The following is a 55289-nucleotide window of genomic DNA, read 5'->3' as shown; positions in this document are numbered from 1 at the left end:
GTCCGCCGTCACCGGCTCGATGTAGGTGCGCTCCGCCATACTGGGATCCGTCATGATGGTGGCGGGGTTAGAGTTGACCAAGACGACCTCATAGCCCTCTTCCCGCAAGGCTTTACAGGCTTGGGTGCCCGAGTAGTCGAATTCGCAGGCTTGGCCAATGACGATCGGCCCCGCTCCAATGAGCAAGATTTTGTGGATATCGGTGCGGCGCGGCATAGGGATCCCACCAGGTGGCAGAGTCAGCCTTCTATTGTAGAGGTCACCTGCAGGTCAAGTTGCTCATCGGGATCCCTCTTTTTTGAGTGTTGCGCTTTCAAAGGCTATGCACAGCAGGCAGAGCTTGGATCCCTGGCAGGCAGGAGTTCTCTGGGGCAACCCGCAAAAGGGCAGCTTCTTCATCAGTATCAATAGACGGGAAAACTTGAACTTTAGATGATATCAATGCTATCGTCGCAGCAAAGCCACCCAGGGATCTGCCGATCGAGGAAACGCTCTATGGCCACGTTAATTGTTCGCAACGTTGACGAAGCCATTGTCAAAGCTCTCAAACAAAGGGCTAGTCGTCACGGCGTTAGTGCAGAGGCCGAACACCGCAAAATCCTAGAGCAAGTCTTACTCCAGCCTGCGAAACAGTCCTTTGCCGAAGTGCTCAGATCGATACCTAACGTTGGCAACGATTTAGACTTTGAGCGGGTGCAAGATAACACTGCCCATGACGTATTTGCTTGACACTAACGTCATCAGTGAGCTGCGCAAACACAGTCAAGCCAACTCCGGGGTTCAAGAATTTCTTCAAACTGCCATTGAGCAAGAGGCCCGCATCTACATCAGCGTGATCACGCTAGGCGAACTCCGCCGAGGCGTTGAACTCATGCGCCATCGCGGCGATCATCTGCAAGCCAACCTTCTGGAGAGGTGGCTGCAAACGGTTGTCGATGACTATGCCGATCACATTCTTGATTTCACAATTACCGAAGCCCAGGTATGGGGAAGCCTGTGCGTACCTCACTCTCAAAATGCGATTGACAAACAACTGGCTGCTACAGCCTTGGTTTACGGACTTACCCTGGTTACTCGCAATGTCCGTGATTTTGCCGGGACAGGGGTACCTCTCAGTGACATCCTCCCGACGCTGACCCTACGGGTACAGTGCGGGCTTCCTAACCTCGCGGTTAGGCATTCCTGCCCCACGCCACTTATCTAGGTCATAGACCCCCGACAGACCGACTTGGCAGGCGGTTTCCGTTCCCCAGAGTCCCTGGGTACTATACTGCATTGTTGCACAGGCCATGGCTGATGGTAAATACTTGTCTTATCCCATCGAGAGAATCGACAAGTGCGGGGAGTCCATGTATCCCGACGCTGATGCTTTGCATACAGCGCGGGACTTATAGCTCCCCGCGCCCCTCCTTTGTTAACCCATTTAGACCCTCATAACAAGCCGCGGTAGCGAATAAAGATCAAAACTGCCGCCCAGGATCCCAGCGCCACTTTGATCGCCACCAGAATATTGAGAATCGGGATCCAGCCGCCGCTAAACAGAGCTCCCAACTCCCCTCTGGGCAATTCCCAGCCGGCCAGAGCCACCACGGCCACCCCGATAAACGTCACCACCGACAGCTTCTCCCACATCGCAGCCCGCCACCGTTTGTAGATGGCCTCCATCCAGGTGGAAGAGGCGGTGATCGCCACCAAGCCAATGGCCGTCCCCCCCGCCACCCCGGCAGCAAAGCCTCCGCCCGGCGTCAGGTGCCCTCGAATGGCCAGCTCCACCGCGATCAAAGCCGAAATGGTGGCTCCCACTCGCGCCAACACAATCGAGGGAATATCGGTAAATTGAGCTACATTGGCTGTCGGCTGCTCATCCGCCAGCAGATATTGGGCGCCCAAAATTGCCGTGGAAAACACCACCACTTCAAAGACCGTATCGTAGAGGCGGTTGCGCAGAATGAGACCCGTCACCGCGTTGGGCACACCGCTTTCGCTGGCCAGAATCTCCACCGCCTCGACTAAGGCCACGCCCGCTGTGGGATTGGGGGACACGGATCCCACCTCGCCCACGATGAGCTGTAGGGCTGCCAGCAACACCGCTATCCCATACACCCACTTCATGTTGCCATCACCTCAGTGGCCAGAGCTTGCTGCGCCAAAATGGCCTGCAGGCGGGGCACGCGTGTAACCAGGCGATACTCTGCTGCTTCTCCGGCGGGCTCAAGGGCAATGGTGTGTACCTCCCGGCTGCGAAGAGCAGCCACCAACGCCTCTGAACTCCCATAGGCGGTCAACTCCAAGCGCATGTGGTACCGCTGTAGCCCTTGGCGCATCTGCTGTAACAACTGCCGTGCTGCTGAGGTACTGGCCTCCAGCACAGGGCTGCCTTCGAGAACGCCCAGGCGCATGCTCAGCGAAGAGCGCACCGCAATGGCGTAGAGGGTAATAGAAAGCATGGTGCCCACCAGTGCCTCGGTCAGGGCCACATCCGCCGCCCCAAACAGCGCATAGATCAGGACGGCAATCGTCCCCAGGATCCCTCGCATTACCAAGGCGTGGTAGGGATTGGTCTGAGTCACCACCAAGCTTGCCGTCAGGGGCAGGAGTAACGCCATCACCAGCAACAGGGTCTCTTCCATCCTGCCCTCCTATAGGGACTTGCGCTGCGAGCAAAACGCCAGCACATAGCCCAGAATGGTATTCCAAATAGCCAGGGAGATCAGTGCCAACACCAACAGGGGCCATTCCCGTGGGATCCGCAACAGCAGCCCCAGCATGATGCTCATAGAGCCCAGGGTGTCCGACACCGAAAGGCCGTGCAGCTTAAATAAAATCGAGCGATCCCCAAGGAGCGGCGCCGTTCCCCACAGCCAAAACAGCACACCAATCCCAAACAACAGATAGCTCAGACCTTCCACCCAGACTTCCATACTTACCCCCAGGGCGTTTCTAGAGCATTTCCAGCCGCTTCAGTACATGGGCCAAGAGCATTAAGGCCGCATTGCCCACCGACAAAACCAAAACCCCCACAATCCCGATCATCCAATCATCCCGCACCACCGACACCACCAAAATCAGGATGGCCGTCTTTGTGGCCAAGCTGGCAAAGGCGAGCATCGTCTGCCAAATATCTTCCTTCAGCCAAGCGGCATACAGGGGCAAGCACAGCGTTAGGGTCAGGAGAAACAGCAGTAGGTTCACACGTCCTCCCGCGGCTTGAGCACATGGACTTCATAAGTGCCTTGGGCATTGCAATTGAGCACGATGGTTTTGGGCGTGAAGGTAATTAAAAAGATATCCAGAAACACCAGCCCTGCTGAACGGTTGGGCAGGGTTTGTTTGTATACAACTTCCTCAACAGTGTGGGGTTTGAGGATCATCTCGAAGGCTTCCCAGTAGGCTCTTGGGATGGCGAGAAGAATTTCCTGGAGCACCCGCCCCCAATCCCGCCATTGCACCGGTGCAGAAGCCTGGCGCGGCAGCAGCAGTGTTGCCGCTACCCCAATGGCCACATTGTCCCAGCTCAGATTGCCCGTCAGCAAAAACCAAATCAAGAGCCGCAGGCCGATTTCCAATAGACCCAGCTTAGGGTAGCGCTCCATGACTGACCTCACCAAACAGAACCCAAACCAGCACCAACACCACGCTCAGGCCACCCACCACGGCCTCCAGCCCCTCGTTCACCGACCCTTTCTTCAAAGGGATCCGCTCCCAAAACCAGCCCAGCGGGATCCCAACGCCTAGGCTCAGCAGGGCTTTGAGAAGATTGTCAGCGCCAAAGGCCGCCGGCAGCCAGCCCCAGAGCAAGCCCCCACCCCAGAGCACCAGTGCCACTTTATCTTGCCAAGGAGTTGCAGAGGTGGTTGCCCCCTTCATTGGAGAAACAGGTGCCCGCAGCACTCGCACGCCTAAACACGTGGTGCCGACGGTAACCCCCACCAGCAGCCACTCGTGCCAGGGATCCAGAGCAGACAAGCTGAGGGCCTTGGCCGCATACCCCAAACTGCCGGGTACCCCTGCCAGGGAAGCCGTCCCCAAGAGCAGCATCGGCCAACGCCAGGGATGGGTCACGCTTGTTCCAACAAACAGCAAGGGCTTTGCCAACCCATGGGCAAGACCGTACAAACCTGCCCATTGAGGGGCAGCAATCACAAATCCCATCTGCGATACCGAGCTCCAGGCGAGAAGGTGCTGGGGCGTGCTCGCCATCAAGGCCAGTAGGATCCCGAAAACGGCTGAACCAGCGCTCAAGTAGGGCAACCCCTGGGCCAAGACCGGCGAAGCCTGGCTGCAGCGCACCAAAGCCATGGCTCCTGCTTTGGTCGTAAAACCGCTGAGCACCGCCGCAACAACGGGATCCGCGGTAACGTAGGTGAGGGGCAGCCACAGGCCGGCAACGAAGATCGCCCCCTTGGCCAAAAGACCCACAGCAATCAGCGCCAAGGCTGTGGGGTCGGCCATAGTTAAACTGCTCATCGCCAGGGATCCCGTGCGCACATAGACCAGGATTGCGCCCATCAGGTAGAAGAGCATGGCCACATTGCTCATGAAAAGGTAGCGCAGCCCCACCCAGAGCTGGCGTTCGCGGCTCTCCACTGTGGGTTGGCCCTCAGCCCGCCGTCCGTAGGTCAGCAGCAAAAACACGCCGATGCTGAGCACCTCAAGGGAAACGTAGACGCTGATCAGGTCGGCACTGATGACGACAGCATTGGCGCTACCGTGGACGATCAGCAACTGCATGGCCAGAAAGCGGCTGCCCGCAAAGCGTCTATCCAAATACAGGGCCACTCCTAGCGTGACCAGGCCGTGGGCCAAGAGCATCGCTGCTCCATTGGCATCGATCCGCAGCGTCACCCCGAAGTGATCCAAAAGCTGTAGCTCCAGGGGTGTGGCGGTTGTGCCGGGCAAGCCCCCCTGCTGCACCGCATAGACCACCGTCAGCGCAGCCATCCCCACCAGGCTGGGACGGGTTAGGGCTGGCATCAAGTAGGTTGTGAAGGCCAGCAGAAAGGGCAGCGCCACCCATACCAGCGTCAGCTCAGTCATCGGTAGAAGTGCTCTGCGCCCCTGACGCGACTGCCTGTTCGATGCTCTCGACTTCGAGGGTGGGATGATTGCGGGAGAGCTTCATCACCCCCACCAACATCAAGGCTTGTACCGACAGGCCGATGACGATGGCCGTGAGGATGATCCCCTGAGGCACCGGGTCGGCATAGTCCAGCTCGCGCCAGGGTTTGTAGATGGGGGTGAACACACCGCTCCGGGCTGCCCAGATCACGAAGAAGGCGATGACCCCGGTGCTCATGACATCCATAGACAGGATCTTCATAATGAGGTTGCGCTTAACCACGACTCCCCAGAAGCCAAGGAAGATCGTGAGGATGACGGCGGCATTTAACATAGACACCTCGCTTGCTGCACTCGAGCTATCCGGTGGCTCAGTCGTCCTAAGGCTACGCCCGCTACGCGACCAGTATCCAGCTTCCGCAGTCACAGCAGCCAGATAGCCTATGGCCGGTTGCAACGCTGCCGGGATCCCCATCTCCCCAACAAGGCCGGGATCCCGAAGTAGAAAGAGTTGCAGACTCCGAATAAGCAACTTGACCCGACTTCTTGCCAGCTCTGGGGCTTGGTGGGATCCTGGTCATACACTTCTCATGCCAAGGTCGGAATTGATGGCTGCTGTTCGCAGTTTAAGTTGTAATTTAATGGCCTTGGCGGAACCGACTTCTGGATGCTGAAGAAAGGTGTTGGAGAAGGGGGTTGTAAAAGCCGTGATGCTGCCGGTGGCCGAAGCAGAAGCCCTGATTTTGCAGGCGGTTCAGCCGCTGGGCACAGAGTGGGTGGAGCTGGGATCCGCCCAAGGCCGCGTTCTCAGCCAAACTTTGTATAGCCCCCAAGATTTTCCGGCCCGGCCCACCTCCAGCATGGATGGCTATGCCGTGCGCCATGAAGATGTGCAAGCGGGGATCCCTTGTGAGCTACAGGTGATCGAGACTCTCCCCGCCGGGAAGGCACCCACCCGAGATCTCCAGCCCGGACAAGCGGTGCGTCTCTACACCGGCTCTATCTTGCCCGGCGGTGCGGACACCGTGGTGATGCAGGAAGACACGCAGCAACCTTCGCCGGGAACCGTCCGCCTCTTGCAGCGTCCGCAACGGGGCCAATTTGTCCGGCCCCAAGGAGACTTTGCCCGGCAGGGGGATCCCGTTCTGTTGACAGGGCAGGCTTTGGGTGGAGCGGAGCTGGCCGTTTTGGCTGCCATCCGACAGGCGATGGTGCCGGTGTTTCGTCAGCCCCGGGTAGCCCTGTTCTCGACAGGGGATGAGCTAGTGCCCATCCAGCAGGTGCCGGGGCCGGGGCAGGTTGTGGATTCCAACCAGTACGGCCTGGCGGCTCTGGTCAAGGCAGCGGGTGGGATCCCGATCCAGTTGGGCATCGTGCCGGATCGGCTTCAGGTGTTGCGGCAGGTCGTCCAGCAGGCCCTGGCCTCTGCCGATGGGGTGATCTCTTCTGGAGGGGTATCGGTGGGGGATTTTGACCTGGTGGAAAAGGTGCTGGAGGAGTTGGGAGGCGAGATTTTCATCCGCAGTGTGGCCATCAAGCCGGGCAAACCCCTGACGGTGGCCCGTTTTCCCAATCCCCACGGCCCTCCCAAGCTCTACTTTGGCCTGCCGGGCAACCCTGCCTCTGCCCTGGTGACCTTCTGGCGCTTTTTGCACCCGGCTCTGCGAAAAATGGGCGGATCCCTGCCCCCCTACTGGCAGATCCTCTCCGCCTTCAGCGCTGTGGATCTGCATGCCGACGGTCGGCGGGAACACTACCTCTGGGGACGGCTGCAGGTCAAGCCCGAAGGGATCCGATTTCAGCCCGCCGCCAACCTCAATTCCGGCAATCTCATCAGTCTGGCCGGCTGCAATGCCTTGGCTGTGCTGCCGGTGGGAACAACCCAGATCCCTGCCGGTTCGCCCGTTCAGGTGCTGCAACTGCCCTGAAGATCCCTAGCCCTTCTTTCGCTGCTGCCGGAATAACCGTCATAGTCGTTTCAGTTTAGGATGAGATACCCGAGCTACTGGTCGCGCCAGCGGGACGGAGTCCTTGAAAAGCCTTCTGGCCCAGTGCATTCAATGTTTTAGGGTTTTAGGCATAGGTGCAGTATCCTGGCTTGGATCGAAATGACCATAATTTGCGTTAGAACTGTACTACGGTGGGCTATCATAGAGCCGAGACTGTCCTTTGGGGTTGAGTTCCCTCAGGACTCTGTTCCACCAACGCGAACAGCGATCTTCAACCATGCCCACTCCCGCTAACTCTCCTCCTCTTCAAAGCGACGAGGTTCTCAACCCTGAGGACTCCGTTCCGCTGACGCGGACGGTGGCGGCGGCCCGTGAGCCTTTTTTGGGGCTGTTGCGAGACCTGGCGCGGGCCTACCAAGCCTTTGAAAATTATGCCGGGGTTCATATTCGGCAAATGGGGCTGACCGCCCCCCAATTTGATGTGTTGGTGACCCTCGGCAATACCCCTGGGATGACCATGAATGTCCTGGCCCAAAAAACGCTGGTGACCAAAGGGACACTGACCGGCATTGTGGATCGCCTGGAACAAAAAGGGCTGGTGCGCCGGGAAGTGCCCCCGGAAAACCGACGCTGCTTTAAGGTCGTGCTGACAGAGGCGGGGGAAAAACTGTTTGAGGAAATTTTCCCGGCCCACATCGCCTACTTGAAAGAGCGTTTCCAAAAGCTGGATCCCTCGGAAATGGCGCAGATCCAGGCTTGCCTTAAAAAACTGCAGGCTATTTTCTAGCGCTTTCAGATTCCCCTCTCCGATCCGGCTGATCAGCGACCCCCAAGCCGCAGTGCCGGAAGCAACCTCTAGCCCGGTTCAAACGGCTGCCCCAGAGCTGCCGGCGGAGTGGCCTTCACCGCCTGCTGGATCCAGCGCCGCAGCCGAGGTGGGATCCCGCGCAAGCCGTACTCCCACCATTCCCCAGAAGTGAGCACCAACACCAAAATCATCAACACAAAGGGAGCCACCGTAAAAACTTGGGTGGGCACGGCGCGGATGGTAGTCTGGGCAACTCCGGCAAAGGACTGCAAAATGCCGAACAGGTAGGCCCCCAGGGCTACCCGCAAGGGGTTCCAGCCGCCGAAGATGACGATGGCCAAAGCAATCCAGCCATACCCTGCTGTATGTCGGTGGCTCCAGCCGGCCTTGAAATCCAGAGAAAAAGCAGCTCCCGCCAAGCCCAATAGGGATCCCCCCACAAGGGTATAGACATAGCGCCAGAAAATGACATCGGTGCCCCGGGCAAAGGCTGCTGCCGGCTGTTCTCCCATGGCCCGCAACATCAGGCCAGGCCGAGTGCGATAAAAAAAGAACCAAGTTCCCCCGATGAGCGCGTAGCTGGCGTACAGCAACAGATCCCCTCGGAACAGGAGCGGCCCCAGCAGTGGCACCTCTCTCAAGAAGGGGATCGGCAGGCTGGGCACCGTTGGCCCTGGGATCCGCACGAACGGATTGCCCAAAAAGGAAGACAAATCCGCCCCCAACAGGGCCAAGACAAAACCAATGGCAATTTGGGATCCCTTCAGGGTCAGCGAGCCGAAGGCCACAATCCCAGCAAACAGCACTCCCACAGCGGCGGCAGCCAAAAAGCCCAACGCCAGACTTCCCGTCAGCTTGGCCACGGCGAACCCAACCATGGCGGCCAGCATGATCGTCCCCTCTGCGGAGAGATTGATCACCCCCGCCCGCTCGGTAATGGTTTCCCCTATGCAGGCAAAGACCAACGGTGTGGCGGTGGCAATGGCAGTAGAGAGGATGGCGACCAGTTGAGCAGCGTTCATGATGGGCCTGTCGAGAACTCGGGTTGGGTTGATGCATTTGCAGTTGCTGCGCGAATGCGCCTGTTGATCTGGGCATCGCCTCAGCCCAACACCCAGAGCATGAAAGCCACCCCCAAGGTGACGGCGCCGAACAGAGCATAGCTGATCTGGCGCAGCGGCCTCAGTTGCATAGCATGGAGAGCTTTGAGCCAGTCTAACCCCAAGGATTCCACGAAGCGATCCAACACCGCTTGCATCGGATAGGCATAAACCGATCCCTGCTCTTTAAAGTTCACCAGCACGACCAGCAGCGTGGCGTAGCCCCAGAGGCCGCCCCAGAGCACAGCGCTCAACCCGATTAAAATTGGCTCGAGCATTGACCTTCCCTATGAGTGTGCCCACCGTTCGCGATGGCAGGACGGAGTTCTTCGAGCTTGGGGAGCTTCAGATCTCATTATTCCGGTTCTTTTCCCGTTGAGGCTGCCCTCCCTCAGGCAGTAGCCTAGAAGGGGTCCAAGCTCGCTTTTAGAGGTAAAGGGATTGGTTTTGCCGGTTCTCTTCTGCCCGTCCAGGCCAGGAGATGACAGACTTAGACTTGGAGTACCCGCTCAAAGTTATCTCGTCAAATCCCCATGAGTTCTCGCTACCTGCTGCCCCCCGCCGAACCCAAATCCGTCGGTACCGCCTACATCCTCTGGGCGTTGGGCATATTCGGGATCTGTGGCGTCCATCGCCTCTACCTGGGCAAGACCGGCACAGGCGTTCTCTGGCTGTTCACCTTTGGCCTGTTGGGCATTGGGCAGTTGATCGACCTGTTTTTGATCCCAGGCATGGTGGAAAATCACAACTTCAAACTGGCAGTTCTACAGGGATCCCGACCCTCCCCATCCCCAGCTTCCTCAAAAACCACCTCAGCACCTCCTCAGCCCCTCAAAGGTCAAGCTCTGATGCGGGAGATCCTGCGGCTAGCCCAACAGCGGCAAGGGGTCCTCACCCTTTCGGAAATCGCTATCGACTTGCCTGCCGATTTTGATGAGATTGAAAAAGCATTGCAAGAGCTGAGCCGGCGGGGCATCGCTTCCCCCGAGAACAACCCGACCACCGGTGCCGTGGAATACCATTTCCTTCACCTGCTGCGCCGCTCCCCCGACCAACGTTCGCTCTAGATGCCCTCCTGCAGACCTCTACTGGGATCCCAGGATCCCTCGGCGCTTGGCTGCCCGAACCGCCCGGCGAAAGGTCAGCAAGCCCAGGCCGAAGTAGAAAACGCCGCTGGTCAGAGCCATGATCAGCCGCACGGGATCCAAGCCCGCCTCCCGCACCATCACGTCTCGCAGCAGCCCAGCCCCCGCCGTCATGGGCAGACTTTGCCCTAGCCACCTCAGGGATCCCGGCCATTCTTCCGTGGGAGCAGCCAACAGAAAAAGCAAGCCGAATTGGCTGATAATTAAAAGCTGCTGAATTCGCTTCCAAATCAGAGCGGCGGATCCCAGCAAAAACGAAAAACCGTAGGCCCCCAGCACCACGCTCACCAAAGGCAACACCAGAGCAGGGGGAAACCGCAACCGGCTGCCCGTCAGCAATAAGATGACGCCCAGAATGACGACGACAATGGAAAAGCGCAACACCAAGCTGGCACAAGCCCGTGCCAAGAAGAGAGTGGCTGCCGAAAATGGCGAGAGCAACACCTGCTCCAAGGTGCCTGTCTGGGCTTCCACCTGCAGGTTGAGGGCGATGTCGTTCACCACAAAAATGACCAGCGTCCAGAGCACATAGCCGATCACCACCGCATCCAACCGTTCGCCAAATTGGGAGGCAGGCCCTGCCACATATTGGGCGCCGGCAAAGAGGGCATAGAAGAAGAACGTGGTGATCAGGATCCCGCCCAGGGCCTCCGCCGGATAGCGAATGTACTGGATCCAGGCCCGCTTTAGTTCGGCCCAAAACAGGTGGATCACTGGCATTGTCTATCCCCTCTTTTCAACAACTCGAGGAAAATATGGGTGAGATCGGCTTCCTCTCGTTTGAGGCTGAGCAAGGGCAAAGGCTTCAAGATCTCCAGCACCTGATAGAGCATCTCTGGCGGGCCGCTGAACCGCACCCGATGGGATCCGAGAATCTCCACCCCTTGGCGGGCCAGTTGTTCAAACCTCCAGGGATCCAGCCCCTGTTCCAGCTCGATCCGGTAAGTACCGACGGCGCCGGCAAAGTGCCGGATCAACTCTCCCGTGGGGGCTTGGGCGATGATCACCCCTTGTCGAATAACGGCTACCTGATCCGAGAGCGCTTCCGCAATATCCAGTTGATGGGTGGTGAGCAAGATGGCTCGACCCGAAGCGGCAATTTGGCGGATCAGGGATTTCACCGCTTGCGCCGATTCCACATCCAACCCCAGGGTGGGCTCATCCAGCAGCAACAGGGCCGGTTGATGCAGGAGGGCGACAGCAATGGCCACCTTCTGCTGCATGCCCCGCGAAAGGGTTTGCACGGCCACATCTTGTTTCTCCTGCAGGCCAAAGGTCTCCAGCAGCTCTAACCCCCGTTGCCGAGCGGTTCTGGGGGATAGCCCCCGCAGCACACCGAAGTACTCCAGGTTCTGTAGGGGGGTCATCCGCCAGTAGAGGTTGCGATTGCCTTCCAGCACTGCCCCCACCTGGGCCAGGGCCCCCGGATCGGTATGGGGATCCCGTCCAAGAATGCGCACTGTGCCCGCGTCCGGTTGGATCAGCCCGGCAATGAGCTTGATGGTGGTGGTCTTGCCGGCCCCGTTGGGCCCCAGAAAAGCCAGGATCTCCCCTGCCGCCATCGTCAGGGATACATCCACCACCGCCCGCACCTCCTTGCTCCCCTGCCGGTAGGTCTTCTGCAGGTGGTGGGCTTCTAGAACTTTACATGACGCGAACACGATGCAAAAAGGAGGGCAAAAGTTCAAACAGAGGAAGGCCGCCCACCCATCCCACTTTCTCACATCAGAGCATGAACCCACCCCGAGAGGGATCCAGCAGGATTCAGGAGGTTGTCAGGGCCAAACTCATTTTGTCTAGCCACTGCAAAAGGCTCTCCAGTTGCTGCGCTGCCGGTACCATCCCCAGACCCCGCACCGTCACCTTGCCCGGTTGGTAAACAAAGCGAGGCTGCAGGTGAGTGGGCAGGGCCTCTTTCAGGCGATTCCAAGCGGGCTCCTCCATGGGGGTTTCCAAAAGCACATGCTCTTTGGCCGGTTTGATGCGGGAAAAGCCCAGGGCTCGGGCCAGCACCTTCAGCTCCATTACCCGCAGCAGCTCCTGAGTGGGCTTGGGCAGGGGGCCAAAGCGGTCTTGCCATTCTTGGGCAATTTGCAACAGCTCGACCCGAGAGCCAGCAGCGGCCAGTTGTCGATAAGCCTGCATCTTTTGATCTTCGTCGGGAATATAGCTTTGCGGGATCATAGCGGTAACATTCAGGTCGATTTGCGTGTCCTCCACCTGCGGGATCTCCTGGCCGCGAATTTCTCGAATAGCCTCTTGCAGCATCTCCAGGTAAAGATCGAAGCCCACTGCATTGACTTGCCCCGATTGCTGCGTTCCCAACAGGTTGCCAATGCCGCGAATTTCCATATCCCGCATCGCCAACTGATAGCCGGATCCCAGTTGGGTAAATTCCTGAATGGCCTGGAGACGTTTGCGGGCGTCCTCGCTGAGGATCCCATCTTCTCGATAGAACAGCCAAGCATGCGCTTGGATCCCGGCCCGGCCCACCCGCCCCCGCAGCTGGTATAGCTGAGCCAATCCAAACTCCTGAGCATTTTCAATCAAAATGGTGTTGACGCGGGGAATATCCAAACCGGATTCGATAATCGTCGTGCAGACCAGGATATCGATTTCCCCATTGTTAAAAGCCAGCATCGTTGCCTCTAGCTCCCCTTCCGGCATCTGCCCGTGGGCAATGGCAATGCGGGCGCCGGGCACCCATTCCCGCAATTTGGCGCTGGCTTCTTCGATCCCTTCGATGCGGTTGACCACATAAAACACTTGCCCACCCCGATCCAATTCCTGGCGGATGGCTGTGCGGACAACCTCAGGATTGTAGGGCGAAAGGTGAGTTTTAATGGGCCGACGGGAAGGCGGGGGAGTTTGGATCAGGCTCATTTCCCGCAGCCCCGACAAGGCCATATACAGGGTGCGCGGGATGGGGGTGGCGGTGAGCGTCAGCACATCCACCTGGGTTTTCAGCAGCTTAATCTTCTCTTTTTGGTTGACGCCAAATCGCTGCTCTTCGTCAATCACCAAAAGGCCCAAATCGCGAAATTGTACATCCTTGCCCAAAAGCTGGTGGGTGCCCACCACAACATCCAGTTCGCCGCTTTTGAGACGGGATAGGATTTCTTTTTTCTCCTCCGAGGTGCGGAAGCGGTTGAGCAAGCCCACTTGAATGGGATAGGGAGCGAAGCGCTCTTTTAAGGTGTGATAATGCTGCTGGGTGAGAATGGTGGTCGGCGCCAAAAGAGCCACTTGCTTGCCGGCGGTTACGGCTTTGAAAATGGCACGGATTGCCACCTCTGTTTTGCCAAAGCCCACGTCCCCACACAGCAGCCGATCCATAGGGCGTGGAGATTCCATATCCCGCTTGATCTCCTGGACAGCTCGGAGTTGATCCGGCGTCAGGGGATAGGGGAAAGAATCTTCCAGCTCCTGTTGCCAAGGAGAATCGGGCGGGAAGGCATAGCCCTCCTGTTCGGCGCGCTTGGCATAGAGTTCCAACAGGTCAAAGGCTACTTTTTGCAGGCTCTTTTTGACTTTTTGCTTGGTCTTTTCCCAAGTGCTGCCGGACATTTTGTGCAGGGCAGGAGGCCCATCCCCGCTGGCCCGGTAGCGGGAAAGGGAGTTGACCTGGTCGGCAGCCACCCGCAACAGGCCATCGCTGTATTGAATAACCAGGTACTCGCGGGTTTCGCCCCCAATGGTGAGGCTTTCTAAGCGCAGAAACTGGCCAATGCCATGGGCCTTGTGAACGACAAAATCCCCTGGCTTGAGCAGGTTGGGATCCACCTGGCGAGAGCTGGCCTGGCGGCGCTTGCGCACATAAGTAGGGGTGGCCAGGCTGTGCTGGCCGAAAAACTCGCGGTCGGTGAGCACCACCCACCCCAAGGTGGGCAGGAGAACCCCCTCCAGCTCGGCCAGGCCGGAATACTTGAGGGCCACCGGGGTGTAGGACTGCAGCTGGCGCTCGATGGCGGGGAAGTCTTTGGGGTTGGGCACGTACTGGGCGGGGCAGTCGTGTTCCTGCAGCAGAGCTACGGTGCGGGAGGGCTGGGCAGAGAGGATCCACACCTGCAACTGCTGCTTGCGGTACTCGCGCAGGGTTTTGGCCAGGGATCCAAACTGGTGGGGGATGGCGGGAACGGCCCGGCTTTTCAGGTCGATGGCGGCGGATTCTCCCGGAGTGAGAGCGGCGTGGAGCGCTATGGCACGGGCCAACAGGCGGGGGAAGGGATCCCAGTCGGGAGCATGGAGATCGAAGGGGCGGTGAAAGGGCTGCAGAGCCGGCTCCGCAACCTGGGCCTGTTTCCACTGTTCTTGGGCGTGGTAGAGCCACTGCTGGCTGTGGGCCTGGCACTGCTCTGGCTCGTCGATCAGGATGAGGGTGGTGGGATCCAGATAGCTGAGCAGATTGGCGGGAGGGGTGTAGAGCAGGCCGAGAAAACGGCGCAAGCCCTCCGGGGGGGTGGGCGACTGCTCCAACTGCTGCCGTAGGCCCTGGGAGAGCTGATCGGCTTTTTCCTGCAGAGCCGGCCAGAGGATAGGCCCATAGCCGGTGGGAGTAAGCCAAACGTGGGGGATCCCATCTTGGGAGCGCTGGCTCACCGGGTCAAACTCCCGCAGCCGCTCCAGCTCGTTGCCAAACCACTCTAGGCGCACCGGCCATTCGCAGGCCACCGGGAAAACGTCGAGAATATCGCCTCTCTGGCTCCACTCCCCTTCGCTTTCCACCAGGCTTACCCGCCGATAGCCCAGACGAGCCAACTGCTGCCCCAACTGCTGCGGCGACATCTCCAGGCCGGGTTCCAGCTGGAGGCAAAAGGCCCGAAACACCTCTGGGGGGGGAAGGTGGGGCTGTAGGGCCCGCTCCGTAGCCACGATGGCAAGCCCGGTTTTGCCCTGGAGACAATCGGCCAGCACCTGAAACTGGCCCCACACCAGCTCCGGTTCCAGGTCAAAAGGTTCGTAGGGGGAAGCCTCTGAAGTGGGGTAAAGCTGCACGCTCTCCCAGCCCATGCCTTCCAGTTGCGCCGTCCAGCGGCCCGCCTCCTCCAAGGTAGACGTGACCACCAACAGAGAGCGACTTTCCTGCTGGGCCAAAGCTGAGGCAATCAACCCCTTCGGGATCCGCCCTGCCCCCTGCAGATCTGCCTGTCGCCGTGATCTCAACCGGGCGGCCAACTCTTGCATCAAGCCAGATTGGGCCAGAAAGCGCACCAGCGGAATAAACGACATCTTCCACCCCACCCTGCAAACTGCGATCCCAACAAGCAGGGATCCCAATTCTGGCAGGCTCCGGGGACAATCAGCAGCCGTCTGCTGGCGCTGTAGACGGGAAGTCGCCCCTTGCTGGGAATTGCTCCTCGATCTATTGGGACAACAGTTTTGTTGTTTAAAGACGAAGAAAACCAGAACCCTATGTCAATGGCCTGCCAGTTTTTGGCCGCTAGGTTCACAGAGGGCTTTTTGCTTTGTAGTCCAAATTACAAAAAAAGGTCTATATCTCACAGAATCCTAAAATTAACCTTTAGAGTCGGACGGCTTGTCGATTGTCTTAGCCAAGATTCGATGTTAGAAGGAACCACAAAGCGCGGCTTTCCCGGCCTCATCTGATGTCTGCCAGTCAGCAAGATGTTTTTCATGCCGGAGATGTAGCTGCATCAGCTGCAGCAGATGTTGTCGGAAAAAGCTGTATGGGTCAATTCATCTAAACTTGGTACAAATCATGTTTCTGGATACCGTTGCCCTTTCTCGTCTACAGTTTGCCCTCACGGCCATTTTTCACATGTTGTGGCCGGTTTTAACAACGGGGATGGCCATTTACCTTGTTGTTATTGAGGGACTTTGGCTGAAAACCCGCAACCTAGATTACTACCGTCACGCCCGTTTCTGGTCAAAACTCTATGTGTTGAACTTTGGTATTGGCGTGGCCTCAGGCTTGCCGATGGCCTTTCAGTTTGGCATGAACTGGGCGCCCTTCTCCGAAGCAGTGGGAGATTTTTTCGGCACCATCCTGGGGTTTGAAGGCACGATGGCTTTTATGCTGGAGGCCAGCTTTCTGGGGATCATGCTGTTCGGCTGGGATCGCGTGCCGCCGGTGATTCACTGGATCTCGACGATCCTGGTAGCTTTTGGTGCCAACCTATCCACCTTTTGGATCCTGACGGCCAACTCTTGGCTGCAGACACCGGCAGGTGGTGTATTTGTGGATGGGAAGTTTGTGGTGCGGGACTACCTGCAAGCAATCGTCAACCCCTTCATGGTCAATAGCTTTCTGCACATGTTCTTTGCCACCTTGGAAACCTCTTTGTTTGTAATCGGTGGCATCAGTGCTTGGTACATTCTCAATCGGCGGCACAGCGAGTTTTTCTCCCGCTCCCTCAAAGTGGTCTTGGCGATGGCCCTGGTGGTCGCCCCTTTGCAGGTGTTCGTCGGCCATCTGAGCGCGGAGCAAGTCTATCGCTATCAGCCGGCCAAGCTGGCGGCCATGGAGGCCCAGTGGGAGACGATCCCTGCCGGTGAGCGGGCGGACTGGAGCCTTTTGGCCTTGCCCAACGACCGTGAAGAGCGCAACGAGTGGGAGGTGAAGATCCCTGGCGCGCTGGGCTATCTGCTGGAGTTCAAACCCAGGCTGGATCGACCCATTCAAGGGCTCAAAAGCTGGGATCCCCAAAATCGTCCCCACATGGTTGGCCTCATCTACTACTCCTTTAGGACAATGGTGGCCATTGGCCTCCTCCTAGCCGGGCTTGTCGGAGTTACCCTTGTGCAATGGCTGAGGGGCAAGCTCTCAGTGGAGGCCCTTTCTCAGCAAAAGTGGCTGATGAGAGCTTGGATCTTCGCAGCACCCCTGGGATACATCGCCGTTGAAACCGGTTGGATCGTCCGCTGTGTGGGTCGGCAGCCCTGGATTGTGTATGGACAACTGCGCACGGTGGAATCGGTTTCGCCCCTGCCGGCAGGAGAAGTGCTGTTTTCTCTGGTTGGCCTGACCGCGTTGTACACTGTGTTCTTCGTTGCCGCCCTCTACTTTGGCAGCCGCATCATCCGCGAAGGGCCAAACCTGGAGTTGCCCGCCCCTGTCCCGGCAACGCAGCCGGTGATCGTGGTCGAGCCTGCCCGCCACGAACCGGATCGCCGTCCTGCAGAAGCTCGGTAGCAGCAGTTTGGTAGCCATCTAACTGGTGACTCCAAGTAGCAACAGGGCAACGTAGCAGGCCCATTCCCCACAGCAGTGAAACCCTTCGCTACGTCAACTCCCAACTTCCCTTCCCTAGAGGGAGAGGGACTGGGGATCGCCATCGGGAACTGTCTCGCACTGGTCAGAAATACTCTCAGAAATACTCAAAGCAGAGGGAACAGCGATGGAATCTTTTGAGCCTTTACAGCGGTTTCTGCCCCAGGTTTGGTTTTTTATCCTGGGCCTATTCCTATTTCTCTACGTTCTGCTGGACGGGTTTGATCTGGGAGTTGGTATCCTCTCCCTGACGGCCTCCAGCGAGACGCGGCGCAGCATTCTCATGACCAGCTTGGGCAATGTTTGGGATGCCAACGAGACGTGGCTGGTGTTGATGGGGGGATCCCTATTTGGATCTTTTCCTCTCGCCTACGCCACCATTCTCAATGCCCTCTACCTACCCCTGGTGATCATGGTGGTGGGCCTGATCTTGCGGGCCGTTTCCTTCGAGTTTCGGGAGAACGCCGACAACAAGCTGGTGTGGAACATCGCCTTCGGGGTGGGCAGCTTTTTGGCAGCCTTGGGCCAGGGATTTGCCTTGGGCAGCGTCTTCGAAGGGATCCGAGTCGATGAGACCGGCCACTTTGCCGGCAGCCCCTGGGACTGGCTGACCTGGCGCTCCCTGCTGGTGGCCCTTACCTTGATCCAGGGGTATGTCTTGATCGGCTCAGCTTACTTGATTGTGAAAACCACTGGGGAACTCCAGAAAACCTATTACAGGACGGCAACCATTGCTACCTGGACAACCTTAATCGGGGCGCTGTTTATCACCATCAGCACGCCCATCATGTCCGACCAAGCGCGCGCTCAGCTCTTCTCGCCCCCTCTTTTCTACATCTTTGCCGCCATTCCGGCGCTGGGACTTTTGTTGGTGGCGTTGTTGCTGCGCAGCCTGCGCCGGCGGGAAGAAAATAGCGTTTTGGTTTACACCTTTTTGATTTTTGCACTTTCTTTTGTCGGCTTGGGGTTCATGGTTTTCCCCAACATTATTCCCCCCAGCGTCACCATCTACGAAGCGGCGGCCTCCCCCAGCTCCCTGGTGTTTATGCTCACCTTTATTGGCTTCCTGATCCCGGTTATCTTGTCCTACAACATCTACAACTACGTGGTGTTCCGGGGCAAGATCGTGGTGCAGGAAGTGGCGGCGGAAGAGGCCAAAGTTCCAGAGGCAGTTTAAGCTGGCCTGAGGATGCAGCAATAACCCCGCCCGGTGATGGGCGGGGCAATTTTTTAGGCGCAATCGAATGCCTATAGAGATCGGCTCTCACTCTCTCTTGAGCCATTGCCGGATCTGCTCGGCAGCTACATCGCGACCTCCCAACCCAAAAGCCAAAGCCACAGCCACGGCAATGGCGCCCAGCACCAGGCCAAAGGCCAGCACCACAATATCGGTGGCTACGCCCATCTGCTGCAAGGCCATGGCGCCAACCAGAACCAAAATGGCTACCCGCGCCGCCTGCGCCAGCACTCCTGAGGAGGGGTTGCCGAGACTCTTAACCATGGAATGGGCCAAATTCGCCAGGTAAAGACCGATCCCAAACACCAAAGCGCCGATGAGCACCCGCCCGGAAATGACCAACAGCCCCTCCACGATGTCGGTCAAAGCAGCAAACTGCAGCAGCTCCACGGCTGGCACTGCCCCGAGCAAGACCACGCCCACCCAGACCACCAAGCCAGCAATCTCAGAGGGAGTGCGCCGCTTCACCAAGGTTGAGGGATCCCCTTCGGCGGCGGGAGCTTCAGGAGCAGGGGCCGAGGGCAAACCAAGGCCGGCAGCCAAGCGGTCGAAACCGATTGCCTGCAGCAACTGGGTCACCAAGCCAGCCAAAAACTGCCCCAGCCAGTAGAACACGGCCAGGATGAGAGCAGATCCTGCAATTCGGGGAATGGCCCGCAACACCTGCTCCAGCATCGCCACCGCTGGATCGGAGATGGCCCGGATTTCCAGGGCCTTGAGGGCGGCAATCACTGCCGGGATCAACACCAAGACGTAGGCCACTGTGCCCACCGTTTGGGCCAGCTGGGGAATGCCAAAGCGTGCCCCCAAGCGGTTAGCTCCCGCTGAATTGGAAACGATCCCACGCACGATGCGGGCCAAAAACCAGCCCCCCACACCGATGATGAGCGCTCCCAAAATGCGGGGTACCATCGACAGGATTTGATCCAGCAGGTTTTGCACTGGCTGCAGCGGCCCCTGCAGGTTCAGGGTATCCAGGATGATCGGCAAAAAGAACAGCAGAATCAGCCAGTAAAGGGCATTGCCCAAAGTTTCATTCAGCAGGAAAGGGGTGACCTCTGTACCTCCCTCTTGGCCGGTTGGGGTTCCTTCTGCACCTGCCTCACCGGCAGTGCTTTCCTGTTGCAGAGGCCGGGCCAACTGCTCATCGAGGTTGAAACGCCGCAGCCCCTGGATGACCGCCAGCCGAGCAACAGTGGCCACCACCCAGCCCACAGCCAGCAGCACCAGCGCCCCACCCACCCGTGGCAGATAAACGAAGATTTCCCCCAAAAACCTGTTGAGCGGATCGGAGACAGCTTGAAGCTGCAGGGCATTCAGTACCGCCACCAACACAAAAGCAAGAATCACCCAGTAGACGGCAGCGGCCACCCAGCGCTCCGTTTGGGGCAGCTTCTCGCCGGGCTTTTGGCCCAAAACCCAAGCAGCCAGGCGATTGTCCAGTTGCGTCCTCTTGAGAAGTCCTCTGATGCCGAAGGCTACCGCCTTGGCCACTATCCAACCCAGAATTAAGATGGCAATCGCCGCAAGGAGATTGGGCATAAAATCGATAAGCCTAGACCAAAGACTGACGACAAAAGAGATGGCCTCATCTCCAATGGTGTTTCCAGAGGTGTCCATAATGATCCTCACAGCTTGAAAATGCTCAGGATGGACAGATAACAAGTGTAGGTTAGCCTGAAGTGTTTTTTCAGGCAAGTTGGCCAAAGGGGGAATATGATATGAAAAATATATATTGAGGCAGAAATGTTGGATCTCGAAATAAAACTTCACATTCTATTAACCCAAGGGCTCCAGCCATCAGTCAAAGCTCCGATGGGCCATCGAACGGCAAGGATCGAACTCAAGTTGTTGATACCGCAGATTATAGCTTTTCCCCACCGAGCAGGAGCTCCGTGATCAAGTCAGCGTCTCCGTTGCACGGTAGATGCGCCTGCATTGGCTAGAGCCAATGTTGCCGGAAGGAGCTGTGTCGAGCAGTTTGCATCCACAAAACGAGAGCACTTTGATGATCTATAAAAGAATCAAATACGCAATCGGCACCCGGTCAATGTGTTGTATTGCATTGTATCGCCCGCAGCCTTGATATGCTTAGCCTATTGGCTTGCTCACTGTCTGGCCTAAGGTGTATCCCGAAATACGTTTGCAGTTCTTCAATTTACAATTGATAGCCTTCTAAATCGGTTTCTTCCAATACACCAGCGCATCTTCTCCGTTGTAATACCCCTTGCGACGTCCCAGCCGTTGAAACCCTGCCGATTCGTACAGGCGGATTGCCGCTTGATTGGAAGCCTTTACCTCCAGAGTGGCCCAGCGGCAGCCTGCTGCTCTCGCTTGGTTCAGCAGTTCTTCCAGAATCCGCCGGCCCAAGCCCTGTCGTCGGTACTCGGGATCCACCGCCAAGGAGATGATATGCGCTTCTTCTTCAATGCGCCAGAGAATGCCGAAGCCCACCAGCTCTTTTGTCGTCTGCGTCGGCGAAGTGGGGTTTGGAGAGGGAAGGGGAAACTCGGCTCGGCCCGAGCCACACGAAGCGCCAACGGCAGCGGGTTCCGCCACTACCCCAATCACCGTGCTTGTGGGTCGTTCCAGCTCCGCTCGATATCCCTGTTCTCCCCAGTATCCCCCATAGCACCGCCGATCCAGCTCCAGCAGTTGGGGCAGGGCAGTGATGTCCAACAGCTGCAGCCGATAACTCGTACCGCTCATGGTGGCCTAGTCTCGCAATTCGCAGAATTCCGCCAACAACAACTGCCCCAAGGGATCGTCATCGGGAGCCGCGTAGGGCAAGGCTCTGCGGCTGATGCTCAAGATGTTGCCCCCCGATTGGGGATGGTGCTCCGCACCGCTTTCGCGAACAGGCTTGAGTTCGTAGTCGATCCCTTCGGTGAAGCCGGCTTCCTGTAGGTAGTCTTGGGCGGCTTTGAGGATCCCTTCTCGCAGTTGCGCTTTGACCGCAGGGGCCATGAGGTGGCGAACAAACCACTGGGCGCTGGCGGGATCCACCCCGGCGAGGTATCGAAGGGCAGGGGTCAACACGGCGGGGCGCTCTTGAGGGGACAAGCCGTTCACCTGCTGAGCTACCGCGGGCACATCCCGCCGTTGCATCGCCTGGATCAGGGCTTGTGTGGCTGGAGAAAATGAGGGATCCGACACTTGGCTCATGGCTGGGGGTACCAGAGGGATTCGAGGGTGCGGACAAGGGCTGCTGCTTCGAAAGGAGAGGGAGCAGTCGGCAGACAGACGGTTACATGGCCCAGTTTTCGCCCTGGGCGGGCAGGGGTTTTGTGGTACCAATGCACCGTGGCATTGGGGAGCTGGGCCAGGCGCTGCCGCTTTTCTGGGTAATCGCCGGTGGCATGCTCATAGCCCAAGAGATTGACCATCACTGCCCCCGCACATTTGAGGGAGGGATCCCCCAAAGGCAGGCCGAGGATGGCCCGCAGGTGTTGCTCGAATTGTGAGGTGTGGCAGGCTTCCAGGGTGTAGTGGCCGGAATTGTGTACCCGCGGCGAGATTTCGTTGATCCAGATCCCGGCCTTGGGATGGGGGGGCGGCACCCAAAACAGCTCGATGCCGAACACGCCAACTGCACCCAGTTTTTCCATCAGATCGGCTGCTAAGCGCCGGATCTCGGCCTCGGTGGTTGGGGGGATGCGGGCAGGCACCAGGACATGGCGGCAGATTTGCTCAATCTGCACAGTTTCCACCACCGGATAAACCCGGATCTCTCCCTTCAGCCCCCGCGCTACCATCACCGCCAGCTCCCGCTCGAACGGGATCCATTCCTCCAGCAATAGCGGGATCCCCTCAGATTGGCTAAGGGCCTGCTGCAAAGCCGCTCGCTCGTGCAAGATGCGGGTGCCCTGCCCATCGTAGCCCTGCCGCCGTCGCTTGAGCACCACCGGAAAGCCCAGTCCAGCCAGGTCTGCCGAATCCAACACCGCCTCCAGCGGAAAAAAAGTCGGCACCGGCAACCCCAACCGCGCCAGGAACTGCCGTTGGTGCAACTTGTCCAGCAGCGGCTCTAGCGTGCTGAGGCTGGGACGAAAGCGGGATCCCTCCGGATCCAGTTTTTTCAGCTCCGGCAGAGGGATAAACTCGTTTTCAAAAGTAACCACCGGGCAGCGCTCCAACAACTGGGCTGTGGCCTGGGTGTCGGCTACGGATCCCCAAACCACCCCATCGGCCACTGCCACCGCCGGATCGGTGGGAGCAGCAGCCTGCACCACCAGCGGGATCCCCATCTGGCGAGCTGCCAAGGCCAACATCTGCGCCAACTGCCCGCCGCCAATCACCCCCACAGGTTGGGATCTCTGGTCTTTTGAGGATACCTGGGTTTCCACAGCCGTACCGTTATACTGGGTGGTGGGCCGCTGTCCATTGCTTCTTGGATCCAGAACCCCATTATGGGACCCCTTGCCCTCCAGCGCTAGGAGAAAAACGGTGGAACCCTCTCAACCCTCTGAGCTGAGAGCTCTAATCAACCGGGCTTTGGCGGACAAAGTCTTGACTCGCGCCGAGCAACAGCAGATTCTCAGTGCCGTCATGGCCGATCAAGAAATTTCCCCAGAAGAGCACGAGCTGCTGGAATCGATTGTGGAGCGCCTAAACAGTGGCGAGATCCGCGCTGTCGATTGAGCCCTGCCTTAAGACTGAGAGTGTCCCTAGGATTTTGGAGAATTGGATCCCAGTCTGTCCTTCGGCGCTGGGTATTCAGTCTGCAATGCTTGGGTCAATCCCGGTGGGTGGATCGCCTAGAATAATCCACAACCCACCTCTTTCTGCTGCCATGAGTTCTCACTCTTCAGATTGGTTCACGCGGGCTCGCCACATTTTTTACGGCACAGCCACTGCTCTGGTGGAAATCCTGCAAGACCCGGAAAAGCGCACCGAAAACCTCAACCGCCTCTCGATGGACTTGGGACAACTGGCGGCGGAGCTGGAGCAAAAGGGAGAGTTGATCGAGCAGGAGGCAGTTCGTTACGTTGAGAGTCTCAGGGATCCAGCCGCCAACGCCCCCTCGGCAAGTCCTGACTCTGAAGCGCCTGTCGAGAATGCTCCCCCGACACCAGCTTCCTCCCCCAACAAGCCGGCTATCTCCAGAGAAGAGATGGCTGAGTTGATGGAGCTGATCCATCAGATTGAGTCCTTGCGCCTGGATTTGGAGCGGTTGCGCACCTCGTCCTGAGTCCTGTGCGGTTCGATATCCTTACCCTTTTCCCCGAATTTTTTGAAACGCCGCTGCGCATTGGGCTGGTGGGCAAAGCCCTACAGCAGGGGATCGCCGAAGTCCACTGCACCAATCCACGCGACTTCGCCACCGATAAGCACCGCCGTGTCGATGATGAGCCCTACGGGGGTGGGGTGGGCATGGTGCTCAAGCCAGAGCCTTTCTTCGCTGCTGTCGCCTCCCTGCCCCGGTTGGATCCCTGCGAGATCATTCTGCTGACGCCCCAGGGGCAACCGCTAAACCAGGCGCTGCTGCAGGAGCTGGCCCAGAAGGCGCAGCTGATCCTGCTGTGTGGCCAGTACGAAGGCTTTGACGAACGCATCCGCCAATACCTGGCCACCCGCGAGGTGTCGCTGGGGGATTTTGTCCTGACCGGGGGGGAAATTCCGGCGCTGGCCCTGATCAACGGCGTGGTGCGGCTCTTGCCGGGCACCGTAGGCAAGGTAGACTCGTTAAAGAGCGAAAGCTTCCAGGCGGGGCTGCTGGACTATCCTCAGTACACCCGCCCGCCAGAGTTCCAGGGGTACAAGGTGCCGCCGGTACTCCTCTCAGGCGACCATCAAGCCATTGCCCGTTGGCGTCTGCAGCAGCAGCTGGTTCGAACCTGGCAAAGGCGGCCAGACCTGTTGGCCAAGCGCCCCTTGACCGCCGAAGAGCAGCAGTTGTTGGTAGAGGGGCTGGCGGAGCAGCACCCTCGTGTAAACGAAGCGGAGAAATAAATCATGCTCGGCAAGCTTCTCAACCGTCTCCTGAATCCATCGCTTGTCTCCTGGCGTGGGATCCCCTCGCCCCCAGTGCTGCTTCTGGTGGGAATGGCCTTGAGCTCGGTTCTGAGCGGTTCTGGGGTGGCCCTGGCTCAAACTCAAAGTGGAAGTGTCAACGAGGCTATTCGCCGCGACAGCAATCCCTCTCTGTTCGATAGCACCAGCATTAACGTCAACGATCTCTTCCGGGCTGCCGACTTCCTCTCTCGCCAAAGTGCCGCTTCCCGCTGGGACGGCAAGGCCAGCGTCGATGCTGCTGTGGAGCAATTCAACCAATCCCGCCGCCGCTCCCTGCTGCTTTCTCCCGGTTCCTTGGCACCTGAGCCCACCCCCACTCCCTAAGGTTGGATCCCATTCCCGGTAAATCTGTTAGGATCGCAAAGCCGATCCCGTGCCTGCTGAAATGCGGTACACCGTTTTCGGGATCCATTAGGAGAACACCGCCGTGGTTAAGAGCACCCCCTCCAGCAAAGCCGATACGGAGCAGCGTTTGGATCCCGCCAGCCGGGGTCACTCCAAAGACAGTTCCACCGCACCCAAAGGGATCCTGGGTTTTATTCAAGAGACCCGCACAGAATTAAGCAAGATTGTTTGGCCGAGCCGCCGGCAATTGATCGGCGAGTCGGTAGGAGTCTTACTGATTGTGTTGGCTTTTGCTTCCTTCATCTACCTGGTCGATCAAGTGTTTGCTTGGGTAGCCACTCAGCTGTTCTTGTGATGTTCTGTCCTGAGGGGCAAGAGAGTCATGTTCAAGGATGGCTACAGGGAGGATGTGAGGTGATGAGGCCAGAGCAGCAGCGAAAACGTCGTGGGGGCCGTGTGGAGCACTTTGAGCCTGCAGACGCGATCCCGGAACCAGACGAGGGGGAAGGTCAAGAGCGTCGCAACCTGCGCTGGTACGCCGTGCAGGTGGCCTCAGGCTGCGAGAACAAAGTGAAGAGCACCCTGATGCAACGGGCGGCTGCTTTGGATGTGGCGGATCAAATTGTCGAGGTGGTGATCCCGAAGCGGACGGGCTTCAAGCTGGATCGATCCGGCAAGCGCCAGGAGCAAGAGGAGAAGATTTTTCCCGGCTATGTCCTGGTGCGCATGGACATGAACGACGACACTTGGATGGTGGTGAAAACAACCCCCAACGTGATCAACTTTGTCGGCACCGAAGAAAAGCGGGCCTACGGTCGCGGTCGGGGGCATGTTACACCGCGTCCCCTCAGCCAAAGCGAAGTCCAGCGCATCTTCAGCAGCGTCGAGGTGGAGGAAGTGCCCCTCAAAATCGACATGGCACCTGGGGATCGCATCGAGGTGCTGTCCGGCCCCTTCCAAGGTTTCTACGGCGAGGTGGTGGAAGTCAGCCCAGAACGGGGCAAGCTCAAAGCTCTGATCTCAATTTTCGGGCGCGACACCCCGGTAGAATTAGAGTTTGGTCAAGTGCGAAAAGAGGTGTAACCGCGTTTCATGGCTAAGAAGTTGGTGGCCGTGGTCAAGTTGGCCATTCAAGCGGGCAAGGCCACCCCCGCTCCCCCCATTGGCCCAGCCTTGGGTCAACACGGGGTCAACATCATGGCCTTTTGCAAGGAATACAACGCCAAGACGGCAGACCAAGCCGGAATGGTGGTACCGGTTGAGATCTCCATCTTCGAGGATCGCAGCTTTACCTTCGTCCTCAAGACGCCACCGGCTTCGGTGTTGATCAAGAAGGCTCTGGGCATTGAGTCTGGCTCCAGCGAGCCCCACAAAACCAAGGTGGGATCCCTGACGCGGGCTCAACTGCGCCAGATCGCCGAGCAGAAGCTGCCGGATTTGAATGCCCACGATGTGGAGGCGGCCATGAAAATTATCGCCGGAACTGCCCGCAGCATGGGGGTGACGGTGGTGGATTGAGGGATCCCTTGCCCTATCTGAGGTGTTCACGGTCTTGAAGTTGTTTCAGCAAACCACTGTGGGGGAGAGAAGTTCTCGTCAGTACCCCGAGGAGAAACGATGGCTCGAAAACTTTCCAAACGTATGCAGGCTTTGCGGGAGAAGGTGAAGCCCATTGCCTATGCTCCCGAAGCCGCTTTGGCCCTGATGAAGGAGACGGCCACCGCCAAATTTGAGGAGGCGGCAGAGGTTCACATCCGCCTGGGGATCGATCCCAAGTACGCCGACCAACAACTGCGCACCACCGTGGTCTTGCCCAGGGGCACCGGCCAAGAAATCCGAGTGGCGGTGATTGCCCGCGGCGAGAAAGTGGTGGAGGCCCAAAATGCAGGGGCGGATCGGGTTGGATATGAAGACCTGATCGAGGAAATCAGCAAGGGCATGATGGATTTTGACCTTCTGATCGCCACCCCCGATGTGATGCCCCAGGTGGCTAAGCTGGGGCGGCTGTTGGGGCCGCGCGGCCTCATGCCTTCTCCCAAGGGGGGAACGGTAACCATGGATCTGGCCCAGGCGATCAAAGAGTTTAAAGCCGGCAAGCTGGAGTATCGGGCAGATCGCACCGGCATTGTGCATTTGATCTTCGGCAAGTGCAAGTTCCCCGTCGAAGCTCTGCTGGAGAACCTAAAAGCGGTGCAGGAGTCCATCGATCGCAACCGTCCTTCTGGAGCCAAGGGCAAGTATTGGCGAACCCTACACGTTTCTGCTACAATGGGGCCCTCGATTGAGGTTGATATCAATGCCCTGCGGGAGCTGAAGTTGGCAACTTAAGCCTTGCTTCGGTGCCGCGATGGGTTGAGAAGAGTTTGAGTGGGTGAATTTGGAGGAGGATCCCGGCAGAGCGTTTTTCCCCAGTTGAATAGCAAGCCGAAGACAGCAGGTGCCCGCGGGCTTAATCTCCTGCCGAGGTTTGAGCGAAGTTCAAAGGGATCCCTTCTTGGATCGCTTTTGATGGTGCGCTTATCTCAATGCGTCTCGGCTACGGCTGGGGCGCATTCTGTTTGGTAGAACCCAGATTCACCACCCGTTCAACCCTGGGTGACCATTGACAACAAAGGAGGTGAGCGCATGGGCAAGCAACCTGTAGCCAAGAAAGCAGAGATCGTCAATGAAGTCCGATCCCTGCTGCAAGCCAGCCAAATGGTGCTGGTGATCGACTACAAGGGGCTGACCGTTTCGGAGATGGATCAACTGCGGGCAGAGCTGCGCAAATCGGATTCGGTTTGCATGGTTGTTAAGAATACCCTGATGCGGCGGGCCATCGCCGACCAAAAAGCTTGGGCAGGGATCGCTCCCTTCTTGGCAGGGCCGACGGCCTTTATCTTGATTCGGGGCGACATTTCGGCAGCCCTGAAGGCGTATCAAGATTTCGCCAAGCAAACCAAGAAAACCGAGTTCCGCGGTGCTGGCATTGAGGGGCTATCCCTGACCTTGGAGCAGGCCAAAGCCATCGCCGAGCTGCCGCCCAAGGAGGTGCTCATGGCCCAAGTTGCGGGCAGCCTCAAGTCGGTGGGTACCGGCTTGGCGGTCGGGCTCAATGCTGTGCCCACGCAAGTGGCGCGCGGTATCCGCGAGATCCCGGCTTCTCTGGGGCGGGCCATCCGGGCCATTGCCGACAAAGAGGCTGCCTAAAGGGCTTCGGTTCATCAGCCCAAACCTATGTCATCCATTCCATTACCCCTTAAGGAGAAACCATCATGCCTTCAGAGCGCGTTGCAAAGATTTTGGAAGATTTGAAAGCTTTGAGCTTGCTGGAAGCTTCCGAGCTGGTGAAAGCCATCGAAGAAACCTTTGGCGTCAGTGCAGCAGCCCCAGCCGGCGGTATGGTTATGGCAGCTCCCGTGGCAGCAGCGGCGGCAGCTCCGGCGGCAGCCCCTGAGCCGGTGGAAGAGCAAACTGCCTTTGATGTCATCCTCGAGGCTGTGCCAGCCGACAAGAAGATCGCCATCCTCAAGGTGGTGCGCGAGTTGACCGGCTTGGGTCTGAAGGATGCCAAAGATCTGGTCGAGGCGGCTCCCAAACCCGTCAAAGAAGGGGTTGCCAAAGAGGAAGCCAACGACATCAAGAAGAAGCTGGAAGAAGCCGGCGCTACCGTCAAGATCAAGTAGTTCAAGTTACGGGGACAGCGCTTCTTTCTGGTCTAACGAGAAATCCAATCGAGACACTCAAACCCAAGAAGGGGGGCTGCTTCGGCCCCTCTTTTGGGATCACCCGGCCTGCTTCCATTGGCGTGAGTTCAGGATCCCTGTCCCCTGCTGCGTCGCACTTCCACCTCTCCGTGGGCTTTCAAAAGGGCAGCCAGCTTGCGACGCATGACAATGCCGGGTTTATCCGTGAACATGTGCTGCTCCGCCTTGATATCGAGGGGAACATCGTAGTCGGTGCTTTCCAGAACCCATTGATCCTCAAGGGTTACCTGTCGATCGAAGGCGATGATACTCTCAGCACTCACCTCTGCTTCTGAATCGTTGCGCAAACAGAATTGCACCACCTGTGAGGTTTGGTCGTCGATGGGGGCAGCCCCTGTGAAAATGATGTGGACAAGGCCGTTGGGATAGGTGATCTTGAGCTTGCGACTGAAGGGCATAAACCAAGTGCTCTCTAGGATACGCACGGTGCGATCCTCCGACATCCGCAAGTTTTGCTTCTGCAGGTCGCTGTTGAACACCGGCAAAACAGAGGTGGCCCGAAGGCCGTACTCCAGCTCTTCAAGGCTGTCCAGATCGGGGGGTACAGGCTCGGAGATCACCCCAAAGCTCTGCTGATGGACGAAGTGGGGATGGGCATTGTCAAAGGAGTTTTCCATCAGGCGCAGGCCAGCACATTTCCAGACCTCATAGAACTGATGAATTTGGCGAAACCGGGGATCCGCCACCTCTGAGATCTCGGGAATATCGGTCAAGGGATCCGCCAATGCCACCCAAACATAGCCATAGCGCTCTTGGCAGCGAAACCCCTCCACCTTGTAGGTGCGAGGGATGAAGTTGTCTGTAAGTTGGGGTACCTTCACACAGGTGCCAGAGCCGTCAAATTCCCAGCCGTGATAGGGGCAGCGGATGTGGCCATTGCAAACAACCCCTTTGGAAAGTTGGGCCGAGCGATGGCAGCAACGATCCAAGACGGCGCAAGGCTGCCCTGACTCATTGAGCCAAAGCACCAGAGGAGTCTTCAGCAGCGTGAAAGCTTGTGGGCCGGTTTCCAGGGCCGACATCGGGATCACGGGGTACCAAAACCGCCTCAGGACAGGTTGCTGGGTAACAAGCATAAACCCGCTCCACAAGCTCTAGTTCGGAGAATCATGAGCTGGCTTTTCGTGAGCCTAGGTGGCTCAAAGCACCGCCCCCCGTGAAAAAGATAGGCGTTGAAATGGCAGAAGTCCGTATAAGCCAACACAGCTTTGCCCTGGGCGCGTTTGTGCATCGATGGCTACCCCTCTGCCCGGGGATGGGCTATTGATCGAAGGAAGCAGAGAAGCGTCGGTGGGCTTCTGTTGGCATGTGGCTGTGAGGAAAGGTGGAAAGGTGCAAAACGAATTGAACCCCGCTCGAGATCCTTGTAGCGCAGGGATCCCGGCCCAACCTACTGCAGAGTCCACCTCCCCCAAACCAGAACCGGCTGCTGAGAGCCAGGCAAATTGCTTGACAGACGGAGAGGTGGATCCAGAGCCCCGCCTCAGCCGTTCTCAACAAGAACGACAGCAGGAACGCCGCTCCTTACCTTGGCGCCTGGGGCTGGCCAACGTGCTCTCGGCAGGGTTGCATTTCATCGCGTTGCATTTCATGGCGATGAGCTGGATGGGTTGGCGGCCTGGGATCCCGGAGGAGGAGATAATCTCCTTTCAGTGGGTGGAGATGGCGGATGAGCCGCCCCTGGAGCCGCAGTGGATTGCGCCCGTCTCCGCCCGTGAGTCCGGTGTCTCTGAACCCTGGGACGATGTATCGGTGCGGCAGTCGCAAGTGCCCAGCCCAAGTGAAGAGGCCACTTCTGCGGCGGCACAGCCTCTGCTCGCCTCAGCCGCAGGGAGTCCTGTCCCTGAGATCCTTTCTCCGCCGACAAGGGAGCTTGAGGTGCCCCAGCCCGCCCGGAACTCTGCCTCTCCTCAGCAGCAGCCAGAGGCCAGGTTAGAAAATCTATCAGCGGGTTTAGCAGCTCTGGAGCAGGCAGTTGCCGATCACAATTGGGCAGAGGCGCTACATCTGACGGAAGAATGGCTGGATCGCTGGCCTCTGTCCTCTCTGCAGCGCCAGCAACTGCAGGACTATCGTCAGCATCTGCAAAGCCTACTGGCTACCTCCTCGGCAGCAGCAGTGGAGACCAAATCGGCTCAGATCTCTCCTGCTCAATCCCTCAAGCCTCAACCCGAAAGAGCAGCAAGTTCTCCTGAGGTTTTGCCACAACCCTACCTGTCGGCTCCAGCGGATCCGCATCCAACTTTGCCCTCTCCAGAGCCGATCGCAGCCCCGTTGGAAGAGCCTTCTCCCACCTTGCCCCCGACTTTTCCTACCGGATCCCACAGCTCCAGCCTTGGTCGCACCAGTGGGATCGAGTCCTCGCGGGCAGGCCCACCCAGCCTCAATGCCGTCGCCGATCCAGATTGGGGAGACTACTTGGCTCAATTCCAAGAAAGGGTTCGCCAACACTGGATGGTACGGCGGGCATCCGGATCCTACGTAACGGTGGTGCAGGTGCGTCTGGATCGACAGGGATCCCTGCGGGAACTGCGCCTGCAAACCCCCTCAGAAGATCCCCTGTTGGATGCAGCCGTGCTCAGTGCCATCCAGCGCTCAGCCCCCTTTGCTCCTTTGCCCGAGAGCTATGTTGGCGAAGAACTGATGCTGGAAATCGACGTGTTGAGCGGATCCCTGCAGGCTGGCCCAACCCAGATTCCGAGAAACTAACGTCAGAACCTCAGGCAAGGCCACAAGCCCTGTTCAGAGGGGTTCAGATTTCCGAGTGTCGGCAGTAGCCTAGGCCATGGACTTGCGGCGGTTGCGCCGGACGGCCACCGCTTTGCGCTTGCGCTTTTCTAGGTTGGTTTCAAAGTGCCGATGGTTGCGCAAGTCCCGCAAAATGCCCGCCTTAGAAACCTGACGCTTGAAGCGACGCAGCGCAGATTCGATCCCTTCGTTTTCGCCAATCGTCACTTGGGTCATAGGAAAGACATCTCCTCCGTCAATCAAATGGGTTTGGTTACAACAGGGATCCCTATCGTGACATACTCCCGACTCCGACTGCTGGCGGTACGGAGCGGGCTTCTCGCTTCATTGGGGAGCTAGTGCAAGAACCCTCCACGAGCAGACACGGGATGCCCCACCGCGTAGCTGTACCAGATTCCGGCAATGCCGTTTTGCACAGCCAGGTTGATTATAGAACAGGGGATGTCCGCCTTTCATTCCGACCCTCGTCCTACGGACAGAGGGCGGGGCTTCAAGGACTCCGTCCCGCTAGCGCGAACGGCGGCCTAGCTAAACGATCGCCACACCACTGCTTGCTGCCACAGTTCGTGTTCACTGCGCCCGGCTGCCAAAGTTAAGCCCCGCAACCACCTCACCTTCCCTCAAATTGACAACGAATGAAGCAGTTGTCCCGGTGGGGGGTGGAGGGGAGGGTGGTGCTGGAGTTGGGCTGGGGGCACTGCCGATTACCGATTGCACAAAACCGGCGAAGCTAGACACCCGCGTATACACCCCATAGAAATTGGGCTGGGCGCAGCCGATGCCAAAACTGGTGATTCCGGCCAGGGCAAAACCCGTGCCACTGGACACAATCAAAGGCCCACCACTATCGCCCCGACACGTATCGACTTCTCCCTGGGGAAAGCCGGCGCAGAGCATAGTATCCAAAATGGTGCCATTGTAGGATTGGGGCGCGTTGCACACCGCATTGGAGACGATGGGAACGGTGGCCTGCTGCAAATCTCGGGTAAAGCCGCTGGGTTCTTGATCCAGGGGGAGGGGGAAGGTGGCTCCCCAGCCAAGGATGGTGGCGAGAGTACCAGGGGCAGTCAGGTTGGTTTGGTTGGGCTGCACCAGCGGCAGGGTAGGCAGGTCCACTGGCCGAGAGAGGCGCACCAGGGCAATGTCATTCCCCCCCTCTGTCCCTCGTAGGGGGTCGTAGTTGGGGTTGAGGACAATTTGCGCGGCGCGAATGCGTTGGCCGGCACCGATTTGCAAGCGGTTGGTACCCAACAGCAGATCCAGATTTTGGGCACTCACTACCTGCTTGCCTTGATCGTCGAAAAAGCAGTGGGCAGCGGTAACTACCCACTCCGGCGCGATCAGGGATCCGCCGCAAGACAGCGCTTGAAAAGGATCTGGCTCAGCCGCGTCCAGCAAAGCCACCATCCAGGGAAAGGCCCCTTCGGGAGCAGGTCTGCCGCCCACAATCCGCTCCAGCCCCAAGCCTGAGCGCGGCGTGGTGAAGATTCGCCCCGGGGGCAAAAGGGCAGTGACGCGGTAGGTGCCAGGGGGCAAGTTGGAGAAGCGGAAGTTGCCGCCGCCGTCGCTGACGGTGCTGGGCTCCCCCGGGTCGAGGCGGCCATTGCCGTTTAAGTCCAAAAAGGTGGCGATGCCCGGCAGCCCCGGCTCCCCCGGATCCCGCAGCCCATTGCCGTTGAGATCGTCGAAATGGGATCCCTCAATTCGTCCTGTGGGAGGGGCCGAGACTGGGGGAAGCGGGCGACTGGAACCCCTGCCGCCACAGGCGCTTATGCTCAGGGCCAGACACAACCCCAGCGGAATAGACCAAGAGCGAGCCAAGCCAAGGGGGGAATGGGATCGCGAGAGATGAGGCATGGTCAGATTCTCCAAAGCCAGCCGGTTGTGCTAGCCAAGGATATCCTACCAGCGAAGCCTAAGGATTGCGCAACCGGGAACGCTTCCCCCCGCGGCCGGCTCTCCCGAGTTGCCCCAAGACCCCAATGCCCACTTTTGCCTCTTGCCGCCCGTGCACCTGGGCAGTAAAACCAGGGTGGGAGGGTGTGTGGCAGATGAATATCGCGGTCTTGGGGTTCAAAGGGGGCGTGGGCAAAACCACTACAGCGGTGCATTTGGCCCTCTACCTTCAGCAAAAACAAGGGGCAGCCCCTTTGGGTGGGTCGGGGATGGCCCTGTTGATCGACGCCGATCCCAATCGCTCGGCCTCTCGCTGGGCAGAACGGGGATCATCCTTTCCTATCAAGGTATTGGCCGGGGATCCCACCACTCCCACGCCCACAGGCTTTCAGCACACGGTGATTGACACCCCTGCCCGTCCCACCCCGGAACAGTTACCAAAAAACTGGGTCTAAAGCCCCGCCCTAAGGCCTACGGCCCGCTGCCGCGATGAGCACCGCTGTCGTGGAGGGGCAACCCAATACGGTAAGTGCTGTCGCAGAACCAGGAACCAGAATCCCCTGTCTTTAGGCAGGGGAGTATGTCAAATCCCCAAAGAGACCCACCGAGCCGTGAAGCGCCTTCTGTTGGAGTCGGATCAAGATCTCTCAGAGTTAGTCGAGACGCTGCTCAGCCAGTGGCTGCGTTCTCAGTCGGGAAAGGTCTGAACATCAGGGAAGAGGGGCATTGCCAGACCCTACAGCCGCATAGGATCCCGCTGTCGGGGATCGGAGGGAGCCCACAGATTCCAGTTGAGAGCCAGATAGGAATAAGATGAAGGGGCGTGAGGCAGGGATCCCCGAACGCGAGGTGGGGCCGTTCGCAATAGCGGGACGGAGCCTTTGGGCACGCTGCGCGAGGGGAAGTCTGTGTTGGGAGGATGTCACGCTCTTTCAGGGGTAAAGGGATCCTTTATGCAAGCCATCACCTTGCTCGGCTCCACCGGCTCGATTGGCACCCAAACTCTGGACTTGGTGGCCCAGTATCCAGAGCGTTTTCAGGTTGTTGGCCTGACCAGCTACAGCAACGTCGCCCTCTTGGCCGAGCAGGTGCGGCGGTTTCGGCCCCAGATGGTTGCCATTGGCCGGGAAGAACTGCTGCCGGAGCTGCGGTCGCTGCTGACGGGGATCCGACCGCTGCCGGAGTTGGTGGCCGGAACGGAGGGGCTGTGTCAGGTGGCGGCTCACCCGGCGGCCCAGCGGGTGGTGACGGGGATCGTCGGCTGCGCCGGTTTGTTGCCAACCCTGGCGGCCATCCGTGCCGGCAAAGACATTGCCCTGGCCAACAAAGAAACCCTGGTGGCAGGGGGGCCGGTGGTGCTGCCCTTGGTGCGGCAGTACGGGGTGAACCTGATCCCCATCGACTCTGAGCATTCGGCCATTTTCCAGTGTTTACAGGGGGTGCCCGCGGGATCCCTGCGAAGAATCCTGTTGACTGCCTCGGGTGGCGCCTTTCGGGATTGGCCTGCCGAAAAATTGGATCAGGTCACCCTGGCCGATGCCCTCAAGCATCCCAATTGGGTGATGGGGCGCAAAATCACCATCGACTCGGCCACCCTGATGAACAAGGGCCTGGAGGTGATCGAGGCCCACTGGCTCTTCGGCCTGGACTACGACCACATCGACATCCTCATCCACCCGCAGAGCATTGTCCACTCCCTGATCGAGCTGGCCGATACCTCGGTTCTGGCCCAGTTGGGCTGGCCGGACATGCACCTGCCCATCCTCTACGGCCTCAGTTGGCCGGAACGCCTGGCCACCCCCTGGGATCCCCTCGATTTGGTCAAGCTGGGATCCCTCACCTTTAAGGCTCCGGATCACCGCAAGTACCCCTGCATGGAGTTGGCCTATGCCGCTGGACGGAGGGGGGGAACGCTGCCGGCAGTGTTGAATGCGGCCAACGAAGCGGCGGTGGCCCTGTTCTTGCAGGAGCGCATCCATTTTTTGGATATTCCCCGTCTCTTGGAGCGGGTTTGTGAGCGGCATCAAGTCATTGCCGATCCCAGCCTGGAGGACATTTTGCAGGCGGATGCCTGGGCGCGGCGGGAAACGGCGCAACTGGCCCAGCAAGCCCCGGCTCAGGTTCTGGTCTGATCCCTACCGGGGGGATCCGGCTGAACGCTAGAGTGGAAGAGGATGCAGGGAGCAAGTGAGTGACCGGATCCCATCTCCGACAATTGGCCCATTATCTGCGCCCCTATCGACGACAGGTGGGGTTGGGCATTGGATCCCTGCTCCTGGTCAATGGCCTGGGGGTGTTCCTGCCCTGGTACGTCAAGCTGGTCATCGATGACCTCAGCCAGAACCTGGCCACTTTGTCGGCCCGGCGCATTGCCCTTTACGCCTTGACGGTGCTGGTCGTCTCCAGCCTGATGATGGGCATTCGCATTGCCTCGCGGGTGTGGATGTTTGGGGTGGGACGGCAGGTGGAGTTTCACCTCAAGCAAGCCATCTTCGAGCATTTGCTCACCCTGCAGCCTTCCTACTTTGCCCAGCAGACCATCGGGGACATTCTCACCCGCATCACCAGCGATGTGGAAAACATCCGCCGCCTGTTGGGCTTTGCCCTACTCAGTTTGGCCAACACGATCTTTGCCTATGCCACCACCTTGCCCGCCATGTTTGGCATTGAGCCCCGCCTCAGCGCACTGGCCCTATCGGTGTTTCCGGTGATGTTGGTCTTGGTCAAGCTGAGCAGTGCCCGCCTGCAGCAGGAGCAGCTCCAGGTGCAGCAGGAGTTGGCAAATCTGAGCGATCTCATCCAAGAAGATCTGAACGGCATCACCGTCATCAAGGTATACGGCCAAGAACAGCACGAGCAGCAGGGGTTTCGCCGCCAGAACCAGCGGCTGCTGCAGGCCAATTTACGCTTAGCCCTCACCCGCAACTTGCTCTTCCCCTCTTTGGTGGCGCTGGTCAGCCTCAGTTTGTTGCTACTGCTGGCGGTGGGGGGGCCGCAGATTGCGGCAGGGACGCTGACCATCGGGGATTTTTCGGCCCTCACCCTCTACGTGGAACGGTTGGTATTTCCCACCGCCCTGCTGGGCTTCACCATCACGGCCTACCAGCGGGGGCAGGTCAGCTTGGAGCGGATCGATGCTCTGTTGGGGGTAGAACCCACCATCCGAGACGCCCCAGGCGCTTTGCCGTTGCCTCTGGAGAGGGTGCAGGGTCGCCTCGAGGCCAGAGGTCTCGCGTTTGCCTTCGCCGGCCCTGCGGCAGCTCCGGCTCTAGAGGATTTGCACTTTTGCATAGAACCGGGCCAGATGGTGGCGGTGGTGGGGCCGATTGGGGCGGGCAAGTCCACTCTGGCCAATGCCCTTCCTCGGCTGCTGGAGATCCAGCCGGGGCAACTGTTTTTGGATGGGCGGGATATCACCCGTCTGCAACTGGGATCCCTGCGGCGGGCCATTGCCTATGTGCCCCAGGAGAGCTTCCTGTTCAGCGCCACGGTCCGGGATAACATTCGCTACGGCAAGCCGGATGCCGAAGATTGGGAGGTGGAATGGGCTGCCAAAGCCGCCCACATCCACGCCGAGATCCTCAACTTTCCCAAGGGCTACGACACTCTGGTGGGAGAGCGGGGCATTACCCTCTCCGGTGGCCAGCGACAGCGGGTGGCCTTGGCCCGGGCTTTGCTGGTGGATGCTCCCATCTTGATCCTGGATGACTCTCTCTCCAGCGTGGACAATCAGACGGCTCAGGCCATTCTTCGCCATCTGCGTCGGGTCACGGCCCAGAAAACGGTGATTCTCATCACCCATCGCCTTACGGCTGCGGTGGAAGCCGATCAGATTTGGGTGATGGACAGGGGCCGCCTCGTGCAGAAGGGATCCCATGCCGAATTGCTGGCGGACGAGAAGGGCCTCTACGCTTCTCTGTGGGCCAAGCAAAAGCTGGAGGAAGCCCTGGCCTAATTTGACGGCGGCAATCCCTGGCCGCTACCCTAACCGGCAAAGCTGTGGGGAGTGGCAACGATGGAAACTGCTGGGATCACTTTGTCCAAATTGCTCCACCAAGCCGGGATCCAGCCCCGATTGGCCCAGGGATCCTTGGAGGGGGTGCAGGTCTGGGGCCTGTGTGCCGACTCCCGCCAGGTGCAGGCCGGGGATCTCTTTCTGGGGATGCCGGGATCCCGCGTGGATGGGGGTTGCTTCGTGGCCCAGGCCCTGGCGGCAGGGGCGGTGGCCGCCCTGATCTCCCAGGAGGCGTGGGAGAGCTTGTCTTCTCAGGAGTTGCTGTTGCAGCAGCCTATCCTGCTTATGCCGCGCGAGGCTCTCCCCAAGGCCGTGGCCCAGGTGGCGGCGGCTTTCTATGGTTTTCCCGCCCGTCAACTGACCTTGGTGGGGGTAACGGGCACCAACGGCAAAACCACCACCACCCATCTCATTGAACATTTGGTGCAGGCTGCCGGTCGCTCCACCGCTTTGCTGGGCACTCTGTACAACCGCTGGCCGGGCCACAGCGAAGTTGCTCCCCACACCACCCTTTTTCCGCCTGAACTGCAGCGCAGCCTCAGGGAAGCCCAGAGAGCCGGGGCGGAGGTGGCGGTGATGGAGGTGAGCTCCCATGCTCTCGCTCAAGATCGGGTGTGGGGGTGTTCCTTTGCCGCTGCCGTCTGGACCAACCTCACCCAGGATCACCTGGACTTTCACCAGACGCTGGAGAACTACTGGCAGGCCAAGGCCACCCTCTTCCGACAGGAATATCTCCAAGGGCGGGCGGTGATCAACGCCGACGATGCCGGGGGACGGCGGCTTTTGCAGGCCATCCAACCCTCTTTGGATCCCTGGGCCTATTCTCTGCAGCCCCTGCAGGGGATCCCCGGCCTCTGGCCCGGCCAAGTTCAACTGCGCCCCACCGGCCTGAGCGCGACCCTGCACACCCCTGCGGGCACGTTTGCCGTGGAGGCCCCCCTGGTGGGATCCTTCAACCTGGCCAACTTGCTGGCGGCGGTGGGGGTGGCGCTGCACTTGGGGATACCGGTGGAGACCATCCAGTCGGCTCTGCCCCATTTTCCAGGGGTGCCGGGGCGGGTGGAGCGGGTGACCCTGCCGGGGCAGGATATCGCGGTGATTGTGGACTATGCCCACACCCCCGACGGGCTGGAAAACCTGCTCAAGGCCCTGCGCTCCCAGGTGCAAGGTCAGCTTATCTGTGTCTTTGGCTGTGGGGGGGATCGGGATCGGGGCAAACGACCGCAGATGGGACGCATTGCCGCCACCTGGGCAGATCAGGTGATTGTTACTTCCGACAACCCCCGCACCGAAGATCCCCAGCAGATCCTGCGGGATATTCTGGCCGGGATCCCTGGATCCCCCAGGGCGGTGGAGGTGGATCGGCGGCAGGCCATTCGCCTGGCCATCCTCGAAGCGCGGCCAGGGGATACAGTGGTGATCGCCGGCAAAGGCCACGAAGACTACCAAATCCTGGGCACCGAGAAGGTTCACTTCGACGACCGGGAAGAAGCCCGTGCCGCCCTGGCCCTGCGCCTGAACAGCCATAGCCCCTCCCGATAAACTCCTCTCTCTCTTCGGAAGAGGGGCTGGGGGTGAGGATTGCCAACAGCAAGTCAAAAGGCTTACAGTTGCCCACATGGGCTACCTAAAGATGGGCTAGACTCAGTACAACGAGAAGCACAAGCCCTATGCCTTCTTCTTCCGTGGATGTTCGCGAGCTACCCCTGTTTCCCTTGCCGGAGGTGGTACTGTTTCCGGGCCGCCCTCTGCCGCTGCACATATTCGAGTACCGCTACCGCATGATGATCAACACCATCCTGGAGACGGATCGCCGCTTTGGGGTGCTGATGTTCAATCCCCAGACGGGATCCCCAGTGCGGGTAGGGTGTTGTGCTGAGGTGTTGCAGGTGCAGCGCTTGCCGGATGACCGTATGGACATTTTGACCTTGGGGCAGCAGCGCTTCCGCGTCTTGGATTACGTGCGGGAAAAACCCTTCCGGGTGGGGCTGGTGGAATGGATTGAGGATGAGCCGACCACCCCTTCCGATGACCTGCAGGGCTGGGTGCGCCAGGTTACCACTCTCCTTCAGGATGTGGTGCGTCTCTCGGGCAAGCTGATGGAGCGGGATGCAGAGTTGCCGGAGCAGCTCCCCACCACTCCCATAGAATTGTCCTACTGGGTGGCCAGCCACTTTCATGGAGCCCCCCAAGAGCAGCAAGCTCTGCTGGAAATGGTCAGTACCGAAAGCCGGCTGCGCCGGGAAGCCGAAATTCTTGAGTCCACCCGCAAGCACTTGGCCGCCCGCACAGCCCTCAAGGATCTGTTCACGGAAATTTCCTGAGGTTCCCGTTAACCGATCAGATTTGCTCCCATCTGTTCGGGTAGCTCTTGTGGGTTCTTCCAGAGGGGACAATTCGGCCTTCTCGGCTCCCTGCAGAAGAGAAAGTTGGGTATACCTTCCCATTTTTCATGCCCTACCCTCGCCGCTACTTGCGCTTTCCCTCTCAGATCCTGGGCCGGGAAATGGAGATGCTCCACTTCGGGCATCACGGCTACCCGCTGATCTGTCTGCCCACCAGCAACGGGCGTTTTTTCGACTTGGAAGATCGCGGCATTATCGCCAGCCTCAGCCATCATCTGGAACAGGGCTATTTGCAGGCTTTTTGCGTGGAAACCCTGGATTGGGAGACCTTTTTCAACCGCGAGCTGGACTTGCCCCAACGTCGGGATCGTTGGCTGTTGTTGGAGCAGCACTGGGTAGAAGAGCTGATCCCCTATGCCAAAGCGGAAGCGCAAAATGAGTTTTTGGTAGTGGCCGGTTTTTCCCTGGGGGCTACCCATGCGGTCAACCTCACCTGTCGGCACCCCGGCTTGGTGCGCCGTTGCTTGGCCCTGGGGGGGCCCTACGATGTGGCGGCTCTCGGCTCCATCACCGGCTGGGATCCCCAACGGGCAGAGCAGGAGCTGTATTTCATCAACCCGCTGGCCTATATGTCCAACATGAGCCGGCAACTCTGGGATCACTTGGGCGGGCGCAACACCGAGCTGAAGCTGCTCACCGCTCGCCACGACCACTGCCTCAGCGACAACCTGCGTCTGGCGGAAGTGCTTAGCCGCAACAACATCCCCCATCAACTGGAGGTATGGGAGGGGGATCACGACTGGCCCACTTGGCAAGCGCAAATCCGCGCCTTCGCGTAGGATCCCTTGCAGGGAATAGCTTTTGACGAGAGAGCTTTGATGATTGAAGACTATTGGGTTGGCAGCCTGCACTTCAGCGAGCCTTTCGGGGACGATACTCTGGCCCGCCTCAACGCACTTCCCCCTGTTCAAGCTCGCAACGGCCAAACTTACAAGATCCGGGCCGAACATGTCACCATTCATGAGGTGAACCTGGATTACCGCACCAAGTATCGCCTGATCCTGGATCGCTTCAGCTACCTTTACCCCCAAGCCATCGGCCTATTCATGGGCTTTGCCTTTCGGGGGGTTTACCTCATCAACAACCCCTTTAGCTTTTATTACTACCTGCGCAACAAAGATGCTGCCTACATGGTGGTCAAAGAGCTGGGGATCTCCATCCCCAAAACTTACATTCTGCCCCCTAAAGAAGCCCCCGCATTGAAAGCAGAAGATTTTAAGTATCACAAGTTTTTCGATTGGCAGGGGATGGCGGAAGATCTGGGCTGGCCAATTGTGATTAAGCCGGCGGAGGGGCGAGAGGCCATTGGAGTAGAAATAGCCCACAACATGGAGCAGCTCCTCTATTTTTACGACCGCTCTGGATCTCAGGTGATGATGATCCAAGAGAAGGTCAAAACCCCTTACCCTTGGCAGATTCGCGCCCTCTGCATTGGCCGAAAGATCATTCCGATCAAGTATATCTTTCGCAAGTTCGATGCCAGCGAATATCTGTTTGATCCAGAATTTCTTACCCCGGAAATGGGCCAGAAAGTCATCAATACCTGTCGGATTATCAATCGAGTTTTGGGCTATGAAATGAACTCGGTGGAGCTATTCATCGACGAGCAGGGAGAGCTCCAGGCCATCGACTTTAACAATCCGGTGCCCGATGGGCGGCTCAAGGCTTTGGGAGAGATCTTCTACAACGATTACCAGCAGGCCCTTTGCGATTTGGTCTTGGACATCGTGCGGGAACAGCGTCCTTTCGACTTCCTGCCCCCAGATATCAACCGCTTTGCTCACATTGCCCGACGGGCTGACCTCACCCGCGAGCAGAAGTTTCAGATGGCTCTGGATTTGGCCAACCGTTACTACGAGCCCAGGGATCCCGATTAAAATCAAACCAGAACCCACAAGTGTGGTTTTCCGCTGGGGAAGTTGTGGACGGGCAAAGGAGCAGCAGCGTGGTTTCCGACCCCGCTTCAGGGTGGTCCATAATCAAGCAGGCGCAGGGATCCTGCCAGGTGCTGCATTTGGCGGCGGGGGATCCCCTCTTGAGTCGGCAAGAGCATTGGGGGCCTTTTCCCAGCCAAGCTGAGGCAATTGCACGGCGGGTTGGTCTGATCCGAGCAGGCAAATGTCAACCGGGTTGAAATGGCGCTGGTGCCACGATATTCGCGAGATCCCAGCAGGGGCCTGGCACGCCTTGCAAACGGAGCGCACCTCTCCTTTTTTGGAATACGAATGGTTGCACAGCCTAGAGAGCTCAGGTTGTGCCAGCCGCAGGACAGGGTGGCTGCCCTGTCACCTGTTGGTGGAGGCAGACGGCCAGTTGATTGCTGCTGCCCCCTTGTATTTGAAAAGCCACAGTCAAGGGGAGTTTGTCTTTGACCAAGAATGGGCTGCAGTTGCCGGCCAATTGGGGGAACGCTACTACCCGAAGTTAATCGGCATGGCCCCCTTCACCCCGGCCACGGGCTATCGCATCCTCGTCCATCCCGAGTATTCGGAAGCAGAGGTGTGGTCGTTGATGCTGGCAGCCATTGACCGGTTTTGCCAAGAAAAAGATATTTCGGTATTTAGCTTGCTTTATGTGGATCTGGACTGGCGGACTCAACTGGAGTCGGATGGATTTACGCCCCGGATCACCCACAACTACCAGTGGCACAACCCCGGCTACCGCTCTTACGAAGACTTTTTGAGCCAGTTCAATGCCAACCAGCGGCGCAACATCAAGCGAGAGCGGGCTGCAATGGAAAAAAGCGGCCTAGAACTCAAGATTTACACAGGAGAGGAGATCACGCCCCGCCTGTTGTCTCTCATGTACGACTTTTACAGCAACACCTGCGCCCAATTTTGGAACTGGAGCAAATATCTCAATCGCCGCTTTTTCGAGTCTCTCTATCCCAACTATCGGGAGCGAGTTGTGCTGGTGGCCGGGGAACGGAATGCAGAAATTGTGGGGATGTCTTTTTGTATTCGTAAGGGAGATCGCCTGTTCGGGCGCTACTGGGGTTGTCGGGAGGAGGTGAAGTTTTTGCACTTTAACGTTTGCTACTACGAGCCCATTGCCCTCGCCATCCGAGAAGGGATCCGCAACTTTGATCCCGGCGCAGGGGGATCCCATAAGATTCGACGGGGATTTCCGGCCACGCCTGTGTACAGCTACCACCGCTTCTATAGCCGAAGGCTGCAACAGGTTTTGGTGCCCTACCTGAACCGGGTTAACCCTCTCATGTTGGCCGAGCTGGAGAACGTGAATCAAAACGAGGTTCCTTTTCGAGAAGATGTTTTGCCTTCTCTATCTGCTTTGACCAAGGAGTGAACCACTTCATTGGATGGGGTTTTCAATCCCGTAAGCAGTTGGCGGCTGACATGCTTTTTGCCTTGCTACAGCTTTTTCCGGCAATGCTGACTCCAGCCAACACGACCTGACCTATGGTTATAGTTATTTCGAATTTCGGCGAAACAGCCTAATGGAACATCCGATCCCTTCCGGCCTTCCTGATCCCGTCAAACCTGGGGATCTTTTGATGTTGGAGATCACGGCCCTGACCCCCCAGGGAGATGGCATTGCCCACACGGTAGGACTTGGACAAGGGCGAGTGGTGTTTGTGTCCCAGGCGGTGCCCGGGGATCAGGTGGTGGCCCAAATAACCGAGATCAAGCGCAACTACTTGGTCGGGCGAATTCGGTCGCTGATTTCTCCCTCTCCCCAACGGGTGCGACCAGCCTGCATTGTGGCGGACAAATGTGGTGGCTGCCAATGGCAACATGTCAGCTATGCCCAGCAATTGGCCACCAAGCAGCAAATCCTCAGGGATGCACTGGAGCGGATTGGCGGTCTGACTCTGCCGCAGCCTGTCCCTATTTTGGGATCCCAGCAGCCGCTGCGCTATCGCAACAAGGTCACCTACCCCATGGCCAAACCGGAGGGCCAGCCCTTGCGCATGGGCTACTACCAACGGGGCAGCCACCGCCTGGTGAACCTCAACCAATGCCCCGTGCAAGACGAGCGGCTGGACGTGTTCCTGAGGGAAATCAAGCGCGATCTTCAAGAGACGGGCTGGAGTGTGTATGACGAAAGTCGTCACCAGGGTCATCTCCGCCACTTGGGTTTGCGCATCGGTCGCCGCACCCGCGAGGTGCTTCTTACCTTGGTCAGTTGCAGTCGTCGCCTGCCCCATCTGGAAAGCTGGGCCGAACGCTGGATGCAGCGCTACCCCGACCTGGTGGGGGTCTGTCTCAATCTCAACTCGGCTCGTACCAATGCCATCTTCGGCCCGGAGACTGAGGTCATTGCCGGTCGAGGGGCTCTGCGGGAGGAATTTGCCGGTTTTTCCCTCTGGATCGACAGCACCTCTTTCTTCCAGGTCAACACAGAGCAAGCAGAAGCCTTTTTCACCTGGATAGCCGACCAACTAAACCTGCGGGGAGAAGAGACCATCCTGGATGCCTACTGTGGCATCGGCACCTTAACCTTGCTGCTGGCCCAACGGGCGAAACGGGCGATGGGGGTGGAAGCCTTGCCGGAAGCAGTGGCCCAAGCCCGCTACAATGCCCAGTTCAACGGTATCGCTTCGGCCCAATTTTTCCAGGGCACGGTGGAACAGGTTTTGCCAACCCTGCCCCCTGCCGACATTGTGGTGCTGGATCCGCCGCGGCGCGGCTGCGACCGCCAAGTGCTCGAGACCTTAAAGCTGCGGCGACCACCGCGCATCGTTTACATTAGCTGTCACCCTGCCACTTTGGCGCGAGACTTACAGGTCTTATTGGCAGAGGGCTCCTATCGCCTCACCCAATGGCGGGCGGCTGACTTCTTTCCCCAAACCGGGCACGTGGAGGGGGTGGCCTTTCTGGAGCGAGTTTGAATTGGAAAGGATCACGCACCTTGGCAAGACCTCAGTCGCCCAGCACTGTGCAGCGGAGCAAAAGATACAGTCGTTTCGCCTATTTCCTTTCTTCCCTTGAGAGAGGGGCCAGGGGTGGTCGCGTTGGCGGCGCGGAGCGCTTGGGAGCGGATCCACCGGTTGGGAAAGGGGTGGCAAATGCTAATGTCAGAGTAGGGATCTTTCCGCTGGGCAAGGGATCCCGTTACCCTGGTTTTTGGCTTTTTCTCCGAGATCTGGATGTTGAGAGCTGGAATTGTCGGCCTGCCCAACGTAGGCAAATCTACCTTGTTCAACGCCCTCTGTGAAAATGCCAAAGCCGAGGCGGCCAACTTTCCCTTCTGCACCATTGAGCCGAATGTGGGGCGGGTGGCGGTGCCCGACGAGCGCTTGCAGGTGCTGGCCAAGATCAGCGGTTCTGCCGAGATCATCCCCAGCCAAATCGAGTTTGTGGATATTGCCGGGCTGGTGGCCGGAGCCAGCAAAGGGGAGGGTCTGGGCAACCAGTTTCTCTCCCACATTCGCCAGGTGGACGCCGTGGTGCATGTGGTGCGCTGCTTCCAGGACGAGAACATTGTGCATGTGGCCGGATCGGTGGATCCCTTGCGGGATATCGGGGTGATCAACCTGGAGCTGGCCCTGGCGGATCTGGCCCAGATCGAGCGGCGCATAGAGCGGGTGCGCAAGCAGGCCAAGTCCGACAAAACCGCCCAACTGGAGTTGCAGGCTCTGGAACAATTACAGGCTGCCTTGGACGAGGGCAAGCCGGCTCGCCTGGTACCCCTCAGCCCAGAAGAAGAGCAGTTGATCAAAGGATTGGGGCTGCTCACCCGCAAAAAAGTCATCTACGCCGCCAATGTGGCGGAAACGGATCTGGCCAGCGGCAATGCCTGGGTGGAGCAGGTGCGGCAATTTGCCGAGGCGGAAGGGGCAGGGGTGGTGGTGGTCTCAGCCCAGGTGGAGGCGGAACTGGTGGAGCTGCCCCCCGACGAGCGACAGGCCTATCTGGATTCGTTGGGGGTGAAAGAAGGCGGGCTGAAATCCCTAATCCGGGCCACCTACGAGCTGTTGGGCTTGCGCACCTACTTTACCTCTGGCCCCAAAGAAACCCGCGCTTGGACGATCCCCGTCGGAGCTACAGCTCCTCAGGCAGCCGGGGTGATCCACTCCGATTTTGAGCGGGGCTTCATCCGGGCCGAGACGGTGGCCTATGCCGATCTGGTGGCGGCGGGATCCCTGAATGCCGCCAAAGAAAAGGGCCTGCTGCGCAGCGAAGGCAAAGACTACGTCGTCCAGGAAGGGGACGTGATGCACTTCCGCTTCAATGTCTAGTTCCCTATCCTCCTGCATCTCTCAGGCAAGCTGGGTTTTCTCAGAAACTGAAGACTTGCTCCCTGTCTTTAGGCAAAAAGACTTAACCCGCCCTGGACAAGGGATCCCAGCTTGGCGCCTTAGCTCCAGTTGGGTCTGAGAAGCAGCCCTTTCCTGAGAGAACTGTTGACGCTGTAACGAAACATCACAATAATTGGACTAGATAAACAAATGTTTTAGGGATGTATTGATGGATCTGCTGCAATACGGCCCGATGGCCTGGGTTTACATGGCAATCTTTGCCTCTATCATTTGGTGCATCTGGGGTCGTTCGGAAGACGACATCATGTTCTAGCCAGAGCGGGAGAGCTTCCTCTGTCGGCGGGGGCCATTCCTTGCGCTTGAGCCGGCAGGGGCAGCCTTTCACCAATCGTGGCTCTGTAAGGACGTTGTAAAAAATTTTGTAGAATCCTGTTGGGCTTGCGCCAGCCTTGGGATTGACGGCAATACCATCCTAGGCAGTGGGAGACTTTTCCCCCTGCTTTTGCAACACGGCAGCCTGCAGCGGTTATGGGTGTTACCAGCTTGATCTCCCGACGTCCTCTGCCTGGGGCAGAACAGACGCCAGAGGGCTACCGTCTTTCTTGGCGGGGCGTTGGGGTGATGGGGGTGCTAAACGTTACCCCCGACAGCTTCAGCGATGGCGGCCTGTGGGGATCTGCAGAAGCGGCTGTGCAGTCAGCCAAAGCCATGGCAGCGGCAGGGGCCTTGATCGTGGATATTGGCGGCGAGTCCACCCGTCCGGGAGCGGAGCCGGTATCAGTGGAGGTGGAATGCGACCGAGTCTTGCCCGTGATCCGGGCCCTGGAAGGATCCGGGATCCCCATCAGCATCGACACCCGCAAGCCGGAGGTGGCAGCGGCGGCTTTGGCTGCCGGCGCCCACTTGGTGAACGACGTAACCGGGCTGCGGGATCCCCAAATGATACAGGTCTGTGCTGAGGCGGGGGTGCCGGCGGTGATCATGCACATGCGGGGAGAGCCGCGCACCATGCAGCAGCAGACCGACTATGCTGACCTGGAGGGGGAGGTTTTCGGTTTCCTCAGGGAACAGGCGGAGCGGGCTCTGGCGGCGGGCGTGCCCAGCGTTGTTTTGGATCCGGGCTTAGGCTTTGCCAAAACTGCCGAGCAGAATGTAGTCCTGCTTAAAGCCCTACCGCGGCTGGTGGCCTACGGCTACCCGGTCTTGGTGGGGGCCTCCCGCAAAAGTTTTGTGGGTAAGCTTTCCGGCATTGCCGTACCTAATCAGCGAGACAGCGCCAGCGTGGCCGTGCACCTGTTTGCAGCCAGCCGGGGGGCTGCCCTGGTACGGGTTCACAACGTGCCGGCTCATGTTTCCGCCCTTGCCACTTGGGAAGCTCTGCACCATGATGCAGGGTAGGCTGGTGCTGCAGGGCCTCGTCTTTCATGCCTATCACGGCCACTGCCCGGAGGAAGCAGTTTTGGGTGGGCGTTTTGTGGTGGACGTGGAGATGCGGCTTTCCCTAGCCGAGATCCAAGATGACCTCTCGCGCACGGTGGACTACGCCCAGGTGTACGAGAGGGTGCGGCAGGAGGTGACCGGCCAACGCTACCGCTTGGTCGAGACCTTGGCGGATCAGATCGCAGAGCGGCTGTGGCAGAGCTATCCCCAACTGGAGGCCCTAACTGTGCGGGTTCACAAGCCCCATGCTCCCCTGCCGGGGCTGTTCGAGGATGTTTACGTCGAGGTCGACCGCCGGCGAGCCGTAAGCAGGGCGGAAGCCTCATGAATCGTGACCTGGCCTATGTTGCCCTGGGAAGCAACCTGGGGAATCCGCTGCAGCAGTTGCGCTTGGCTGTGCAGAAGTTGCGCCGGTTGGGAGAGGTGGTGGCCTGTTCCAGTCTCTACCGCAGCCCAGCCCAAGGGGGGCCACCCGGACAGCCTGACTACCTTAACGCAGTGGTGGCGTTGGATCCCTTTCCCCCCTACCGGTCTCCCCTGGAGTTGCTCGGGGCGCTGCTGGCCATCGAGCAGGAGGCAGGACGGGTGCGGCGCATCCGCTGGGAGGCCAGAACCCTGGATTTGGATCTGCTGGCCATGGGCAGCCGCATCCTGAACAGCCCTGAGCTGACGTTGCCCCACCCCCGCATGATGGAACGTGCTTTTGTCTTAGCTCCCTTGGGGGAGATCGCTCCCGACTGGCGTCACCCTGAGACCGGTGTGGGGGTCAAAGAGGCACTCATCAGTTTGGATCAGTCCTGGCTGGAGCGCACAACCCTCGGCTGGGAGTAAGAAAGAGTTTGGTAAGCTGGTTAGGGATTTCGGCAAAAGGGATCCCATGGACAGCCTCCAACTCTGGCAGCGCTACTGCGATTGGCTTTACTACCATCCCGGCCTGGAGATTTTCGTCGATATCAGCCGCATCCGTTTCACTCCCCCTCAGGTGGAAGCGCTACGGCCTCGCTTTGCCCAGGCTTTTGCCGATATGCAGGCTTTGGAGGCAGGAGCCATTGCCAACCCCGACGAAGGCCGCCAGGTGGGCCACTATTGGCTGCGGGCGCCCGAGCTGGCTCCCACCCCTGAAATCCGGCAGGCCATTCAGGATTCCATTGAGCGAGTGGAAACCTTTGCCGAAAAGATCCATCGCGGAACCATCCCGGCCAGCGGGGGGGGACGGTTCACCGAGCTGCTCTGCATCGGCATTGGCGGCTCAGCTCTGGGGCCGCAATTTGTGGCGGAGGCCCTGGCTCCGCTGCACCCCCCTCTGAATATCCACTTCATCGACAATACGGATCCCGACGGGTTTGACCGGGTGCTGGGGCGGCTGGCCAACAAACTGGGGCAAACCCTGGTGATCACCACCTCCAAATCCGGCGGCACCCCAGAGCCCCGCAATGGCTTGGTGGAGGTGAAGCTGGCCTACCAAAAGGCTGGGATCCCTTTTTCTGCCCATGCGGTGGCCATCACCGGCCCCGGCAGCCAATTGGAGCAGCAGGCGCGGCAGGAGGGGTGGTTGGAGGTCTTCCCCATCTTCGACTGGGTGGGGGGGCGCACCTCCGAAACGTCCCCGGTGGGCCTGTTGCCGGCAGCGTTGCAGGGCATCGATATCCGGGCTTTGCTGGCCGGGGCAGCCACCATGGATGAGGCCACCCGCCTGCCCCACCTGGAGCGCAATCCCGCCGCTCTGCTGGCCATGGCCTGGTACATCGTCGGTCAAGGCCAAGGGCGCAAGGACATGGTGGTTTTGCCCTACAAGGATCGCCTGCTGCTGTTTAGCCGTTACTTACAACAGTTGGTGATGGAATCCCTGGGCAAATCCCACGATCTAAACGGCAACCGTGTGGAGCAGGGCATCGCCGTTTACGGCAACAAGGGCACCACCGACCAACATGCCTACGTCCAGCAGTTGCGGGATGGTTTGAACAACTTCTTTGTGACTTTCATCGAGGTGCTCCAGGATCGGGAGCCTGGGATCCCTTCCCCCTGCGTGGAGCCGCAGGTGACCAGTGGTGACTACCTGAGCGGCCTGCTGCAGGGTACCCGCCAGGCCCTCTACGAAAACGGTCGCGACTCCATTACCGTAACGCTGCCACGGGTAGATGCCCGCTCGGTGGGGGCCTTGATCGCCCTCTACGAACGAGCCGTGGGCCTCTACGCCTCCCTAATTCAGATCAACGCTTACCATCAACCGGGGGTGGAAGCAGGCAAGAAAGCCGCCAGCGCTGTCTTGGAGCTGCAACGGCGATTGCTAGAGACGGTGCAGGAGCACCAGGGATCCCTGACTTTGCCCCAACTGGCAGAGAAACTGGGCTGCCCGGAGCGCATAGAAACCCTGTACTGGATTGTGCGGCACCTACACGCCAATGGCCGCGGAGTCCTGTTGACAGGGGATCCCGCCTGCCCCTTGGAGCTGAACATCCAGCCTCGGCCTGCTTGAGCCTCGAGTTTCCTGGAGCAAGTGCGGAGAGCAGGCTTGAGTTGGTCAATCTGTACCTCGCCTTAAGCCCTTCCCGGCCAGCCGACCCCCCTGCCTAGAATCGAGCAAGAGTCCACTCCAGGAGGAGACTATGGATCAATCTGCTGCCGTCCTGCCCCTACAAACCCCGAAAGATGTCTCCATCGAAGATATTGAGCAGGAGCTGAACAAGATCTGGTCTTCCAAAGGAGAGAGCGTTGCCGCCCGCGCTGCCACCTTTACCCTGGTGGTGTACGAATCTCTGGACGATGCGCTGTTGCTGCCTTCCCCCACCGTCGAAGCCATCGCCACCCAGAACCCCTGTCGCGTCATTGACCTGCGCGCCAAACGAGAGGGATCCCCAGACGATGCCATCGAGGCCCAGGTGGCCGCCTATTGCCCGGTGACCCGCGAGCAGCGCAGCTCGTTGGTCTGTTGCGAATACATCACCCTGAAAGCGCCCGAATCGGCCTTTGTGCGGGCCTGCAGCACGGTCGCCTCGCTGCTGATCCCCAACTTGCCCACCTTTTTGTGGTGGCAGGGGGATCTGGATCTGAACAGCTTGCTGTTTCAAAAATTGGTGGCCCTGAGCAATCGGGTCATTGTCGATTCGCGGGGCTTTGTCAATCCAGAAGAAGATCTGCAGGAAATCCACCTCTTGGTGGGTGAGGGGCGCCACTGTGGGGATCTCAACTGGCGGCGGCTGCTGCCTTGGCAGGAACTCACCGCCCAAGCCTTTGACCCTCCCGACCGGCGAGAGTCCCTCTACCTTGTGGATCGTGTGAACCTCGACTACAAAGCCGGCAATCCCTGCCAGGCGTTCCTCTTCCTGGGCTGGCTGGCCGGTCGCCTGGGGTGGACTCCCACAGAGCGGGTTCAGGCTCAGGAGCACGATTACCAGATCGACCGTATCCGCTTGCAAACCCAAAGGGGCGGCGAGGTGATGGCAGAACTGGCGGCTGTGCCCTTGGCCTCGGAAATCAGCCAGCCGGGGGATCTCATCGGGCTGCGCCTCACCTCCAGCAACCAGGAAGCCGACGCCTGTACCGTGCTGTGCTCCGAAACCACAGGGTGTATGCGCATGGAAGCCATGGGGGGCGCTCAGAGGTGCGTGATTCGCCAGGTGGCTCCCCTGGAGCAGGACTCCCTCGACACCCTGCTGGCTGCCGAGTTGCAGCGGCTTGGTCCCGACTACCTCTACGAAGAAACCCTAGGGGTGGTGGATCAGATGCTGAAGCTGGGCAAAAGCTGAGATCCGCTTCTGTTTCAAGGCAGCTCCACCGACGTGGGCTTGGAAGCATGGGGCAGTCCCCACCCCAATTTCTCGCGCATAACGCGGAAAAATTCCGGTCGGCGCAGGCGCATCAAATCCGTCCAATAGGGGGCACGTACCACCCGAATCTGGTCTTCCGGCATGATATAGCAGCCGGCATTCCCATCCACCACCAAAACCAGCGGCTGAGGGGTAACGGGGCTAATCCACACCTCCTCCGAATCGGGAAAGACCAAGGCCCGCGAGGCCATGGAATGGGGGCAGATGGGGATCAACTGCAAAACCGGCACCCCCGGTGTGATCACCGGCCCACCCGCCGAGAGGGCATAAGCCGTCGAGCCGGTGGGAGTAGCCAAAATCACTCCGTCGGCAGCCACATCCAGAGGTGAGTGATCCCCGATGGTGATCTCGAAATGGCACATGCTGGTCAAAGGCTCGCGGTGCAGCACCATCTCGTTTAAGCTCAAGACCTCCCAGCGCAATTCCTGCCCTCGGTAGGCTTGCACCAGCAACATGCTGCGGCGATCCAGGGTGTATTCCCCGGCAATGGCGGCGCTGGCTGCCTCCTCTAGATGAGAAAGGTAGGTCTCCGTCAGAAAGCCCAGGTGGCCCGTGTTCACCGCCAACAGGGGGATCCCTTTGGGGGCCAGTTGCCGCGCTGCTGCCAAGACGGTGCCATCTCCCCCCAACACCACTGCAAACTTCATGGTTTGATCAAATCCAGCCGGGGCCAGGCTATCTACTCTGGTCAGGCAGATGGGGCTGTCGGGCTTGGCATAGCCGAGGATACCGCCCCAGTTGGGGGCCACACAGACTTCCCAGCCCTGCTCCTGAAACCAGCGGGCTAGGGTTTCGCTGCTGCGTTTGGCGGCGGGTTTGGCGTCGTTGTAGAGGATCCCGGCTTTGGGCTTGGTCATGGGCAATGGGAAGGCAGAGGTGCCAAAACTCTATCAGTTCTGCAGGCCCTTCTGCTGGCTAGGTGATCCATTCCCCAATTTCTGCGCTCCTCTAGCGGGCCAAGTACCGTTCCAAGCGCCCCTGGAAAAACGACAAGATCAACGTCAGCAGCCAGTACCACAGCGCTGCCACCACCAAAGCCTCAAAAAAATGTTGGCGCGGCAAACCCGCCTGTCGAGCCCGGCCCATCAACTCCTGCAAAGCAATGGCGCTGGCCAGGGCAGTGTCTTTCTGCATGGCGATGAATTGGTTGCCAATGTCCGGTAAGACAATTCGAAAAGCTTGCGGCAGAACAATGCACCATAGGGTTTGCCAAGGCTTAAGCCCTAGGGCATAGGCGGCTTCCCGCTGCCCGACGGGAATGGCTTGGATCCCGGCCCGGAAGATCTCGCTCATGTAGGCGCCATAGTTCAGGCTCAAGGCCAGCACCGCCGAAGTAAACGAGCCGAACACCAGGCCCAGTTGCGGCAAAGCCTGGTAGATGAACAAAAACTGCAGAAATAGAGGTGTGCCTCGCATCAACGAGACATACAGAGCGGAGAGGCTGCTCAGAGGGGCAATCTGGGAGAGGCCCGCCAGTGCCGACAAAAAGGCCAAGGTGGTGGCACAGAGGATGGAGACCAAGGACAGTTGAAAAGTAGTGCCCACCCCTTGCGAGATGAACCACCACCACTCGCGCACAAAGTTGCCGTTGAGACGCAAGGTACGGATGGGGATCCCGGCCAACTCCAACTGTACCCCGCTGAAGGTGAACACCAACAACAGCAGCCACAAAACCAACCACAACCCCTGGGCCACCGGGAACGGGATCCCTTTTCGAATCCGGGGCGGTGGGTAAATGGGCTGCTCCAGTGGGATAGAGTCTTTGCTCACTCAGCTTTTTTCGTCAGATCAATGCCGTAATACCGCTTCGAGAGGGCTGTTAGCGTGCCGTCCGCATGCATGGATTCTAAGATTTCGTTAATTTTGGCTTGCAAGCTCTCGGAAGGGGCAGGGCTGGAGCGATCCAAGGCCACAGCCAAGGCTTCATAGTAGACCGGATCCCCCAGAGTTTTCAGGGGCAGTCCTTCCCGAATGGCGTTTTCAGCCGTCGGCAAAGCTGTCAAGACTGCATCCAGGCGGGTGCCATCCCCCAGTGCCAAATCCTGCAGAGCCAGGCTATCGGTGTCGTAGATGCGAATGTCCACCCGCGGGGCCGGAACTTGGATGGTCTCTCCTTCCAGAGTGAGGTTGCCCTCCAGGTAGGCTTGGTAGGTGGTGGCGGTGCCCACCCCAACTCGCTTTCCTTCCAAAGCGGCGATATCGGTCAAGGTCGAGGCTTGGTGGACCACGAAGCTGGCGGGGGTGTAGTAGTAGGGAATGGTAAACAGCAGAGCTTTCTGGCGCTCGGCAGTCACGGTCATCGACCCGACATTGACATCCCAGCGGCCATTCCAAGATCCGGCGGTGATGACATCGAAGTTGATATCCAGAAACTCAGCCTCTACCCCCAAGCGCCTGGCAATCTCGCGCGCCACATCCACATCAAATCCTTCCCAAGTGCCGTCAGGGTTGCGGTAGCTCTGAGGACGGTAATTGGAGTCGGTGGAAACCCGGAGTACCCCGCGCTCTTGAATTTGAGCCAACAGGTCTCTGCTTTGGGCCAGCAGGGATCCCTGGTGTGCACTTAAAGCCCAGCATCCGGCCAGGGTCAAGAAAAGGGCTTGTAGGGATCGGCGTCGAGAAACAGACATCGGCAAAACCTCAGATGAAGGTGAAGGGCAAACCCATTGGAATCCATCCAAGCTATCCAAGGCTGTCACAATTCCCGTTGCAAGGTAGTATCACCTGACACTGCCGCTTTGGGTGGCTATTCCCGACTGGGGCGAGCGGGTCGCAATTCTCCAAACATGCTCTAAAAAAGGCAAATCAACTGTCTCAGGATTGAGCTTATGAATCCCAATTGAGATTGAAATATCTCCTCCAGAAAGGCATCCCCTGAGACTTGCGATCAAGACTCGTGCTGTGTTGCCCGGGGGGGCAATCCGTATCCCTCTGTGGGCAACGGAGAATCGACGTTCTGGGTAGCAGAAAACATTTGGCTCGACCCAATGGATCCCCCTTAGCAATTGGGCGGAGAGGATGTCAATATCTTTGGAAGAGAACGGGGTTGAGGGTGGTTATGCAAGCGGTGATCTTGGCGGGTGGGAAAGGAACTCGTTTACGGCCTTTTACCTTTTTGCAGCCTAAGCCTTTGTTGCCCCTTTTGGATGTGCCCTTTTTGGAGTGGCTGATCGGGCGCTGCCGCCGAGCCGGCCTGACAGATATTTTGCTCAGCGTGGGTTATCTGGGCCAACAAATTGAGGCTGCTCTGGGAGATGGCGCTGCTTTGGGGGTGAAGCTCCGCTACATTCCTGAAGAGACGCCTTTGGATACGGCAGGAGCTTTGGTGCTGGCTCAGCCCTATTTCACCGGGGATCCCTTGGTGGTTTTCAATGCCGACATCCTCACGGATCTGGATTTGCAGGCGTTGATGCAATGTCATGTGCAGAGCAAGGCCATTGCCACCCTCACCCTCGCCCGCGTGGAAGATATCACCGCCTATGGCCTGGTGGAAGTTGGGGAAGGGGGCCAGATCCAATCTTTTCGGGAAAAACCCACCCCTGCAGAAGCCCTCACCCTCACCACCGACACGATCAACGCCGGCACCTATGTCTTGGATCCGGCCATTTTTAAAGACTACCCCAGTGGGGATCCCCTCAGCTTTGAGCGGCGTATCTTCCCCGATTTGCTCAGGCAAGGGCAACGGATGCAAGCTTATCTCCACGCAGGCTACTGGCGGGATCTGGGCACGCCGGCCAGCTACTACCACGGCCAACTGGACATTCTTCTGGGCCGAATGACGGATTTTCCCTTAGAAAATGTGCAGCAACAGGCGCCGGGGATATGGGTGCACAAAACGGCTGAGATCCATCCCAGCGCTCAACTGCACGCCCCCTGCTACATCGGCGCCCACACCCGTTTGGGATCCCAAGCTCAGATTCCAGCAGGCACCATCCTCGGCAGCCACAGCTGGGTGAATGGATCCCTGCAGCCGGGAGCCTACGGGCCGAGAGTCCTGGTAGTGTAGGTTAACAAAGGAGGGGCGCGGGGAGCTATAAGTCCCGCCCTGTATGCAAAGCATCAGCGTCGGGATACATGGACTCCCCGCACTTGTCGATTCTC

The 55289-nt window shown here is 58.9% G+C and carries 58 protein-coding genes and 1 other annotated feature (1 of these 59 running past the window's edge); of the genes, 35 read left to right on the top strand and 23 right to left on the bottom strand.

Annotation, left to right across the window (positions count from 1 at the left end; all coding sequences use genetic code 11):
• Positions 1 to 216: the beginning of a carbamoyl-phosphate synthase large subunit gene (carB, locus tag ACVWYZ_RS09480; RefSeq protein WP_457466896.1), read on the bottom strand. The gene continues 3000 nt to the left of window position 1, outside the view; only the first 216 of its 3216 coding nucleotides appear in the window; the start codon lies at positions 214 to 216; its stop codon lies beyond the left edge, outside the window.
• Positions 217 to 495: 279 nt separating this feature from the next.
• On the opposite strand from carB, the gene ACVWYZ_RS09475 reads away from it, so the two are divergent.
• Both ACVWYZ_RS09475 and ACVWYZ_RS09470 read left to right on the top strand, forming a co-directional pair.
• Positions 496 to 729: a FitA-like ribbon-helix-helix domain-containing protein gene (locus ACVWYZ_RS09475; RefSeq protein ID WP_457466895.1), complete on the top strand. Its 234-nt coding sequence runs from the start codon at positions 496 to 498 to the stop codon at positions 727 to 729.
• On the top strand, positions 701 to 1204 hold the full coding sequence (locus tag ACVWYZ_RS09470; protein ID WP_457466902.1) for a PIN domain-containing protein: 504 nt from the start codon (positions 701 to 703) through the stop codon (positions 1202 to 1204). The genes ACVWYZ_RS09475 and ACVWYZ_RS09470 overlap by 29 nt, the downstream gene beginning before the upstream one ends.
• A gap of 227 nt (positions 1205 to 1431) precedes the next feature.
• Here ACVWYZ_RS09470 and ACVWYZ_RS09465 read toward each other — a convergent pair whose 3' ends face one another.
• Genes ACVWYZ_RS09465 through ACVWYZ_RS09435 form a run of 7 tightly spaced genes read right to left on the bottom strand, consistent with a single transcriptional unit; the run spans position 1432 to position 5392 of the window.
• The gene (locus ACVWYZ_RS09465; protein WP_457410643.1) at positions 1432 to 2112 is read right to left on the bottom strand and encodes a Na(+)/H(+) antiporter subunit B; all 681 of its coding nucleotides are present in this window, start codon (positions 2110 to 2112) and stop codon (positions 1432 to 1434) included.
• Positions 2109 to 2630: a DUF4040 domain-containing protein gene (locus ACVWYZ_RS09460; protein WP_457466894.1), complete on the bottom strand. Its 522-nt coding sequence runs from the start codon at positions 2628 to 2630 to the stop codon at positions 2109 to 2111. Before ACVWYZ_RS09460 ends, ACVWYZ_RS09465 begins: the two co-directional genes overlap by 4 nt.
• 9 nt (positions 2631 to 2639) lie before the next feature.
• On the bottom strand, positions 2640 to 2921 hold the full coding sequence (locus ACVWYZ_RS09455) for a monovalent cation/H(+) antiporter subunit G (RefSeq protein ID WP_011431879.1): 282 nt from the start codon (positions 2919 to 2921) through the stop codon (positions 2640 to 2642).
• Between the two features lie 19 nt (positions 2922 to 2940).
• On the bottom strand, positions 2941 to 3192 hold the full coding sequence (locus ACVWYZ_RS09450; RefSeq protein ID WP_414417674.1) for a hypothetical protein: 252 nt from the start codon (positions 3190 to 3192) through the stop codon (positions 2941 to 2943).
• Entirely contained in the window at positions 3189 to 3593 is a 405-nt protein-coding gene (locus ACVWYZ_RS09445; protein WP_414357737.1) for a cation:proton antiporter, read from the bottom strand. The genes ACVWYZ_RS09450 and ACVWYZ_RS09445 overlap by 4 nt, the downstream gene beginning before the upstream one ends.
• Entirely contained in the window at positions 3577 to 5037 is a 1461-nt protein-coding gene (locus ACVWYZ_RS09440) for a cation:proton antiporter (RefSeq protein WP_457466893.1), read from the bottom strand. Before ACVWYZ_RS09440 ends, ACVWYZ_RS09445 begins: the two co-directional genes overlap by 17 nt.
• Positions 5030 to 5392, bottom strand: coding sequence for a cation:proton antiporter subunit C (locus ACVWYZ_RS09435; protein WP_414408265.1), 363 nt, complete (start codon positions 5390 to 5392; stop codon positions 5030 to 5032). The genes ACVWYZ_RS09440 and ACVWYZ_RS09435 overlap by 8 nt, the downstream gene beginning before the upstream one ends.
• Before the next feature lie 346 nt (positions 5393 to 5738).
• Between ACVWYZ_RS09435 and ACVWYZ_RS09430 the strand changes: the two genes are divergently transcribed.
• Positions 5739 to 6986: a molybdopterin molybdotransferase MoeA gene (locus ACVWYZ_RS09430; protein ID WP_414418318.1), complete on the top strand. Its 1248-nt coding sequence runs from the start codon at positions 5739 to 5741 to the stop codon at positions 6984 to 6986.
• A gap of 298 nt (positions 6987 to 7284) precedes the next feature.
• Positions 7285 to 7794, top strand: coding sequence for a MarR family winged helix-turn-helix transcriptional regulator (locus ACVWYZ_RS09425; protein WP_414375135.1), 510 nt, complete (start codon positions 7285 to 7287; stop codon positions 7792 to 7794).
• Positions 7795 to 7862: 68 nt separating this feature from the next.
• On the opposite strand, the gene ACVWYZ_RS09420 is transcribed toward ACVWYZ_RS09425, so the two are convergent.
• On the bottom strand, positions 7863 to 8837 hold the full coding sequence (locus ACVWYZ_RS09420; protein WP_414355801.1) for an ABC transporter permease: 975 nt from the start codon (positions 8835 to 8837) through the stop codon (positions 7863 to 7865).
• 80 nt (positions 8838 to 8917) lie between these two features.
• Positions 8918 to 9193, bottom strand: a complete 276-nt coding sequence (locus ACVWYZ_RS09415) for a hypothetical protein (RefSeq protein WP_414375133.1) — start codon at positions 9191 to 9193, stop codon at positions 8918 to 8920.
• Between the two features lie 255 nt (positions 9194 to 9448).
• On the opposite strand from ACVWYZ_RS09415, the gene ACVWYZ_RS09410 reads away from it, so the two are divergent.
• Positions 9449 to 9982, top strand: coding sequence for a TM2 domain-containing protein (locus ACVWYZ_RS09410; protein ID WP_457466892.1), 534 nt, complete (start codon positions 9449 to 9451; stop codon positions 9980 to 9982).
• Between the two features lie 18 nt (positions 9983 to 10000).
• Here ACVWYZ_RS09410 and ACVWYZ_RS09405 read toward each other — a convergent pair whose 3' ends face one another.
• From ACVWYZ_RS09405 to mfd, 3 genes are all read right to left on the bottom strand, one after another.
• Entirely contained in the window at positions 10001 to 10780 is a 780-nt protein-coding gene (locus ACVWYZ_RS09405) for an ABC transporter permease (RefSeq protein ID WP_457466891.1), read from the bottom strand.
• Positions 10771 to 11721 carry an ABC transporter ATP-binding protein gene (locus ACVWYZ_RS09400; RefSeq protein ID WP_457466890.1) on the bottom strand — a complete coding sequence of 317 codons (951 nt, stop codon included), beginning with the start codon at positions 11719 to 11721 and terminating at the stop codon, positions 10771 to 10773. The genes ACVWYZ_RS09405 and ACVWYZ_RS09400 overlap by 10 nt, the downstream gene beginning before the upstream one ends.
• Positions 11722 to 11824: 103 nt before the next feature.
• Positions 11825 to 15289, bottom strand: coding sequence for a transcription-repair coupling factor (gene mfd / locus ACVWYZ_RS09395; RefSeq protein ID WP_457466889.1), 3465 nt, complete (start codon positions 15287 to 15289; stop codon positions 11825 to 11827).
• Positions 15290 to 15779: 490 nt separating this feature from the next.
• On the opposite strand from mfd, the gene ACVWYZ_RS09390 reads away from it, so the two are divergent.
• Positions 15780 to 17213: a cytochrome ubiquinol oxidase subunit I gene (locus tag ACVWYZ_RS09390; protein WP_457466888.1), complete on the top strand. Its 1434-nt coding sequence runs from the start codon at positions 15780 to 15782 to the stop codon at positions 17211 to 17213.
• 205 nt (positions 17214 to 17418) lie between these two features.
• Positions 17419 to 18468 carry a cytochrome d ubiquinol oxidase subunit II gene (gene cydB, locus ACVWYZ_RS09385; protein ID WP_457466887.1) on the top strand — a complete coding sequence of 350 codons (1050 nt, stop codon included), beginning with the start codon at positions 17419 to 17421 and terminating at the stop codon, positions 18466 to 18468.
• An 87-nt stretch (positions 18469 to 18555) separates the two neighbouring features.
• Here cydB and ACVWYZ_RS09380 read toward each other — a convergent pair whose 3' ends face one another.
• The 4 genes from ACVWYZ_RS09380 to ACVWYZ_RS09365 form a co-directional block, all read right to left on the bottom strand.
• Entirely contained in the window at positions 18556 to 20148 is a 1593-nt protein-coding gene (locus tag ACVWYZ_RS09380; protein WP_457466886.1) for a mechanosensitive ion channel, read from the bottom strand.
• A 555-nt stretch (positions 20149 to 20703) separates the two neighbouring features.
• Positions 20704 to 21237: a ribosomal protein S18-alanine N-acetyltransferase gene (rimI, locus tag ACVWYZ_RS09375; protein WP_457466885.1), complete on the bottom strand. Its 534-nt coding sequence runs from the start codon at positions 21235 to 21237 to the stop codon at positions 20704 to 20706.
• Between the two features lie 6 nt (positions 21238 to 21243).
• The gene (locus tag ACVWYZ_RS09370) at positions 21244 to 21693 is read right to left on the bottom strand and encodes a hypothetical protein (protein WP_457466884.1); all 450 of its coding nucleotides are present in this window, start codon (positions 21691 to 21693) and stop codon (positions 21244 to 21246) included.
• Positions 21690 to 22874: a 5-(carboxyamino)imidazole ribonucleotide synthase gene (locus ACVWYZ_RS09365; protein ID WP_457466883.1), complete on the bottom strand. Its 1185-nt coding sequence runs from the start codon at positions 22872 to 22874 to the stop codon at positions 21690 to 21692. Before ACVWYZ_RS09365 ends, ACVWYZ_RS09370 begins: the two co-directional genes overlap by 4 nt.
• A 100-nt stretch (positions 22875 to 22974) precedes the next feature.
• On the opposite strand from ACVWYZ_RS09365, the gene ACVWYZ_RS09360 reads away from it, so the two are divergent.
• From ACVWYZ_RS09360 to rplL, 10 genes are all read left to right on the top strand, one after another.
• Positions 22975 to 23169 carry a hypothetical protein gene (locus tag ACVWYZ_RS09360; protein ID WP_414329471.1) on the top strand — a complete coding sequence of 65 codons (195 nt, stop codon included), beginning with the start codon at positions 22975 to 22977 and terminating at the stop codon, positions 23167 to 23169.
• A 151-nt stretch (positions 23170 to 23320) separates the two neighbouring features.
• The gene (locus ACVWYZ_RS09355) at positions 23321 to 23719 is read left to right on the top strand and encodes a hypothetical protein (protein ID WP_414329472.1); all 399 of its coding nucleotides are present in this window, start codon (positions 23321 to 23323) and stop codon (positions 23717 to 23719) included.
• A 5-nt stretch (positions 23720 to 23724) separates the two neighbouring features.
• A complete protein-coding gene (gene trmD / locus ACVWYZ_RS09350) occupies positions 23725 to 24480 on the top strand; it encodes a tRNA (guanosine(37)-N1)-methyltransferase TrmD (protein ID WP_457466882.1) in 756 nt (251 codons plus the stop codon).
• A 3-nt stretch (positions 24481 to 24483) separates the two neighbouring features.
• Positions 24484 to 24867: a hypothetical protein gene (locus tag ACVWYZ_RS09345; RefSeq protein ID WP_457466881.1), complete on the top strand. Its 384-nt coding sequence runs from the start codon at positions 24484 to 24486 to the stop codon at positions 24865 to 24867.
• Positions 24868 to 24970: 103 nt separating this feature from the next.
• Entirely contained in the window at positions 24971 to 25243 is a 273-nt protein-coding gene (secE, locus tag ACVWYZ_RS09340) for a preprotein translocase subunit SecE (RefSeq protein ID WP_414351003.1), read from the top strand.
• A 62-nt stretch (positions 25244 to 25305) separates the two neighbouring features.
• Positions 25306 to 25971: a transcription termination/antitermination protein NusG gene (gene nusG / locus ACVWYZ_RS09335; protein ID WP_011432848.1), complete on the top strand. Its 666-nt coding sequence runs from the start codon at positions 25306 to 25308 to the stop codon at positions 25969 to 25971.
• A gap of 9 nt (positions 25972 to 25980) precedes the next feature.
• On the top strand, positions 25981 to 26406 hold the full coding sequence (rplK, locus tag ACVWYZ_RS09330) for a 50S ribosomal protein L11 (RefSeq protein WP_011432849.1): 426 nt from the start codon (positions 25981 to 25983) through the stop codon (positions 26404 to 26406).
• A 99-nt stretch (positions 26407 to 26505) separates the two neighbouring features.
• Positions 26506 to 27216: a 50S ribosomal protein L1 gene (gene rplA / locus ACVWYZ_RS09325; protein ID WP_011432850.1), complete on the top strand. Its 711-nt coding sequence runs from the start codon at positions 26506 to 26508 to the stop codon at positions 27214 to 27216.
• Between the two features lie 78 nt (positions 27217 to 27294).
• Positions 27295 to 27454: a sequence feature (ribosomal protein L10 leader region), on the top strand.
• A gap of 59 nt (positions 27455 to 27513) precedes the next feature.
• Entirely contained in the window at positions 27514 to 28077 is a 564-nt protein-coding gene (gene rplJ, locus ACVWYZ_RS09320; protein ID WP_414408259.1) for a 50S ribosomal protein L10, read from the top strand.
• Between the two features lie 65 nt (positions 28078 to 28142).
• Positions 28143 to 28553, top strand: a complete 411-nt coding sequence (rplL, locus tag ACVWYZ_RS09315; RefSeq protein ID WP_414342772.1) for a 50S ribosomal protein L7/L12 — start codon at positions 28143 to 28145, stop codon at positions 28551 to 28553.
• A 128-nt stretch (positions 28554 to 28681) separates the two neighbouring features.
• On the opposite strand, the gene ACVWYZ_RS09310 is transcribed toward rplL, so the two are convergent.
• A complete protein-coding gene (locus ACVWYZ_RS09310) occupies positions 28682 to 29710 on the bottom strand; it encodes an aromatic ring-hydroxylating dioxygenase subunit alpha (protein ID WP_457466880.1) in 1029 nt (342 codons plus the stop codon).
• Between the two features lie 373 nt (positions 29711 to 30083).
• On the opposite strand from ACVWYZ_RS09310, the gene ACVWYZ_RS09305 reads away from it, so the two are divergent.
• On the top strand, positions 30084 to 31343 hold the full coding sequence (locus tag ACVWYZ_RS09305; RefSeq protein ID WP_457466879.1) for a TonB family protein: 1260 nt from the start codon (positions 30084 to 30086) through the stop codon (positions 31341 to 31343).
• 69 nt (positions 31344 to 31412) lie between these two features.
• Here ACVWYZ_RS09305 and rpsU read toward each other — a convergent pair whose 3' ends face one another.
• The gene (rpsU, locus tag ACVWYZ_RS09300; RefSeq protein WP_011432857.1) at positions 31413 to 31598 is read right to left on the bottom strand and encodes a 30S ribosomal protein S21; all 186 of its coding nucleotides are present in this window, start codon (positions 31596 to 31598) and stop codon (positions 31413 to 31415) included.
• Positions 31599 to 31952: 354 nt separating this feature from the next.
• Positions 31953 to 33239: a trypsin-like serine protease gene (locus ACVWYZ_RS09295; protein WP_457466878.1), complete on the bottom strand. Its 1287-nt coding sequence runs from the start codon at positions 33237 to 33239 to the stop codon at positions 31953 to 31955.
• A gap of 194 nt (positions 33240 to 33433) precedes the next feature.
• On the opposite strand from ACVWYZ_RS09295, the gene ACVWYZ_RS09290 reads away from it, so the two are divergent.
• The 16 genes from ACVWYZ_RS09290 (at position 33434) to ACVWYZ_RS09215 (ending at position 51107) form a co-directional block, all read left to right on the top strand.
• Entirely contained in the window at positions 33434 to 33733 is a 300-nt protein-coding gene (locus tag ACVWYZ_RS09290; RefSeq protein ID WP_414417191.1) for a nucleotide-binding protein, read from the top strand.
• Between the two features lie 498 nt (positions 33734 to 34231).
• A complete protein-coding gene (locus ACVWYZ_RS09285; RefSeq protein WP_457466877.1) occupies positions 34232 to 35410 on the top strand; it encodes a 1-deoxy-D-xylulose-5-phosphate reductoisomerase in 1179 nt (392 codons plus the stop codon).
• 59 nt (positions 35411 to 35469) lie between these two features.
• Complete coding sequence (locus ACVWYZ_RS09280) at positions 35470 to 37233, top strand: ABC transporter ATP-binding protein (RefSeq protein ID WP_457466876.1); 1764 nt, start codon at positions 35470 to 35472, stop codon at positions 37231 to 37233.
• A 60-nt stretch (positions 37234 to 37293) separates the two neighbouring features.
• Complete coding sequence (locus ACVWYZ_RS09275; RefSeq protein WP_457466875.1) at positions 37294 to 38835, top strand: UDP-N-acetylmuramoyl-L-alanyl-D-glutamate--2,6-diaminopimelate ligase; 1542 nt, start codon at positions 37294 to 37296, stop codon at positions 38833 to 38835.
• A 128-nt stretch (positions 38836 to 38963) separates the two neighbouring features.
• Entirely contained in the window at positions 38964 to 39617 is a 654-nt protein-coding gene (locus ACVWYZ_RS09270) for an LON peptidase substrate-binding domain-containing protein (RefSeq protein WP_414355826.1), read from the top strand.
• A 128-nt stretch (positions 39618 to 39745) separates the two neighbouring features.
• Positions 39746 to 40477 (top strand): alpha/beta hydrolase-fold protein, encoded by a 732-nt coding sequence (locus ACVWYZ_RS09265; protein ID WP_457466874.1) that lies wholly within the window; start codon positions 39746 to 39748, stop codon positions 40475 to 40477.
• 39 nt (positions 40478 to 40516) lie between these two features.
• Positions 40517 to 41575, top strand: coding sequence for an ATP-grasp domain-containing protein (locus ACVWYZ_RS09260; RefSeq protein WP_414350608.1), 1059 nt, complete (start codon positions 40517 to 40519; stop codon positions 41573 to 41575).
• Between the two features lie 68 nt (positions 41576 to 41643).
• Positions 41644 to 41832, top strand: a complete 189-nt coding sequence (locus ACVWYZ_RS09255) for a hypothetical protein (protein ID WP_414350610.1) — start codon at positions 41644 to 41646, stop codon at positions 41830 to 41832.
• A complete protein-coding gene (locus ACVWYZ_RS09250; RefSeq protein WP_414428191.1) occupies positions 41817 to 43004 on the top strand; it encodes a GNAT family N-acetyltransferase in 1188 nt (395 codons plus the stop codon). The genes ACVWYZ_RS09255 and ACVWYZ_RS09250 overlap by 16 nt, the downstream gene beginning before the upstream one ends.
• Positions 43005 to 43155: 151 nt before the next feature.
• Entirely contained in the window at positions 43156 to 44550 is a 1395-nt protein-coding gene (gene rlmD / locus ACVWYZ_RS09245; RefSeq protein ID WP_457466873.1) for a 23S rRNA (uracil(1939)-C(5))-methyltransferase RlmD, read from the top strand.
• Positions 44551 to 44808: 258 nt separating this feature from the next.
• Positions 44809 to 45900 carry a redox-regulated ATPase YchF gene (gene ychF, locus ACVWYZ_RS09240; RefSeq protein ID WP_011434459.1) on the top strand — a complete coding sequence of 364 codons (1092 nt, stop codon included), beginning with the start codon at positions 44809 to 44811 and terminating at the stop codon, positions 45898 to 45900.
• Positions 45901 to 46449: 549 nt separating this feature from the next.
• The gene (folP, locus tag ACVWYZ_RS09235) at positions 46450 to 47319 is read left to right on the top strand and encodes a dihydropteroate synthase (RefSeq protein ID WP_457466872.1); all 870 of its coding nucleotides are present in this window, start codon (positions 46450 to 46452) and stop codon (positions 47317 to 47319) included.
• Positions 47306 to 47689, top strand: coding sequence for a dihydroneopterin aldolase (folB, locus tag ACVWYZ_RS09230; RefSeq protein WP_414400594.1), 384 nt, complete (start codon positions 47306 to 47308; stop codon positions 47687 to 47689). Before folP ends, folB begins: the two co-directional genes overlap by 14 nt.
• Positions 47686 to 48192, top strand: coding sequence for a 2-amino-4-hydroxy-6-hydroxymethyldihydropteridine diphosphokinase (gene folK / locus ACVWYZ_RS09225; RefSeq protein WP_457466871.1), 507 nt, complete (start codon positions 47686 to 47688; stop codon positions 48190 to 48192). Before folB ends, folK begins: the two co-directional genes overlap by 4 nt.
• A gap of 46 nt (positions 48193 to 48238) precedes the next feature.
• Complete coding sequence (locus tag ACVWYZ_RS09220; RefSeq protein WP_457466870.1) at positions 48239 to 49837, top strand: glucose-6-phosphate isomerase; 1599 nt, start codon at positions 48239 to 48241, stop codon at positions 49835 to 49837.
• 130 nt (positions 49838 to 49967) lie between these two features.
• Positions 49968 to 51107 carry a glucose-6-phosphate dehydrogenase assembly protein OpcA gene (locus ACVWYZ_RS09215; protein ID WP_457466869.1) on the top strand — a complete coding sequence of 380 codons (1140 nt, stop codon included), beginning with the start codon at positions 49968 to 49970 and terminating at the stop codon, positions 51105 to 51107.
• 14 nt (positions 51108 to 51121) lie between these two features.
• Here ACVWYZ_RS09215 and ACVWYZ_RS09210 read toward each other — a convergent pair whose 3' ends face one another.
• The 3 genes from ACVWYZ_RS09210 to ACVWYZ_RS09200 all read right to left on the bottom strand — a co-directional run bounded on the left by ACVWYZ_RS09210 (position 51122) and on the right by ACVWYZ_RS09200 (position 53818).
• Positions 51122 to 52045, bottom strand: a complete 924-nt coding sequence (locus tag ACVWYZ_RS09210) for an NAD(+) kinase (protein WP_414355837.1) — start codon at positions 52043 to 52045, stop codon at positions 51122 to 51124.
• A gap of 91 nt (positions 52046 to 52136) precedes the next feature.
• A complete protein-coding gene (locus ACVWYZ_RS09205) occupies positions 52137 to 52958 on the bottom strand; it encodes an amino acid ABC transporter permease (RefSeq protein WP_414375079.1) in 822 nt (273 codons plus the stop codon).
• The gene (locus ACVWYZ_RS09200; protein WP_457466868.1) at positions 52955 to 53818 is read right to left on the bottom strand and encodes an ABC transporter substrate-binding protein; all 864 of its coding nucleotides are present in this window, start codon (positions 53816 to 53818) and stop codon (positions 52955 to 52957) included. The genes ACVWYZ_RS09205 and ACVWYZ_RS09200 overlap by 4 nt, the downstream gene beginning before the upstream one ends.
• Positions 53819 to 54246: 428 nt before the next feature.
• Between ACVWYZ_RS09200 and ACVWYZ_RS09195 the strand changes: the two genes are divergently transcribed.
• On the top strand, positions 54247 to 55194 hold the full coding sequence (locus ACVWYZ_RS09195) for a sugar phosphate nucleotidyltransferase (protein ID WP_457466867.1): 948 nt from the start codon (positions 54247 to 54249) through the stop codon (positions 55192 to 55194).
• Positions 55195 to 55289: the final 95 nt, after the last annotated feature.

Source organism: Thermostichus sp. MS-CIW-37 (assembly GCF_054060065.1).
This window is presented reverse-complemented; position numbering and strand designations above follow the sequence as displayed.

What these genes read in the sequence shown, in the direction of transcription:
- ACVWYZ_RS09270 (WP_414355826.1), top strand. Translation starts at nt 38,964, where the DNA reads ATGCCTTCTTCTTCCGTGGATGTTCGCGAGCTACCCCTGTTTCCCTTG.
- ACVWYZ_RS09250 (WP_414428191.1), top strand. Translation starts at nt 41,817, where the DNA reads ATGTCAACCGGGTTGAAATGGCGCTGGTGCCACGATATTCGCGAGATC.
- ychF (WP_011434459.1), top strand. Translation starts at nt 44,809, where the DNA reads ATGTTGAGAGCTGGAATTGTCGGCCTGCCCAACGTAGGCAAATCTACC.
- ACVWYZ_RS09215 (WP_457466869.1), top strand. Translation starts at nt 49,968, where the DNA reads ATGGATCAATCTGCTGCCGTCCTGCCCCTACAAACCCCGAAAGATGTC.
- ACVWYZ_RS09455 (WP_011431879.1), bottom strand. Translation starts at nt 2,921, where the DNA reads ATGGAAGTCTGGGTGGAAGGTCTGAGCTATCTGTTGTTTGGGATTGGT.
- ACVWYZ_RS09440 (WP_457466893.1), bottom strand. Translation starts at nt 5,037, where the DNA reads ATGACTGAGCTGACGCTGGTATGGGTGGCGCTGCCCTTTCTGCTGGCC.
- ACVWYZ_RS09445 (WP_414357737.1), bottom strand. Translation starts at nt 3,593, where the DNA reads ATGGAGCGCTACCCTAAGCTGGGTCTATTGGAAATCGGCCTGCGGCTC.
- ACVWYZ_RS09390 (WP_457466888.1), top strand. Translation starts at nt 15,780, where the DNA reads ATGTTTCTGGATACCGTTGCCCTTTCTCGTCTACAGTTTGCCCTCACG.
- ACVWYZ_RS09210 (WP_414355837.1), bottom strand. Translation starts at nt 52,045, where the DNA reads ATGACCAAGCCCAAAGCCGGGATCCTCTACAACGACGCCAAACCCGCC.
- rplL (WP_414342772.1), top strand. Translation starts at nt 28,143, where the DNA reads ATGCCTTCAGAGCGCGTTGCAAAGATTTTGGAAGATTTGAAAGCTTTG.
- ACVWYZ_RS09195 (WP_457466867.1), top strand. Translation starts at nt 54,247, where the DNA reads ATGCAAGCGGTGATCTTGGCGGGTGGGAAAGGAACTCGTTTACGGCCT.
- folP (WP_457466872.1), top strand. Translation starts at nt 46,450, where the DNA reads ATGGGTGTTACCAGCTTGATCTCCCGACGTCCTCTGCCTGGGGCAGAA.
- rplK (WP_011432849.1), top strand. Translation starts at nt 25,981, where the DNA reads ATGGCTAAGAAGTTGGTGGCCGTGGTCAAGTTGGCCATTCAAGCGGGC.
- ACVWYZ_RS09460 (WP_457466894.1), bottom strand. Translation starts at nt 2,630, where the DNA reads ATGGAAGAGACCCTGTTGCTGGTGATGGCGTTACTCCTGCCCCTGACG.
- ACVWYZ_RS09380 (WP_457466886.1), bottom strand. Translation starts at nt 20,148, where the DNA reads ATGGACACCTCTGGAAACACCATTGGAGATGAGGCCATCTCTTTTGTC.
- mfd (WP_457466889.1), bottom strand. Translation starts at nt 15,289, where the DNA reads ATGTCGTTTATTCCGCTGGTGCGCTTTCTGGCCCAATCTGGCTTGATG.
- ACVWYZ_RS09285 (WP_457466877.1), top strand. Translation starts at nt 34,232, where the DNA reads ATGCAAGCCATCACCTTGCTCGGCTCCACCGGCTCGATTGGCACCCAA.
- folB (WP_414400594.1), top strand. Translation starts at nt 47,306, where the DNA reads ATGATGCAGGGTAGGCTGGTGCTGCAGGGCCTCGTCTTTCATGCCTAT.
- ACVWYZ_RS09200 (WP_457466868.1), bottom strand. Translation starts at nt 53,818, where the DNA reads ATGTCTGTTTCTCGACGCCGATCCCTACAAGCCCTTTTCTTGACCCTG.
- rplJ (WP_414408259.1), top strand. Translation starts at nt 27,514, where the DNA reads ATGGGCAAGCAACCTGTAGCCAAGAAAGCAGAGATCGTCAATGAAGTC.
- ACVWYZ_RS09475 (WP_457466895.1), top strand. Translation starts at nt 496, where the DNA reads ATGGCCACGTTAATTGTTCGCAACGTTGACGAAGCCATTGTCAAAGCT.
- nusG (WP_011432848.1), top strand. Translation starts at nt 25,306, where the DNA reads ATGAGGCCAGAGCAGCAGCGAAAACGTCGTGGGGGCCGTGTGGAGCAC.
- ACVWYZ_RS09355 (WP_414329472.1), top strand. Translation starts at nt 23,321, where the DNA reads ATGAGTTCTCACTCTTCAGATTGGTTCACGCGGGCTCGCCACATTTTT.
- rpsU (WP_011432857.1), bottom strand. Translation starts at nt 31,598, where the DNA reads ATGACCCAAGTGACGATTGGCGAAAACGAAGGGATCGAATCTGCGCTG.
- ACVWYZ_RS09405 (WP_457466891.1), bottom strand. Translation starts at nt 10,780, where the DNA reads ATGCCAGTGATCCACCTGTTTTGGGCCGAACTAAAGCGGGCCTGGATC.
- folK (WP_457466871.1), top strand. Translation starts at nt 47,686, where the DNA reads ATGAATCGTGACCTGGCCTATGTTGCCCTGGGAAGCAACCTGGGGAAT.
- ACVWYZ_RS09425 (WP_414375135.1), top strand. Translation starts at nt 7,285, where the DNA reads ATGCCCACTCCCGCTAACTCTCCTCCTCTTCAAAGCGACGAGGTTCTC.
- ACVWYZ_RS09220 (WP_457466870.1), top strand. Translation starts at nt 48,239, where the DNA reads ATGGACAGCCTCCAACTCTGGCAGCGCTACTGCGATTGGCTTTACTAC.
- ACVWYZ_RS09290 (WP_414417191.1), top strand. Translation starts at nt 33,434, where the DNA reads ATGAATATCGCGGTCTTGGGGTTCAAAGGGGGCGTGGGCAAAACCACT.
- ACVWYZ_RS09265 (WP_457466874.1), top strand. Translation starts at nt 39,746, where the DNA reads ATGCCCTACCCTCGCCGCTACTTGCGCTTTCCCTCTCAGATCCTGGGC.
- ACVWYZ_RS09435 (WP_414408265.1), bottom strand. Translation starts at nt 5,392, where the DNA reads ATGTTAAATGCCGCCGTCATCCTCACGATCTTCCTTGGCTTCTGGGGA.
- rlmD (WP_457466873.1), top strand. Translation starts at nt 43,156, where the DNA reads ATGGAACATCCGATCCCTTCCGGCCTTCCTGATCCCGTCAAACCTGGG.
- ACVWYZ_RS09275 (WP_457466875.1), top strand. Translation starts at nt 37,294, where the DNA reads ATGGAAACTGCTGGGATCACTTTGTCCAAATTGCTCCACCAAGCCGGG.
- ACVWYZ_RS09420 (WP_414355801.1), bottom strand. Translation starts at nt 8,837, where the DNA reads ATGAACGCTGCTCAACTGGTCGCCATCCTCTCTACTGCCATTGCCACC.
- ACVWYZ_RS09465 (WP_457410643.1), bottom strand. Translation starts at nt 2,112, where the DNA reads ATGAAGTGGGTGTATGGGATAGCGGTGTTGCTGGCAGCCCTACAGCTC.
- ACVWYZ_RS09410 (WP_457466892.1), top strand. Translation starts at nt 9,449, where the DNA reads ATGAGTTCTCGCTACCTGCTGCCCCCCGCCGAACCCAAATCCGTCGGT.
- ACVWYZ_RS09370 (WP_457466884.1), bottom strand. Translation starts at nt 21,693, where the DNA reads ATGAGCCAAGTGTCGGATCCCTCATTTTCTCCAGCCACACAAGCCCTG.
- cydB (WP_457466887.1), top strand. Translation starts at nt 17,419, where the DNA reads ATGGAATCTTTTGAGCCTTTACAGCGGTTTCTGCCCCAGGTTTGGTTT.
- ACVWYZ_RS09310 (WP_457466880.1), bottom strand. Translation starts at nt 29,710, where the DNA reads ATGCTTGTTACCCAGCAACCTGTCCTGAGGCGGTTTTGGTACCCCGTG.
- ACVWYZ_RS09415 (WP_414375133.1), bottom strand. Translation starts at nt 9,193, where the DNA reads ATGCTCGAGCCAATTTTAATCGGGTTGAGCGCTGTGCTCTGGGGCGGC.
- ACVWYZ_RS09345 (WP_457466881.1), top strand. Translation starts at nt 24,484, where the DNA reads ATGCTCGGCAAGCTTCTCAACCGTCTCCTGAATCCATCGCTTGTCTCC.
- ACVWYZ_RS09260 (WP_414350608.1), top strand. Translation starts at nt 40,517, where the DNA reads ATGATTGAAGACTATTGGGTTGGCAGCCTGCACTTCAGCGAGCCTTTC.
- rplA (WP_011432850.1), top strand. Translation starts at nt 26,506, where the DNA reads ATGGCTCGAAAACTTTCCAAACGTATGCAGGCTTTGCGGGAGAAGGTG.
- ACVWYZ_RS09295 (WP_457466878.1), bottom strand. Translation starts at nt 33,239, where the DNA reads ATGCCTCATCTCTCGCGATCCCATTCCCCCCTTGGCTTGGCTCGCTCT.
- rimI (WP_457466885.1), bottom strand. Translation starts at nt 21,237, where the DNA reads ATGAGCGGTACGAGTTATCGGCTGCAGCTGTTGGACATCACTGCCCTG.